At 64.7% G+C, this 55,881-nt stretch carries 54 protein-coding genes and 1 riboswitch (1 of these 55 running past the window's edge); of the genes, 24 read left to right on the top strand and 30 right to left on the bottom strand.

Translation table 11 applies throughout. From position 1 onward, the window contains the following. The 3 genes in view from ACIPV6_RS04715 to ACIPV6_RS04705 are tightly spaced (each overlapping or abutting the next) and all read right to left on the bottom strand, a layout consistent with a single transcriptional unit that may run on beyond the window. Positions 1-3,049, bottom strand: partial view of an ATP-dependent helicase gene (locus ACIPV6_RS04715; RefSeq protein WP_400269756.1) — the 5' portion only. 452 nt of this gene lie to the left of the window's left edge; the window shows 3,049 of its 3,501 coding nt (coding positions 1-3,049); its start codon is at positions 3,047-3,049; its stop codon lies off the left edge, out of view. After that, positions 3,046-6,408 (bottom strand): ATP-dependent helicase, encoded by a 3,363-nt coding sequence (locus ACIPV6_RS04710; protein ID WP_400269755.1) that lies wholly within the window; start codon positions 6,406-6,408, stop codon positions 3,046-3,048. The genes ACIPV6_RS04715 and ACIPV6_RS04710 overlap by 4 nt, the downstream gene beginning before the upstream one ends. Next, on the bottom strand, positions 6,405-6,821 hold the full coding sequence (locus ACIPV6_RS04705) for an MGMT family protein (RefSeq protein WP_400269754.1): 417 nt from the start codon (positions 6,819-6,821) through the stop codon (positions 6,405-6,407). The genes ACIPV6_RS04710 and ACIPV6_RS04705 overlap by 4 nt, the downstream gene beginning before the upstream one ends. 65 nt (positions 6,822-6,886) lie before the next feature. On the opposite strand from ACIPV6_RS04705, the gene ACIPV6_RS04700 reads away from it, so the two are divergent. From ACIPV6_RS04700 to ACIPV6_RS04685, 4 genes are all read left to right on the top strand, one after another. Further along, positions 6,887-7,597: a 3'-5' exonuclease gene (locus ACIPV6_RS04700; RefSeq protein WP_397322235.1), complete on the top strand. Its 711-nt coding sequence runs from the start codon at positions 6,887-6,889 to the stop codon at positions 7,595-7,597. 324 nt (positions 7,598-7,921) lie between these two features. Beyond that, the gene (locus ACIPV6_RS04695) at positions 7,922-8,872 is read left to right on the top strand and encodes an ABC transporter substrate-binding protein (RefSeq protein WP_400269860.1); all 951 of its coding nucleotides are present in this window, start codon (positions 7,922-7,924) and stop codon (positions 8,870-8,872) included. A 12-nt stretch (positions 8,873-8,884) separates the two neighbouring features. Then, a complete protein-coding gene (locus ACIPV6_RS04690) occupies positions 8,885-9,649 on the top strand; it encodes an amino acid ABC transporter permease (RefSeq protein ID WP_397322232.1) in 765 nt (254 codons plus the stop codon). Beyond that, complete coding sequence (locus ACIPV6_RS04685; protein ID WP_400269753.1) at positions 9,646-10,383, top strand: amino acid ABC transporter ATP-binding protein; 738 nt, start codon at positions 9,646-9,648, stop codon at positions 10,381-10,383. The genes ACIPV6_RS04690 and ACIPV6_RS04685 overlap by 4 nt, the downstream gene beginning before the upstream one ends. An 81-nt stretch (positions 10,384-10,464) precedes the next feature. Here the strand turns inward: ACIPV6_RS04685 and ACIPV6_RS04680 are convergent, their stop codons facing one another. From ACIPV6_RS04680 to hemE, 10 genes are all read right to left on the bottom strand, one after another. Beyond that, positions 10,465-11,745, bottom strand: a complete 1,281-nt coding sequence (locus ACIPV6_RS04680; protein WP_400269752.1) for a glycoside hydrolase family 3 N-terminal domain-containing protein — start codon at positions 11,743-11,745, stop codon at positions 10,465-10,467. A 113-nt stretch (positions 11,746-11,858) separates the two neighbouring features. Continuing rightward, entirely contained in the window at positions 11,859-13,178 is a 1,320-nt protein-coding gene (hemL, locus tag ACIPV6_RS04675) for a glutamate-1-semialdehyde 2,1-aminomutase (RefSeq protein WP_400269751.1), read from the bottom strand. 53 nt (positions 13,179-13,231) lie between these two features. Next, a complete protein-coding gene (locus ACIPV6_RS04670) occupies positions 13,232-14,323 on the bottom strand; it encodes an LLM class flavin-dependent oxidoreductase (protein ID WP_400269750.1) in 1,092 nt (363 codons plus the stop codon). After that, complete coding sequence (hemB, locus tag ACIPV6_RS04665) at positions 14,323-15,303, bottom strand: porphobilinogen synthase (protein WP_400269749.1); 981 nt, start codon at positions 15,301-15,303, stop codon at positions 14,323-14,325. The genes ACIPV6_RS04670 and hemB overlap by 1 nt, the downstream gene beginning before the upstream one ends. Further along, on the bottom strand, positions 15,300-16,178 hold the full coding sequence (locus ACIPV6_RS04660) for a uroporphyrinogen-III synthase (protein ID WP_400269748.1): 879 nt from the start codon (positions 16,176-16,178) through the stop codon (positions 15,300-15,302). Before ACIPV6_RS04660 ends, hemB begins: the two co-directional genes overlap by 4 nt. Continuing rightward, on the bottom strand, positions 16,165-17,163 hold the full coding sequence (gene hemC, locus ACIPV6_RS04655) for a hydroxymethylbilane synthase (protein ID WP_400269747.1): 999 nt from the start codon (positions 17,161-17,163) through the stop codon (positions 16,165-16,167). Before hemC ends, ACIPV6_RS04660 begins: the two co-directional genes overlap by 14 nt. After that, positions 17,160-18,383 (bottom strand): ferrochelatase, encoded by a 1,224-nt coding sequence (locus ACIPV6_RS04650; RefSeq protein ID WP_400269746.1) that lies wholly within the window; start codon positions 18,381-18,383, stop codon positions 17,160-17,162. The genes hemC and ACIPV6_RS04650 overlap by 4 nt, the downstream gene beginning before the upstream one ends. Continuing rightward, entirely contained in the window at positions 18,380-19,081 is a 702-nt protein-coding gene (gene hemQ / locus ACIPV6_RS04645) for a hydrogen peroxide-dependent heme synthase (RefSeq protein WP_400269745.1), read from the bottom strand. The genes ACIPV6_RS04650 and hemQ overlap by 4 nt, the downstream gene beginning before the upstream one ends. Positions 19,082-19,154: 73 nt before the next feature. Then, the gene (gene hemG / locus ACIPV6_RS04640; protein ID WP_400269744.1) at positions 19,155-20,609 is read right to left on the bottom strand and encodes a protoporphyrinogen oxidase; all 1,455 of its coding nucleotides are present in this window, start codon (positions 20,607-20,609) and stop codon (positions 19,155-19,157) included. Between the two features lie 5 nt (positions 20,610-20,614). Beyond that, the gene (gene hemE / locus ACIPV6_RS04635) at positions 20,615-21,730 is read right to left on the bottom strand and encodes a uroporphyrinogen decarboxylase (protein WP_400269743.1); all 1,116 of its coding nucleotides are present in this window, start codon (positions 21,728-21,730) and stop codon (positions 20,615-20,617) included. A 158-nt stretch (positions 21,731-21,888) separates the two neighbouring features. On the opposite strand from hemE, the gene ACIPV6_RS04630 reads away from it, so the two are divergent. Continuing rightward, the gene (locus tag ACIPV6_RS04630; RefSeq protein WP_400269742.1) at positions 21,889-23,211 is read left to right on the top strand and encodes a glutamyl-tRNA reductase; all 1,323 of its coding nucleotides are present in this window, start codon (positions 21,889-21,891) and stop codon (positions 23,209-23,211) included. 134 nt (positions 23,212-23,345) lie between these two features. On the opposite strand, the gene moeB is transcribed toward ACIPV6_RS04630, so the two are convergent. Next, entirely contained in the window at positions 23,346-24,545 is a 1,200-nt protein-coding gene (gene moeB, locus ACIPV6_RS04625) for a molybdopterin-synthase adenylyltransferase MoeB (RefSeq protein WP_400269741.1), read from the bottom strand. 84 nt (positions 24,546-24,629) lie between these two features. On the opposite strand from moeB, the gene ACIPV6_RS04620 reads away from it, so the two are divergent. Genes ACIPV6_RS04620 through ACIPV6_RS04610 form a run of 3 tightly spaced genes read left to right on the top strand, consistent with a single transcriptional unit; the run spans position 24,630 to position 25,899 of the window. Further along, positions 24,630-25,286 carry a TetR/AcrR family transcriptional regulator gene (locus ACIPV6_RS04620; RefSeq protein ID WP_400269740.1) on the top strand — a complete coding sequence of 219 codons (657 nt, stop codon included), beginning with the start codon at positions 24,630-24,632 and terminating at the stop codon, positions 25,284-25,286. Between the two features lie 50 nt (positions 25,287-25,336). Beyond that, complete coding sequence (locus ACIPV6_RS04615) at positions 25,337-25,561, top strand: DUF3107 domain-containing protein (RefSeq protein ID WP_400269739.1); 225 nt, start codon at positions 25,337-25,339, stop codon at positions 25,559-25,561. Between the two features lie 35 nt (positions 25,562-25,596). Next, complete coding sequence (locus ACIPV6_RS04610; protein WP_400269738.1) at positions 25,597-25,899, top strand: hypothetical protein; 303 nt, start codon at positions 25,597-25,599, stop codon at positions 25,897-25,899. Positions 25,900-25,977: 78 nt separating this feature from the next. Here ACIPV6_RS04610 and ACIPV6_RS04605 read toward each other — a convergent pair whose 3' ends face one another. From ACIPV6_RS04605 to thiO, 3 genes are all read right to left on the bottom strand, one after another. Next, positions 25,978-26,775, bottom strand: coding sequence for a thiazole synthase (locus tag ACIPV6_RS04605; RefSeq protein ID WP_400269737.1), 798 nt, complete (start codon positions 26,773-26,775; stop codon positions 25,978-25,980). A 3-nt stretch (positions 26,776-26,778) separates the two neighbouring features. Continuing rightward, positions 26,779-27,015, bottom strand: coding sequence for a sulfur carrier protein ThiS (thiS, locus tag ACIPV6_RS04600; RefSeq protein WP_400269736.1), 237 nt, complete (start codon positions 27,013-27,015; stop codon positions 26,779-26,781). Next, the gene (gene thiO / locus ACIPV6_RS04595) at positions 27,012-28,274 is read right to left on the bottom strand and encodes a glycine oxidase ThiO (protein WP_400269735.1); all 1,263 of its coding nucleotides are present in this window, start codon (positions 28,272-28,274) and stop codon (positions 27,012-27,014) included. The genes thiS and thiO overlap by 4 nt, the downstream gene beginning before the upstream one ends. Further along, positions 28,267-28,386: riboswitch (TPP riboswitch) on the bottom strand. It overlaps the preceding gene by 8 nt. 27 nt (positions 28,387-28,413) lie before the next feature. On the opposite strand from thiO, the gene thiE reads away from it, so the two are divergent. Beyond that, a complete protein-coding gene (gene thiE / locus ACIPV6_RS04590; RefSeq protein ID WP_400269734.1) occupies positions 28,414-29,079 on the top strand; it encodes a thiamine phosphate synthase in 666 nt (221 codons plus the stop codon). Here the strand turns inward: thiE and ACIPV6_RS04585 are convergent. Then, positions 29,076-29,744 carry a ferritin-like fold-containing protein gene (locus ACIPV6_RS04585; protein ID WP_400269733.1) on the bottom strand — a complete coding sequence of 223 codons (669 nt, stop codon included), beginning with the start codon at positions 29,742-29,744 and terminating at the stop codon, positions 29,076-29,078. The genes thiE and ACIPV6_RS04585 overlap by 4 nt on opposite strands. A gap of 41 nt (positions 29,745-29,785) precedes the next feature. On the opposite strand from ACIPV6_RS04585, the gene ACIPV6_RS04580 reads away from it, so the two are divergent. The 3 genes from ACIPV6_RS04580 to ACIPV6_RS04570 all read left to right on the top strand — a co-directional run bounded on the left by ACIPV6_RS04580 (position 29,786) and on the right by ACIPV6_RS04570 (position 34,165). Continuing rightward, positions 29,786-31,252: an RNB domain-containing ribonuclease gene (locus tag ACIPV6_RS04580; protein WP_400269732.1), complete on the top strand. Its 1,467-nt coding sequence runs from the start codon at positions 29,786-29,788 to the stop codon at positions 31,250-31,252. Positions 31,253-31,529: 277 nt separating this feature from the next. Then, positions 31,530-33,233, top strand: coding sequence for a DEAD/DEAH box helicase (locus tag ACIPV6_RS04575; protein ID WP_400269731.1), 1,704 nt, complete (start codon positions 31,530-31,532; stop codon positions 33,231-33,233). 8 nt (positions 33,234-33,241) lie between these two features. Further along, positions 33,242-34,165 carry a DNA-methyltransferase gene (locus ACIPV6_RS04570; RefSeq protein WP_400269730.1) on the top strand — a complete coding sequence of 308 codons (924 nt, stop codon included), beginning with the start codon at positions 33,242-33,244 and terminating at the stop codon, positions 34,163-34,165. Between the two features lie 56 nt (positions 34,166-34,221). Here ACIPV6_RS04570 and ACIPV6_RS04565 read toward each other — a convergent pair whose 3' ends face one another. Then, entirely contained in the window at positions 34,222-35,067 is an 846-nt protein-coding gene (locus ACIPV6_RS04565; protein WP_400269729.1) for a PHP domain-containing protein, read from the bottom strand. A gap of 80 nt (positions 35,068-35,147) precedes the next feature. Between ACIPV6_RS04565 and ACIPV6_RS04560 the strand changes: the two genes are divergently transcribed. Continuing rightward, a complete protein-coding gene (locus ACIPV6_RS04560) occupies positions 35,148-36,722 on the top strand; it encodes an aminopeptidase P family protein (protein ID WP_400269728.1) in 1,575 nt (524 codons plus the stop codon). Between the two features lie 63 nt (positions 36,723-36,785). On the opposite strand, the gene ACIPV6_RS04555 is transcribed toward ACIPV6_RS04560, so the two are convergent. Next, positions 36,786-37,577 carry a general stress protein gene (locus ACIPV6_RS04555; protein WP_400269727.1) on the bottom strand — a complete coding sequence of 264 codons (792 nt, stop codon included), beginning with the start codon at positions 37,575-37,577 and terminating at the stop codon, positions 36,786-36,788. Between the two features lie 76 nt (positions 37,578-37,653). Here ACIPV6_RS04555 and ACIPV6_RS04550 point away from each other — a divergent pair, with 76 nt between their 5' ends. From ACIPV6_RS04550 to ACIPV6_RS04540, 3 genes are read left to right on the top strand one after another with little or no spacing between them, the layout of a single operon-like run. Then, on the top strand, positions 37,654-38,937 hold the full coding sequence (locus tag ACIPV6_RS04550; protein ID WP_400269726.1) for a magnesium transporter MgtE N-terminal domain-containing protein: 1,284 nt from the start codon (positions 37,654-37,656) through the stop codon (positions 38,935-38,937). Further along, positions 38,918-39,646, top strand: a complete 729-nt coding sequence (locus ACIPV6_RS04545; protein ID WP_400269725.1) for a DUF1003 domain-containing protein — start codon at positions 38,918-38,920, stop codon at positions 39,644-39,646. Before ACIPV6_RS04550 ends, ACIPV6_RS04545 begins: the two co-directional genes overlap by 20 nt. A 4-nt stretch (positions 39,647-39,650) precedes the next feature. After that, a complete protein-coding gene (locus ACIPV6_RS04540; protein WP_400269724.1) occupies positions 39,651-40,778 on the top strand; it encodes an Mrp/NBP35 family ATP-binding protein in 1,128 nt (375 codons plus the stop codon). A 12-nt stretch (positions 40,779-40,790) separates the two neighbouring features. Here the strand turns inward: ACIPV6_RS04540 and ACIPV6_RS04535 are convergent, their stop codons facing one another. The 3 genes from ACIPV6_RS04535 to sigE all read right to left on the bottom strand — a co-directional run bounded on the left by ACIPV6_RS04535 (position 40,791) and on the right by sigE (position 42,757). After that, entirely contained in the window at positions 40,791-41,189 is a 399-nt protein-coding gene (locus ACIPV6_RS04535) for a Sec-independent protein translocase TatB (protein WP_400269723.1), read from the bottom strand. A 31-nt stretch (positions 41,190-41,220) separates the two neighbouring features. Next, positions 41,221-42,045 (bottom strand): hypothetical protein, encoded by an 825-nt coding sequence (locus tag ACIPV6_RS04530; protein WP_400269722.1) that lies wholly within the window; start codon positions 42,043-42,045, stop codon positions 41,221-41,223. Positions 42,046-42,133: 88 nt separating this feature from the next. Next, a complete protein-coding gene (sigE, locus tag ACIPV6_RS04525) occupies positions 42,134-42,757 on the bottom strand; it encodes an RNA polymerase sigma factor SigE (RefSeq protein ID WP_400269721.1) in 624 nt (207 codons plus the stop codon). A gap of 246 nt (positions 42,758-43,003) precedes the next feature. Here sigE and ACIPV6_RS04520 point away from each other — a divergent pair, with 246 nt between their 5' ends. After that, positions 43,004-43,636: an O-methyltransferase gene (locus ACIPV6_RS04520; RefSeq protein WP_400269720.1), complete on the top strand. Its 633-nt coding sequence runs from the start codon at positions 43,004-43,006 to the stop codon at positions 43,634-43,636. A gap of 100 nt (positions 43,637-43,736) precedes the next feature. On the opposite strand, the gene ACIPV6_RS04515 is transcribed toward ACIPV6_RS04520, so the two are convergent. The 4 genes from ACIPV6_RS04515 to ACIPV6_RS04500 all read right to left on the bottom strand — a co-directional run bounded on the left by ACIPV6_RS04515 (position 43,737) and on the right by ACIPV6_RS04500 (position 46,540). Next, the gene (locus ACIPV6_RS04515) at positions 43,737-43,904 is read right to left on the bottom strand and encodes a DUF3117 domain-containing protein (RefSeq protein ID WP_064721643.1); all 168 of its coding nucleotides are present in this window, start codon (positions 43,902-43,904) and stop codon (positions 43,737-43,739) included. A 183-nt stretch (positions 43,905-44,087) separates the two neighbouring features. Further along, positions 44,088-45,350 carry a hypothetical protein gene (locus ACIPV6_RS04510; RefSeq protein WP_400269719.1) on the bottom strand — a complete coding sequence of 421 codons (1,263 nt, stop codon included), beginning with the start codon at positions 45,348-45,350 and terminating at the stop codon, positions 44,088-44,090. Then, positions 45,347-45,688, bottom strand: coding sequence for a DivIVA domain-containing protein (locus ACIPV6_RS04505; RefSeq protein ID WP_400269718.1), 342 nt, complete (start codon positions 45,686-45,688; stop codon positions 45,347-45,349). The genes ACIPV6_RS04510 and ACIPV6_RS04505 overlap by 4 nt, the downstream gene beginning before the upstream one ends. An 18-nt stretch (positions 45,689-45,706) precedes the next feature. Next, on the bottom strand, positions 45,707-46,540 hold the full coding sequence (locus tag ACIPV6_RS04500) for a TIGR00730 family Rossman fold protein (protein WP_400269717.1): 834 nt from the start codon (positions 46,538-46,540) through the stop codon (positions 45,707-45,709). 163 nt (positions 46,541-46,703) lie between these two features. On the opposite strand from ACIPV6_RS04500, the gene ACIPV6_RS04495 reads away from it, so the two are divergent. The 4 genes from ACIPV6_RS04495 (at position 46,704) to ACIPV6_RS04480 (ending at position 50,070) form a co-directional block, all read left to right on the top strand. Then, a complete protein-coding gene (locus ACIPV6_RS04495; protein ID WP_400269716.1) occupies positions 46,704-47,459 on the top strand; it encodes an amino acid ABC transporter ATP-binding protein in 756 nt (251 codons plus the stop codon). Between the two features lie 75 nt (positions 47,460-47,534). After that, positions 47,535-48,413 carry a glutamate ABC transporter substrate-binding protein gene (locus ACIPV6_RS04490; RefSeq protein ID WP_400269715.1) on the top strand — a complete coding sequence of 293 codons (879 nt, stop codon included), beginning with the start codon at positions 47,535-47,537 and terminating at the stop codon, positions 48,411-48,413. A 95-nt stretch (positions 48,414-48,508) separates the two neighbouring features. Beyond that, positions 48,509-49,159 (top strand): amino acid ABC transporter permease, encoded by a 651-nt coding sequence (locus ACIPV6_RS04485; protein WP_400269714.1) that lies wholly within the window; start codon positions 48,509-48,511, stop codon positions 49,157-49,159. After that, positions 49,156-50,070 (top strand): amino acid ABC transporter permease, encoded by a 915-nt coding sequence (locus ACIPV6_RS04480; protein WP_400269713.1) that lies wholly within the window; start codon positions 49,156-49,158, stop codon positions 50,068-50,070. The genes ACIPV6_RS04485 and ACIPV6_RS04480 overlap by 4 nt, the downstream gene beginning before the upstream one ends. Positions 50,071-50,144: 74 nt before the next feature. Here the strand turns inward: ACIPV6_RS04480 and dapE are convergent, their stop codons facing one another. Continuing rightward, positions 50,145-51,269, bottom strand: coding sequence for a succinyl-diaminopimelate desuccinylase (gene dapE, locus ACIPV6_RS04475; protein ID WP_400269712.1), 1,125 nt, complete (start codon positions 51,267-51,269; stop codon positions 50,145-50,147). 107 nt (positions 51,270-51,376) lie between these two features. On the opposite strand from dapE, the gene dapD reads away from it, so the two are divergent. Together dapD and ACIPV6_RS04465 are read left to right on the top strand one after the other, a co-directional pair. After that, entirely contained in the window at positions 51,377-52,402 is a 1,026-nt protein-coding gene (gene dapD, locus ACIPV6_RS04470) for a 2,3,4,5-tetrahydropyridine-2,6-dicarboxylate N-succinyltransferase (protein ID WP_400269711.1), read from the top strand. 13 nt (positions 52,403-52,415) lie between these two features. Further along, complete coding sequence (locus tag ACIPV6_RS04465; protein WP_400269710.1) at positions 52,416-53,258, top strand: hypothetical protein; 843 nt, start codon at positions 52,416-52,418, stop codon at positions 53,256-53,258. Between the two features lie 7 nt (positions 53,259-53,265). Here the strand turns inward: ACIPV6_RS04465 and ACIPV6_RS04460 are convergent, their stop codons facing one another. After that, positions 53,266-53,877, bottom strand: a complete 612-nt coding sequence (locus ACIPV6_RS04460) for a hypothetical protein (protein WP_400269709.1) — start codon at positions 53,875-53,877, stop codon at positions 53,266-53,268. Positions 53,878-53,967: 90 nt separating this feature from the next. Next, entirely contained in the window at positions 53,968-54,594 is a 627-nt protein-coding gene (locus ACIPV6_RS04455) for a TetR/AcrR family transcriptional regulator (protein ID WP_400269708.1), read from the bottom strand. 80 nt (positions 54,595-54,674) lie between these two features. Between ACIPV6_RS04455 and galE the strand changes: the two genes are divergently transcribed. Continuing rightward, positions 54,675-55,691: a UDP-glucose 4-epimerase GalE gene (gene galE / locus ACIPV6_RS04450; protein ID WP_400269707.1), complete on the top strand. Its 1,017-nt coding sequence runs from the start codon at positions 54,675-54,677 to the stop codon at positions 55,689-55,691. The last annotated feature ends 190 nt before the right edge of the window (positions 55,692-55,881 follow it).

Here is a 55,881-nt window from a genome sequence, read left to right as displayed (position 1 = left end):
GCATGCCCGTGGTACCAAAATATTCCTCGACCCATGCATGGAAGGCAGTCCCCTTCCGAGCCGAGATGCCCGGTTCACGAGGCACCGGCCTGCGGAGCTGGGCGAGCACGGCGGCGGGGTCTGCCCCCAGATCGACAAAAAGCGAGGCTGAAATGTGGCTCGGCAAATGGACGTCGCTGTGGGCGTTGGATTGCCGTTGCCGGTCCAGCAGGAGCTGTGCTTCCTGGGCCCAGCGGCCAGCCCTGCTGCTGGGGTCTCCGCTGGCAGGCGCCGTTGCCGGCTCATCGAGGTGGGCGAGGACAGCCGAGGCAGCGAGGTCCATGCCGGCACGCCGGCCGGGAACCAACCGCAGCTTGTTGCCGGTGCGTGGATCCGACGGCCCCTCCAAGGGGTCGTAGGGATAGAGCGCCACCTCAACCGTTGCGGTCAGCGGACTCGAATCGGGCAGGGACTCCTCCGCAACGGACTCGGGGTGGATAGTGGCCGGGCCGTTGTCCTTGGCCAGCGGCCCCAGTTCAGACAGGAAGGCGGACATCTCCGCGATTCCTGCCCTTGAGCCGTTCCACGCCGCGCTTGAGACCCAGAGAACAAACTTTGCCCGGGTGTATGCCACATACGCCAGCCTGCGCTCCTCCCCCTCACCATGGTGTTGGACGTCCGATTTGAACACCTTTTCAGCGTCCAACCACCCCTTCTGGTCCGGCTGGTCCAGGTCCCACTGCGGAAGGTCGGCGTGATCGCCCCTGAGCGGCCAAGGCAACGCCGCCGCCCCGCTGCTCCACCGCGAGTCCCTGTTGCTGGGGAAAGCTCCTGCGTTGAGGCCTGGGACAAACACCACGTCCCATTCCAGCCCTTTGGAAGCGTGGACCGTCAGCAATTGGACAGCCTCCCGGTTGGCCTCGACGGGAGCTGCATCCAGGCCCCCCTCCTCCGAGGCAGCGGCCTCCAACCAGGACAGGAACGCCAGGAGGTCGATGCGTTGGGAGGTCTGCAGGAAGCCGGCGGCGGCATCCTGAAAGGCATCCAGGTTGCGGCGCGCCTGATGGACGCTGGTTCCCGGTTTGGCGGCGACCTCGATATCCAGGAGCATGGCACGTTCCACTTCGCCGATGAGCGTAGTGAGGTCGTCACCGATGTAGCTGCGCAACGAACGCAACTCCGCGGACAGTTTCTGCAAGCGGTGCAAGGCGACGTCCGTCAGCGAGCGGCCGTGGCCCGAGGTCCACCCTGGACGCGGCAGGAAGTCCAAGGCTTCCACCAAACTGGCTGCGTCGGTGATGTCACTCTCGACTACCACAGCATTCGGGTCTTCGTCCTCGTCGGGATAGGCGGTGTGGACATCCGGGCTGGAGCGCCTGCGGGCAAGGTACTTGGACCAATCCCCCAACGCCATGAGGTCAGCCGGGCCAATGCGCCAACGGGCGCCGGACAGCAAGCGCATCAAGGAGTCGGAGCGACCCGGATCCGCCAGGACCCTGAGTGTGGCCACCAGGTCCACGATTTCCGGGGTATCAAGGAGGCCGCCCAAGCCCACAATCTGGTAGTCAATCCCCTGGAGTTCGAACTCACGGCGAAGGGGTTCCATTTGGGCACGCCGCCGGCACAGCACTGCCATGGTGGGTTTAACCGGGGTGCCGTCCTTTTCCTCTTCGAACACTGTCCGCTGATAGCGCCGGATATCCTTCGCAATCACTGCGGCCTCGTCCTCGTCGGTGCCGAACCGGCCGATCACCACGCTGCCTCCGGCAGCAACAGGGCTGGGCACCAGCGAAGGAACCCGAACGACGGCGGACATCTTCCGATCGCCTGCCGGACCTCCCGTAACCGCAGCCTTGTTCAATGGCGCGGCGATGGTGTTGGCTGCCTCCAGGATGGTACGGCCATTGCGCCATGCCGTCGTCAGGAAGGAGGTGGGAGCGACGGTAAACGAAGCGGCACCGGACAGGGGATCCGTGGTGCGCACAGGGAACTCCTGAACGAAGTGGAACAACTGGCCGGCCGAGGCACCACGAAAGCCATAGATGGACTGGTTGGGGTCTCCCACCGCAGTCACTGCATGGCCATTTCCAAAGAGGCGGGAGAACAAGACAAGTTGTGCGTGCGAGGTGTCCTGGAACTCGTCCAGCAAGACAACCTTGTACCGGGCCCGCTCCGTCGAGGCCGCCTGTGGAATGTCACTGGCGATCCGCGCCGCCAGCGCAACGAGGTCGCCAAAGTCCAGGACGCCGCGTTGCCGTTTGGCCTGCTGGTAGCGGACCACCATGTCGGCCACGCTTGCGCGGGTACGGAGCATCGAAGAAAGGTCCTTGGCCGCCTGCGTTGGATTTTTTGCCGCGCCTGCAACATAAGGAAGCTGCTCAAAACCGGACACGCGGTCCAGAATCCATTCGCGGACCGCGGCAGGTTCCTGCAAGTGCTCGGCACATTCTCCGGCCAACTGGATAACGGCGTTGACAAGTGTGGACTTGGCGGCCGTAAAGTGCTCGAAGTCACCGTCGTAGGCTTCTACCACCTCGCTGGCCAACTGCCACGACTGCGCGCCGCCCAGGAGCACGACGTCGCGTTCGATCCCCAGTCGAAGGCCGTGATCGGCCACGATTCCGCTGGCGTAGGAGTGGTAGGTGGAGACCTTCGGCTCAAGATCATCGGCCTCGGCGAGGCCGGGGGGAAAGCCGATCCGGCCGTCGTCCGCCGCCGCGATGCGCTGGAGTGTGGCGAGCTTGGCACGGATCCGGCTGGCCAGCTCCCCGGCAGCTTTCCGGGTGAACGTGACGCCAAGAACTTCCTCCGGTCGAACCCAGCCGTTGGCTACGAGCCACACCACGCGGTCGGCCATGGTGGCGGTTTTGCCGGAGCCGGCACCGGCAATCACCAACCGGGGGGCCAGCGGGGACTCGATGATGCCTGCTTGCTCCGCCGTAGGCCGGTTCTTTTCACCGAGGATTCCGGCGAGCTCGTCCGGCGAAAAAAGAACCGGAAGCTGTTCCACGGGGTCATCGATGCCGCCGGCCCTGGAGAAACCTGCTCCGTCCAGGAGTTCGAGCGTCATTCCGTTACCTGCTTTCCTCGGGCGCACAGTGGGCACACATCGGGCAATCGGCAGCCGTGGCCGCCATGTCCACTCTTGCCGGGATCGTGTCTGGCCTCGAACGTGGCCCCTGCCATCAGGTGCGCTGCCCCGGTGACCATGGGCTCAGCCCAATTGTCCCCGCGGTCCAACGCCTCCTGTTGCTGGACCACCGGCGTCTTTGTCTTGGTGCCGAGTTGTGCGAGTACCGCTCCGCCGGGAACGGGCGACCCCTCAGCGGCCACTCCCCCTTGGTCTTGGAAGGCCCCCATCAGTACCGCAGCCTGATAGGCCCCGAGCTGCGGGTGCCGGGCTACCTCCGCCTTGCCCGGGTGACGTTTGCCGGTCTTCAAATCGACGATGACCAAGCGGCCCTCAGCGTCGATCTCCAAGCGGTCCACCTGCCCGCGCAGAACGGCGTGGCGAACAGTGGGCACCGCGGAATCCTCCTCCTCGACTGGGACGCTGAGGTCCGGAAGCCGCACTTCGAAGTCATGCTCGACGCCCGCCAAGGACCTGCCTTCGCTCCGCATGACCAGCACGTACTGCGCCAACTTCCTGACCATGAGTTCGGCTCGCTGGAAGTCGAGCTTGCCCTCCCAGTTGTCCTTCATGCCCAAGGTTGGCCACCGGCGGACAAGCTCAGCAACATATTCGGCACCCGATGCCTCCGGGAACTCCTGCGCGATGCCGTGGACCAGGGTTCCGAGGCTGCGGGCGAAATCGGTGGCAGCTTCCCCGCCGGCAGCCTGGACGAACCAGTCGAGGGGCGACTTGTGGACGGCTTCGACCTTTGACGGGGAGACACTGACGGTCCCACCGGCCGGAACGATCGCTTCCTCCGAACTCAGTGGGGCCAGTCCCCACCACGAATCCGGATGCGCCCCCGGAGCGGGCGGCTGGGCCGCCGCGAGTTGTGCCAGGACGCGCGCGGCGTCCTGTGCCAGGTGCGGTTCGCCCACCGCAGGTTCCGCGGCCTGGGCATGCTGCCGGAGTTCCGCCACGAGCGCCCGAAGCGTCATGGGCCGGTCCACGGGCGTGTACTCCCGCTGGAATTCCCCGGACGGCAGCGGCGCTGCGTAGTCCAGGAACGCTGAGGGCTGCTCGTCATCCGACGAGACAGCCGTGCAGATGAGGACTTCGCGGGCACGGGATACCGCCGTGGAAAAGGACCGGAGTTCGTCGTAACGGATATCGCGGAGCCTGCTCAAGGGCCCCCGTCCCAGGGCGTACTCCACGCCGTGCTCCACGGCATCCGCATAAAGTGTGCTGCCCAGCAACTCGCCGCGGAGGCGGGTGTTGGGCCAGACACCCTCCTGGAGCCCGGCGACGATGACCACGGGCCATTCGCGACCGGCAGCACTTGCCGGCGTCAACAACTCAACACATTCTTCAAGCTGGGCACGGGCGGCGAGCGTATCCATAGGCAGCTCCTGGTTCATCAAGTACTCCAGGAATTGTTCGGGACCGGACCCAGGCAACTGGTCAACGAACCGCTCCGCCGTATGGAAAAGGGCCATCATGGCGTCGAGGTCCCGGTCTGCCCGGGCTCCGGCATTGCCGCCCTCAAGCGCTGCTTCCGACCACCGCGAAGCGAGGCCTGTGGCGTGCCACAACGCCCACAGGACGGATTCAGCATTCGCTCCGGGTTCTTTGACGGCAGCAGTTCCCGCTGCCAGCATCCGGGCGAGGCGGCGGGCCGCGCTGGCCTCCATGCCCAACGTGCCCAGCGAGCCCGGTTGCAGCAGGGCTTCCACCAAAAGGGCATCGCTGGAACGGCCGCCGCCGCCCTGCAGCTCTTCGCGTCGCAGGGATTGGCGAAGCCGCCGCAACTCGATGGCGGAGGCACCGCCAAGACGGGAGGTCAGAAGAGAAACAGCCGCCTCGGGGGTGAGCGTAGCGGGATCGAGGGCCACTGCGAAGGCCTGCAGGAGTGGGCGTACGGCAACCTCGTCCCGCACGGCGGAGTCAGCCACCGGCACGCGCACGGGTATTCCTTGGCCGCTCAGATACCGCTGCAGTTGCGAAATCTGTCCGCCATTGCGCACGATCACCGCAATGTGGCTGAACTCCCTGCCGTCCCGCAAGTGGGCCTCCAGAATGCGCTGGGCGACATACCGGAGTTCGTGGACGGCCGACGGGAGAATGTGGCCTTCCACCGTGCCGGCTCCGGCGGTCGAGGGCTGGGCAGTGCTCGGCTGGGCTGTGGTCGGTTGGGCAGTGGTCGGTTGGGCAGTTGTCGGCTGGGCAGTGGCCGGCTGATCCAGGCGGCGCGCCAGCCTGCCCCCGGACCGCTGCGAAATCCGCGAAGCAACCCGGTTCCATGCCTCCGCTACACGAACGGCATGCCGATGGGTGATCCCGAGCGGGCGCACCAGGACATTTTCGAGGGGACCGCCCACGAGCGACGGAAGATCAGCCACCAGGTCCGGACGCGCCCCACGGAAACCCTGGACGACGGTATCCGGCGAGTACGTCACCACGATGTCCTTGTTTTCACCGATATCGGCGAGGAGTTCGAAAACCGCCGGGTTGGACTCCTGGGCGTCGTCCACCAGGATCAGGTGGAGCCGGTCACGCTCGGCGGCGAGGAAGGCCGGCGAATCCTGGAAAATCTGGCGCGCGGTGGTGATGATTCCCGCGGGGTCGAAGGCCTCGGGCATGCGCAAGTCCAGCACGTCCCTGTACTCGCGGTAGAGTTCCGCGGCGGCAATCCAGTCGGGCCGCCCGCAATCGTTGGCGAGTGCCGCCAGATCCTCGGCTGTTCGGCCGGATTCGATGATGCGGTCGAACAACTGCCGGATCTCGTGCCGGAAGCCCCTGGTTGGAAGAGCGGCGGACAAATCGTCCGGCCAGGGGAGCTCGAAGCCGGGCCGGAGGTGCCCTTCAAGCAACTCCTTGATAATGAGGTCCTGCTCCGGACCGGACAGCAGCTTTGGTTGCCGCGGCAGCGGCAGGATACCTTCCGCTTTGGCGCGCCGGATGACATCGAAGGCATACGACGCCCAGGTGCGCGCCGGCGTCGTACTTAAACTGCGGGCGAGCCGTCCCGTGAAAGTGTCCCGCAGCGCCGCGGCGGCATGCCTTCCGGGGGCGAGGATGAGGATGTTTTCCGGATCCAGGCCGTCCTGCAGGACCCGCCGGACTGCCGACTCGACGAGCACCGTGGACTTGCCCGTCCCGGGTCCTCCGGGCACCAGGACCGGGCCGCTCCCGCGGCCCAACGACACGACTGCCTGCTGGTCCGCGGACAATGACGGTGCCTCGAAGTGGACTTCGCGCGGTGGAAGCAGGCGCAGTGAGGTCGGGGTCCCCCGGTTCTTGGAAGCTGTTGCGGTCACACAGTCATTTCATCATCGGGCACCGACAAAATATGGAGCTGACGCTCCAACTGGTCCGAGATCACATCAAGGTTGTCGAAATCGGACTCCGTGGGCGACCACCTTGCAGAGGCGAGGTCTACCCGCCAGCGCCCCTCACCGGTCCGCAGGAATTCCGCATGCGCGCCGTGCAGCGGAGTGGACTCCTCGAGGTAGTGCCGCAACGCTTCCAACTCATGCCCGGGCGGAGCGTCGCCGCTGGCCCGCAGGACCCGCCACCAGCAAACGGAACTGCCATAGTGGCTCATTACGGCCCCGACCTGCCGTGGACCACCTGCTCCCAGGAGCTCTGCGATGTCGCCGTAGGAAACCGCGGCACCCGGCGGAATGAGGTCCACCACGGCGAGAACCGCCGTCACGTACTCCATCCGCATGTGATCAGCCTAGCTGCAGGAGTGTCGTACCCAATAGTGTCGGAGCCAGCCGGTAGCTTGAAACCATGAGTTCCTGGAATACCCTTCCCCGTGCAGCATTCGATCTTGAGACGACGGGTAAGAATTCCCGCTCCGCCCGCATTGTCACAGCATCCATCACTGTTGTTGACGAACATGGCGAGCTGATCAAGGAACACGAATGGTTGGCAGATCCTGGCGTGGAGATTCCGGTCGAGGCCAGTGAGGTGCACGGCATCACCACTGCCAAAGCGCGCGCGGAGGGGCGGCCCGCAGCAGACGTCACCCGGGAAGTCGCCACCGTCCTCCAGGAACTTTTCGACGCCGGCACCCCGGTTATCGCATTCAACGCCAGCTACGACTTCACTGTCCTCGCAGCGGAGTCGGCACGCCACGGCGTGCCCCAGTTGAGCCGCTTCCCGGTGCTGGATCCGTATGTCATGAACAAGCAGGTAGACCGCTTCAGGAAAGGCAAACGGACTCTGACCGCCCTGTGCGAGGAATATGGAGTGGACCTGGACAACGCCCACACGTCCGCCGCGGACGCATTGGCCACACTCAGGGTCCTGGATGCCATGGCCGGCAAATTCCCCAAGTTGCACATGCCTGCTTCCAAGCTGCACCATTTGCAAGTGGACTGGGCTGCCTCGCAGGCTGCGGACTTCCAGCAATACCTGCGGCGGAGCAAGCCCACGGCAGTCATCGAAGGCGAGTGGCCGGTCCTCCCGCCGGAGGACGCCAGCCGCGGCGGGTTCTAAACCGGAGCCCAGCGGGCAGGTTAAGACTTGCGACGCAAGTCACATGATTTTCGGGAACTCCGGAACACGCCAATATCCGGCGCCGATTTCCCAGACTGGGCCACAGTGTGAACACACAAGGGCCAACACAGCAATCATCGATGCTTATATTCGGCACAAGTGAATTCAAGCAATCACTTGTTCGATTCACGGCCTCCTGGCGGCGTGGTGACATAATTAAGTTCGGCGGGTTGAAGTCTGCTAAGGCAGCCAAGATCCAGGCGCTGCCACGTTCCCCGCCCACCGCGTAACGTCTCCGTGACCATCGATGAAAGTGATTTCTTCATGAAATTCAAAGCCCCCAAGTGGCTGGCCGCTGCCCCCGTTGCAGCAGCCCTGGTGATCTCCCTCGCAGCATGTGGCGGAGGTTCCGCCCAGCCCAGCAGCTCAGCTACGGACGCCCTCGCCGGCAGCGACCAGCAGACACTGGACAAGTACACCACCGCCGATGTCACGCCGATCGACAAGATCGACAAGTCCAAGCTTGGCCTCATCACCGACGGCACCCTCCGCGTTGGCACCCTCTCCGACGCTCCGCCGAACATCTTCATTGATCCGTCCGGCAAGTTCACGGGCTACGACAACGAGCTACTTCGCGCCATTGGCGACAAGCTGGGCCTCAAGGTCGAGTTCGCGTCCACCGACTTCTCGGCCCTGCTCTCGCAGGTGGCGAACAAGCAGTTCGACGTCGGATCCTCCTCGATCTCCACCACGGACGCGCGCCGCAAGACGGTCGCGTTCACCAACGGCTACGACTTCGGCTACATGGCCGTCGTTACGAAGAACGACGCCAAGGTCACCGGCTTCGCCGACCTCAAGGAAGGCCTCCGCATTGGCATCGTCCAGGGCACGGTCCAGGATGACTATGTCACCAACACGCTCGGCCTTGAGCCGGTCCGTTTCCCCGACTACAACACGGTTTACGGCAACGTGAAGAACGGCCAGATCGACGCTTGGGTTGCTCCTTCCCAGCAGGCTGAAGGCCAGGTCAAGGACGGCGACAACACCAAGATTGCCGAAAAGGTTGTCAACACCCAGAACTTCACCGCTTACGCCGTGAACAAGGACAACAAGGCCCTCATCGACGCCCTGAACTCCGGCCTGGACGCCGTTATCGCGGACGGCACCTGGACCAAGCTCACCTCTGAGTGGTACAAGGACCGTCAGACTGCCGCAGAGCAGACCCCTCAGGGTTGGAAGCCGGGCAGCAAGGCCGTCCAGCTCCCGGCCAAGTAAACCGGAGGTTCCGTGGATATCCTCAAGCAACTCTCCGACACCTTCCTTGACTGGGAGGCGATGGGCGAAGTCATCCCTAAGATGTTCGCCGTCGGCCTGCCGAACACCTTGGTTCTCGCAGTCATCTCAGGCATCATCGGGACACTGCTGGGCATGGCACTTGCCCTCATGGGGATTTCCCGGAACCCAGTGGCCCGGTGGATCGCCCGTGTCTACACGGACATCCTGCGTGGCCTGCCGCCGGTCCTGACCATCCTGGTGATTGGCTTCGGTTTCGGCCCCATCATCCGCGAACTGACAGGCTCCACGAGTCCCTATCCAATGGCCATCGCCGCGTTGTCGCTGATGTCCGGCGCCTACATCGGCGAGATCTTCCGCTCAGGTATCCAGAGCGTGGACAAAGGCCAGTTGGAAGCTTCGCGTGCCCTGGGGTTCGGCTACGGCGCATCCATGCGCCTGGTAGTGGTTCCCCAGGGCATCCGCCGGGTACTCCCGGCCTTGGTCAACCAGTTCATCGCGTTGATCAAGGAATCCTCCCTGGTATTCCTCCTGGGCCTGCTGGCCTCTGAACGCGAAATCTTCCAGATCGGCAAGGATGCGGCAGCCACCACCGGCAACCTCTCCCCCTACGTTGCTGCAGCTGTGTTCTACCTGGTGCTCACGATCCCGTTGACGCACTTCGTGAACTGGATTGACGCCCGCCTGCGTTCAGGCCGGCCGGAAAAGAAGGAACCGGACGATGCCGCGGCAGTCGTCGGGAAGGGAGCCCAGGCATGAGCGATTTCGCATCAGGATCACTGACGGCAAAGAACATCCACCTTTCGTTCGGCAGCAACCATGTCCTCCGTGGCATCGACCTGCACGTCGAAAAGGGCACCACTGCGTCCGTCATTGGTCCGTCAGGTTCCGGCAAGTCGACCTTGTTGCGTGTCATGAACCGGCTCATCGAGCCGGACCAGGGAGACATCCTGCTCGATGGAAAGTCCGTCCTGAAGGACAATCCGGATGAACTCCGGCGCCGCATCGGCATGGTGTTCCAGCAGTTCAACCTTTTTCCGCACAAGACAGTGGCCGAGAACATCACCCTGGCACTGCGCAAGCTCCGCGGCATGTCCAAGGACCAGGCCCGCGAAGAGGCGCTGAACCAACTGGACCTGGTGGGGTTGAAGCACAAGGCAGACACGCGTCCTGCCAACCTCTCCGGTGGACAGCAGCAGCGCGTTGCGATCGCACGCGCCTTGGCCATGAAGCCGGAAGTGATGTTCTTCGACGAGGCCACGTCGGCTTTGGACCCGGAGCTCGTCAAGGGCGTCCTGGCCCTCATGACGGACCTGGCCCAGGGCGGCATGACCATGGTGGTGGTGACCCACGAGATGGGGTTCTCCCGGAACGTCTCCGATGTGGTGACCTTCATGGATGCCGGCGTCGTCGTTGAGGCTGGTCCTCCGGAACAGCTCTTCACCGCTCCGCGGACGGAACGCCTGCAGGGCTTCCTCTCGGACGTGCTCTAAACGCAGCCGACGCACACACAGCGAAATCCCCGTCCTCCGCGGCGGTCCTCCACGGACCAGCGGAGGCCGGGGATTTGCCGTTTAAGGCTTGGCCGTGGCTTTGACCTGCAGCACAGCCAGGGCTGCGGCATCCACCTTGGCCCGGAACGCGGGATCCGTCTGTGCCTTCTGAACTACGGCCTGGTGCATTTCCGGGATCCGCGCAGGGTCCGCGCAAACCATCATGGTGCCACCGGCGCCAAAGAAGTTGGTGGCCCGCTCTGCACTGGTCCATGGTTCCAGCTGCGCGGCACTGCACATGTCATCGGAGAGGATGATTCCTTTGAACCCTGCGTCCGTCCGAAGCATCGATTCCATCACCACCGGGGAAAACGGCGCAATGTTGGCGGGGTCGATGCGGTCGTAGTAGGCGTTGGACAACATAACCCACTGGGCACCGCCACGGATGGCTGTGTTGAACGGCGCCAACGCGGGGTCCGTACGGGTGGTTTCTGTATCCCGCACGTCCTTGCTGACATCCGTGTTGGGAACCACCCGGCCCAGTCCGGGATAGTGCTTCACGACGGGCGCCACTCCGGCATCGGCCAAGCCTTGTGCAAAGGCGTTCCCGAGCACCGACACTTGCTCCGGTGTGTAGCCGTACTGGCGCTGGAAGCGTCCGATCGGACCGTTGGATGGAGCGAACTCCGCGCTCTTTACCGTGTCAAGGACAGGGGCCAGGTCCACGTTGACCCCGGCGCTTCGCAGTTCCCTCCCCCACAAGGCCGCGCTGGAACGCAGCTTGTCGGGCCCCAGTCCGGCCTGGGCCACTGCCGACGGTATGGCGGAGAACCCGGGCCCGGAGAGAACCTGCACGTTGCCGCCCTCCTGGTCCGTGGCTACGAACAAGGGAAGGTTTCCGGTGGTGGCTGGCGAGACCGTGGCTTTCAAGGAAGCCACCACGTCGGCCGTCGCGGCTGCCCCGGCTTTGCTGCGTCCGCTCAGGTAGACATTTCCCACGTGGTACTTGCCCAATGCCTCCATGGTCCCGGGGTCGGGGCCGGTTGCCTTGGCCGCGACCATGAACAGCTGCCCTGCCCGCTTCTCGAGGCTCAGGGTAGAGAGCTGCCGGGCAGCTGCATCCTCGGTTGCCGGGGGTGATACCCCCGTTGCGGAGGGGGTCGGCTGCGGGGACGGAGCCGCGTCCGACGGCGCGGCGGCGGCTGAACGACTGGGCAGAGCCGAAGACGTCGATGAGGGACCGGGTGATTCCGATGGGGCGGGATTGCCGCCGCTGACGGTGCATCCGGAGGCCATTACCGCGATGACTCCTGCCGCCGCAAGTGTAGTGCTGAGCGATGCAATGGTCTTGGTGGTACGCATGGCAAACCGTTGATTCGTTGGGGTTGGGTTTCCCCTACGAGCCTACCCCGCCTACGCAAACGGCGCCTTCGAAAGCTGCTGCCTGCAACTTTCGAAGGCGCCGAAGTCCTGGCCTAGGCTTGGGCGGAGGCAGCGGCCTTGGCTGCGGCCGGAAGCGCGTCAAAAATGCGGTTCATCGCGGCGTCATCGTGTGCCGCGGACAGGAACCAGGCCTCAAAGACGGACGGCGGCAGGTACACGCCGGAGTCCAGCATGGAGTGGAAGAAAGGCGCGTAGCGGAAGACTTCCTGGGCCTGCGCGTCTGCGTAATTGTGGACTCCGTTGGCGGAGGTGCCGAAGGAGACAGAGAACAGGTTCCCTGCCCGCTGGATGGAGTGGTCCACTCCGGCGGCGTCCAACGCAGACGAAAGGGCCGCGGAGAGTTCCAGGGAGCGCGCATCAACGTGGGCATAGACCTCGGGTGTTGCGTGGGTCAACGTGGCGACACCGGCCGCCATGGCAACGGGGTTCCCGGACAACGTTCCGGCCTGGTAAACGGGGCCCAACGGGGCCAGGTAGTCCATGACATCCGCGCGGCCGCCAAGGGCCGCCGTCGGCATGCCGCCACCAATCACCTTGCCAAAGGTGAGCAGGTCCGGTGCCCAACCCTCCTGGCGTCCGGTCAGGCCCCAGTAGCCGGCGTAGCCGGTGCGGAAGCCGGTCAGGACTTCGTCCAGGATCAGGAGGGCGCCGTGTTCTTTGGTAATCCGGGACAGTCCTGCGTTGAAGCCTTCGGCAGGAGTAACGACGCCCATGTTGGCCGGTGCTGCCTCGGTGATCACAGCGGCGATGTGGCTGCCGTGCGCTGCGAATGCTTCCTCAACGGCGGCGAGATCGTTGTAGGGCAGGACCAGGGTCTCCGCAGCGGCCGCGGCCGTGACGCCGGCAGAGCCGGGCAGGGCAAGTGTGGCCACCCCTGAGCCGGCGGACGCCAGGAGGCCGTCCAAGTGGCCGTGGTAGCAGCCGGCGAACTTGATGATGAGGTTGCGGCCGGTGAAACCGCGGGCCAGGCGGACGGCCGTCATGGTCGCCTCGGTACCGGTGGAAACCATGCGGAGGCGCTCGACGGCGGACACGCGTTCCTTGACAAGGGCGGCCAGGTTGGCCTCATCCGGAGTGGAAGCGCCGAAAGAGAGGCCACGGTCAACAGCCGCGTGCACAGCATCCAGCACTGCCGGGTGCGCATGGCCCAGGAGTGCCGGACCCCACGAGCAGACCAGGTCCACGTATTCCTGGCCATCGGCATCGGTGAGGTAGGCGCCCTTGGCCGAGACCATGAACTTCGGTGTTCCGCCCACGGAACCAAACGCACGGACCGGCGAGTTGACCCCGCCGGGCATCAGCGACTGGGCGCGGTCGAACAGCTGGTCGGACACAGGGGTGTTTGAAGTCATGGTTCCTATTCTTTCAGTGATGATGGAGCTGCCTGCTGGATCGGCGCCAGGCGTCAGCCCGCGTCTGCTTCCGCTTCGCCCAGGAGTTCGGCTACGCGGGGCGCAACTTCCGTCCCGTACAACTCGATGCAGCGCAGCATGGACTGGTGCGGCAGTGTTCCGTTGCTGTATTTGAGGTCGAACCGGTCCACGCCGAGGTTGCTCTTGAGCAGGGCGATCTTCCGGGCCACAGTTTCGGGGGAACCCACGTACAGCGCTCCTTCGGGGCCGCACATGGCGTCGAATTCGCCGCGGTTTCCCGGTCCCCAGCCTCGCTCGGCGCCGATCCGGTTGCGTTGTTCGAGCCAATGCGGGAACAACTCCTCGCGGGCGGCTTCATCGGTGTCGGCAATGAAACCTGGCGAATGCGTCGCGATTTGCCGCATGGGGTGGCCATACCTGGCCATGGCGTCCCGGTAGAGGTTCACCAGTGGCGCGAACCGCCGCGGCTCTCCGCCAATGATGGCAAAGATGATCGGGTAGCCGTATTCGGCGCAGCGCACTACGGACTCGGGCGTCCCGCCCACCCCGATCCAGGCCGGCAACAGGTGGTGCTGCAGGCGGGGATAGACCTGGAGTCCGTTGACGTTGGGGCGGGTGCGCCCTTCCCAGTGCACGGGCTTCTGCGCGCGGACTTTGTGGAAGAGGTCCAGCTTTTCCTCGAACAGGACCTCGTAATCGGCTACATCGAGCCCGAACAGGGGGAACGATTCGATGAACGATCCCCTGCCGAGCATCACTTCGGCGCGTCCGTTGGAAAGGGCATCAACCGTGGCAAAGCGCTGGAACACCCGGATGGGATCGTCCGAGCTCAGGACCGTCACGGCAGTTCCCAGACGGATCCTCGACGTGACTGCGGCGGCCGCCGCCAGGAAGACTTCAGGTGCTGACACCGCGAAATCACGGCGGTGGTGCTCCCCCACTCCAAACGCATGGATTCCTACGGCGTCCGCCAGCTTGGCTTCTTCCAGAAGCTCGCGCAGGACCTGGGCGTGTTCCTTGGGATTTCCCTCGGCATCAAGCCCGGCGTCACCAAAAGTATTCAGGCCCAGCAGGATGCGTCCAGCACCAACCGGCGCCGTGGGATCGGACGGTGCAAGGGTCATCAGGACTCCTTCAGCCAGCCTGCCAGTTCGGAGGCCCAGTAGGTCAGCACGGTATCGGCACCGGCCCGCTTGATGCCGAGCACGGATTCCGTGATGGCCCCACGCCGGTCGATCCAGCCGTTCGCGGCGGCCGCTTCGATCATGGCGTACTCACCGGAGATTTGGTAGGCCGAGACGGGCACCGGACTCATGGCTGCCACATCGGCAAGGATGTCGAGGTAGCTCATGGCGGGCTTCACCATGACCATGTCCGCTCCCTCTTCGAGGTCCAACTCCACTTCGAGAATCGCTTCGCGGCGGTTCGCAGCGTCCATCTGGTAGGTGCGGCGGTCGCCCTTGAGCTGGGAGTCGACAGCTTCCCGGAAAGGTCCGTAGAAGGCGGAAGCGTACTTGGCAGCGTAGGCCAGGATGGCAGTGTTCTTGTGGCCGGATTCCTCCAACGCCTGCCGGATCACGGCGATCTGGCCGTCCATCATTCCGGAGGGGCCCAGCACGTGCGCGCCGGCCTCAGCCTGCGCAACGGCCATCTGTCCGTAGATCTCCAACGTGGCATCGTTGTCCACGTAGCCGTTGGCATCCAGGACTCCGCAGTGTCCATGGTCCGTGAACTCATCGAGGCAGACATCGCCCATGATCACGAGGTCGTCGCCCACTTCGGCTTTGACATCCCGAATCGCCTTGTTCAAGACGCCGTCCGGGTCCAGGGACGCCGTACCGCGGGCATCGCGCACTGCAGGAACGCCGAACAGCATGATGCCGCCTACACCCAGTGCAACAGCCTCGGACGCCGCCCGCTTGAGGGTGTCGGTGGTGTGCTGGACGACTCCGGGCATCGAGGTGATGGGGCTGGGCTCGGTCAGGCCCTCCCGGATGAAGGCCGGCAGGATGAGGTCTGCAGGCGCCAGGCGGTTCTCGGCCGTGAGGCGTCGCATGGCGGGGGTGGTGCGCAAGCGGCGGGGACGGTGGTTCGGAAAACTCATTGGGGGTTCCCTTCGTTGGCAAAGATGGTTTCCAGGGCGGTTGCAATGCCCGCCGGTGTGGGTTCCTTGGCTGTTGCCGCCACGGGCAGGCCAATCCGGGCGGCCTCGGCGGCAGTGGGGCGGCCGATCGCAACCAGGCGGCAGGCCCCAAGCGGCAGCAGGGCTTGGGAGATCCGGCGCACCGCGCTCGGGGAGGCAGCGACGATCGCGTCCAGTGCCCCGGCGCCGAGCCGCGCCTTCACGGCTTCAGCCGTCAGTTGCGGCGGGAGCCCGTCATCGGAAAGTCCGACGGCGGCAGGCAGCTCCGCTGTCAGCCGCCGCGAATCATGGGCCGGGTACTCGACCGTGTGATAGGCAGTAACTGCGTCAACGGTGGCACCCTTGGCTGCCAGCCCCTCCCGCAGGTGCGGTGAGGCGATGTCCGCTTGGGGCAGGAAGATCCGTGCATTTGGCGCGTCCCACAGCTCGAGAAGGCCTTCGGCGGACTGCTCACCAGTGGGGCAAAGGTCAACGTGCAGCCCGGCGGCTTCGAGTGCCCGCTGTGACGACAAACCAACGGTGGCCACTTTCGTGCCGGCTGGCACCAGTTGTGAAGCGGTTGTGCCGCGTTCGGCTGCCTTCCCTATCAGGACACGCAGCGTGGTGGTACTGCTGACCACCAGCCACTCGTAGCCGCCGGCGGCGAGCGTGTCCAAGGCAGAATCCAAGGAGGCCTGGTCGGTGGCCTGCTCAAAGTCGATGAGGGGAAGGACCAACGGTATGGCCCCCTTGCTCCTCAGCAGGGCAGCAAGCGTGCGGGCGCGGTCGGCGCTCCTGGTGATCAGGACACGCCGACCCTGCAAGCCCGCAGCAGCCATGGGTTCAGGAGGCAGCAAGGTCCGCAATTTCAGCGGCACCGGCCGCGAGCAGCTGTTCGGCAACCTCGATGCCGAGCAGGGTGGCGCCTACCTCGGTCAGGCCGTCGGTGGCCTTCTTTTCGCGCACTGTACGGGTCCCGTCCACGGCACAGACCACGGCTTCCAGGTGCAACATGCTGCCCTTGCGGTACGCGTAGGCACCCACTGGGGCGGCGCATCCGGCCTCCAGCCTGGCCAGTACGGCACGTTCGGCCGTAACCGCAAGCCGGGTGTCGTCGTCGTTCAACGCCGCCAGGGCCTGGGCCAGCACCACGTTGCCACCGTCCGCGGAACCATCATGCTGTGGCGCGTCGGGCGTGCGGCACTCAATGGCAAGGGCACCTTGGCCCGGGGCGGGCAGCATCACGGAGGTATCGAAGAATTCGGAAACCGTATCCAGCCGCCCCATGCGTTCGAGTCCTGCGGCGGCGAGGACTACAGCGTCAAGGTCGTTCGATTTGCCCTCCACCACCTCGTCCACGGCGTTGCCAGGCAGCCCGGGTACCCGGTTGAGGCGGGTGTCCACGTTGCCGCGGATATCCAGCACCTCGATGTCCGGGCGGGCTGCACGAAGCTGCGCTGCACGCCGCGGCGATCCAGTGCCCACCTTGGCGCCGCCGGGGAGTTCCGCCAGCGTCAATCCGTCCCGTGCGCACAGGACGTCCCGCACATCCACGCGCGGCGGCGTAGCGGCGATGCTCAATCCAACGGCCGCCCCGGTGGGGAGGTCCTTGAGGGAGTGCACGGCTACGTCGCAACTCTCAATGAGCAAGGCGTCGCGCAGCGCGGCAACGAACACCCCGGTGCCACCCATCTGGGACAGCGATCCGGTCCTGACGTCGCCTTCTGTCCTGATGTGGACCAGTTCCACGGGGAAGCCCCCGACGGCGGCCAACTGGTCCGCCGTCTGCTGGGTCTGCGTCAGGGCCAGTTTGCTGGCCCTGGTGCCGATGCGAACTGTCACTTGCTGGCCTCCGGGGCGGGGTAGGCCTCATGTCCGATGCCAATGCTGGAGCCGACCTCGGCGATGACCGGCTTGGCCCCGCGGAAGTTTTCGCAGCAGTTGGGACGGCACACGTCGTACCAGGGTCCGAGATCCGTCACATGCGGACGGTCGGCGATGTTGTTTTCGAGGGTGCGTTCGCAGATCAAGTCCACCAGTCCGGACACAAAAGCGGCGTGCGTTCCCGGAGTGGGAACGCGGGTGGCTTCGATGCCCAGGTTCTTGCAGGTTTCCAAGGCTTCCGTGTCCAGGTCCCACGCAACTTCCATGTGGTCGCTGACAAAACCCAGGGGAACGATGACCACACCGCGGACACCCTCGGGAGCGATTTCCTCAAGGTGGTCATTGATGTCCGGTTCAAGCCAAGGAATGTGGGGCGCTCCGGAACGCGACTGGTAAACGAGGTCCCAAGCGACGTTCGGAGCCACGACGTCCATGATGGCCTTGGCGTTGGCAAGGTGCTGGGCGGCATAGGCGGAACCTTCCGCGAATTCGCGGGGCTCGTCCTCCGAGCGGCCTGCGGCCTCCGCGTCCCTGGTAGGGATGGAGTGCGTGGCGAACAGGACCCGGATGCCGGAGTCGGGATCGGCAACGCCTGCAGCGGAAAGCTTGGCACGGATTTCCTCGAGGCCGGCGGCCGTCCCCTCCAGGAAGGGCTGTACCACTCCGGGGTGGTCGAAGTACTGGCGGATCTTGTCCACTTCCAGTTTTCCGTCGAGGCCAGTTTCCGTCAGGGCGATGCCGATATCTTCGCGGTACTGGCGGCAGCTGGAGTAACAGGAGTAGATGCTGGTGGTGAGCATCAGGATCCGGCGGTGCCCGGCGTCGTAGGCGTCCTGCAAAACGGGGGCGATGTACGGGTCCCAGTTGCGGTTGCCCCACAACACCGGCAGTTCGATGCCGCGCTTGTCGAGTTCGGCTTCAATGGCTGCCTTCAACTCGCGGTTCTGCTGGTTGATGGGGCTGATGCCACCAAAAGCACGGTAGTGGTGCGAGACCTCCTCCAGTCGCTCGTCGGGGATGCCGCGACCACGGGTGACATTGCGCAGGAAGGGAATGACGTCTTCCTGGCCTTCGGGTCCACCGAAGGAGGCGAGCAGGACGGCGTCGTAGTGCTTCGCTTCCTGGCGGCCGCGTTCGGTGGCCTGGTTCAGTTCGGTGGAGACGGACAGCCCGCTCATGCAAGGACCTCGGCGATCTCGGCAGCCGTGACGCGGCGGCCGGTGTAGAAGGGAATCTCTTCGCGCACGTGGTTACGGGCGTCGGTGGCGCGCAGGTGGCGCATCAGGTCCACCAAGTCAACCAGTTCGGGCGCCTCCAGCCCGAGGATCCACTCCCAGTCCCCCAGCGCGAAAGAGGACACGGTGTTGGAAATGACCTGCGGGAATTCGCGGCCCAGGAGGCCGTGGTCGCGGAGCATCTTGCCCCGCTCTTCGGCGGGCAGGAGGTACCACTCGTAGGAGCGGACGAACGGGTAGACGCAGAGCCACGTGCTGGGCTCGACGCCACGGGCATAGGCAGGAACGTGGCTCTTGGCGAACTCGGCCTCGCGGTGCACGCCCATGGCCGACCAAACGATCTCCGTACCGGCGAACAGCTTGCTGCGGCGGATGGAGCGGACCGCAGCCTGGAGGTCTTCGGGCTTGGCACCGTGGAGCCACACCATGATGTCCGCATCCGAGCGCATGGCGGAAACGTCGTAGCTGCCCCGCAGGACCACGCCGTTCGCCGCGAGCTTTTCGACAAGTGTCTCGAATTCCTGCGCGGCATCGCCGCTGCGCAGGACGTCGGCTGAGCGCTTGAAGACGGTCCAGAGCGTAAAGAACTGTTCTTCGTTTTCAGAAGTTTTAGTGACAGATTCGGCAGAAGTGTGGCTCATGGTTTCAAGTTTGCCCCGCGCGGGCCGCTAAGTCGAAACGGATTTGTTCTACAAGGCGTAGAAGTGACATAAATCACGTAACAGTGGGATCCTCGGCCCGCAGGGGCGCCACCTGCGCGCGCGTGTCCGCGACCACCGCGGCGAGGCCGTTGCCGGCCAGCCAGCCGCCAACCACAGTCAATCCGTCGGCCGAGCCAACCACTTTGCGCACCTGCGTTACGCGCTGTTTATGACCGACGGCGGCAAACGGCAGGGCGCCCGCCCAGCGCACCACATCCCAATCGAGGATGTCCGTCCGGGACACCGGAACCGTAAGAAGCGCTGAGGCATCCTCCAGGGCTGCCGACAACAGGACATCGTCGTCGAGCGCAGAATCCGGCACCCCTGAATCCTCCAGCCGGCCGTAAGAGAGACGCACCACGTGCGTTCCAGGGCCGGCCTCCTCGGCCAGCCAGTCCCATTTCGCCGTGGCATGGGTGAGGGCTTTCGCGCGGATTCCCGCGGTCTGCGGTGCCACCAGGATACCCGTGCCCCTTGGCCGTCCGTCCAGTTCCGGAAGGTCCACCACGAGCGTCACCAGGCTGACCAGCGGACCGGGCCCAGGGCGCAGGTCAGCCAGGCCGGGCAATGAATCCTCCAGCAGCCCGACGGCGGCAGGGCCATCGAGCGCGACCACCAGCCGATCGGCGTCGTACGCCTCCCCACCCGCGGTGACCTGCCAGCCGTGGGACGTCTTCCGGGCGGAGTCCACACGCTTGTCGGTGAGCAAGTCCACGCCGCGTTCCCGGAGGTCCTTGACCAGTGCGCCCACCAACGTGTGCATCCCACCGGCCAGGCCTCCGACGGCGGAACCAGCCTTGGCGGGCACGGAGCCCGTCCCGCGGGCGGCTTGGCGCTGGCTGGCCACGGCGGCGGCCAACGAACCCTGCTTCCGGAGTCCGGCACGCAAGCCCGGGGCCACCATGTCCACGTCCAGCAGCGCGGGGTCTGCAGAATGTACGCCGCCCACCACCGGCGCGACCAGCCTTTCGAGGACGGTCTTGCCCATGCGGGCACGGACCAGCTCCGAAACGCTGGTGACATCGGAAGAAGTTCCAACTGAGGCGGGAATCCACCGGTCAAGGGAGGCACGGAGTGCCCCTGCAAAGCCCAGGGAACGCCTTACCTCGGGATCCCACGGATTCGCGGGAATTCCCAGAACACCGGTCTTGGGGAGTTCACGGGCGCCCTCGGGCAGTTGCACCCAGGCTCCCCCGGGATGCGGAGCGACTATCCGCGATTCCAGGCCAAGCTCCCGCGCAAGATCCGCCACGGCCGTGGAGCGCGTGGCGAAGGACTCGGCTCCACTGTCCAACGAAAGGCCAGCCACCGTGTGCCCACCAACGCAGCCACCCCACGACCCCGTAGCTTCAAGGACGGTGACTGCAATGCCCGCCATGGCAAGCTCCCTCGCGGCCACCAGCCCTGAGATTCCGCCGCCAACCACGACGGCGGACGGGCCCTGGGATTCGGTGTGTCCCCCGCGCACGGGCCCTACTTGGCAGGGATGGAGTGGATGAGTTCCACCACCCGGGTCAGAACGGTGGGGTCGGTTTCGGGCGGAACACCGTGGCCCAGGTTCAGCACGTGGCCGGGCGCGTGCGAACCCGCCTCGATGACCTCGCGGACGTGGGCTTCCAGGATCTCCCACGGCGCAGAGAGAAGGGCAGGATCAATGTTGCCCTGCAAAGGGACCGTGCCACCGAGGCGGCGGTTGGCCTCGTCAAGCGGCAGGCGGTAGTCCACGCCAACCACGTCCACGCCGACGTCCCGCATGGCCACCAGGAGTTCCGATGTTCCGGTACCGAAGTGCACCAGCGGCGCACCCAGTCCCCGGACGTGGTCCAGCGCCCGGGCCGATGCCGGAGCGACGAACTTGGAATAATCGGCCAAGCCCAAGGAGCCGGCCCAGGAATCGAACAACTGTCCAGCGGAAGCGCCGGCCTCGAGCTGCGCCTGGAGGAACAGGCCAGAGGCATCGGCGGCCCAGCTCGCCAGGGCCTGCCACGTCTCAGGATCCGCGTGCATCATGGTCCGCGGGCCGAGGTGGTCGCGGGACGGGCGGCCTTCAACCATGTAGGCGGCAAGGGTGAACGGTGCGCCGGCAAAACCGATCAACGGGGTCTTGCCCAGTTCGGCGACGGTCAGGCGGACGGCTTGGCGGATGGGCTCCAGGGCCTCCCAGGTCAGCTCCGGGAGGGCCGCAACATCCTCGGCGGTCCGGACCGGCTTGTCCAGCACCGGCCCCACGCCGGGGACAATGTCCACGCCCACGCCGGCGAGCTTGAGCGGAATCACGATGTCCGAGAAGAAGATGCCGGCGTCCACGTCGTGGCGGCGGACGGGCTGCAGTGTGATCTCGGCGGCAAGTTCCGGCCGCAGGCACGAGTCCAGCATGGCCACACCTTCGCGGACCTTCAGGTACTCGGGCAGCGATCGGCCGGCTTGGCGCATGAACCACACCGGCCTGCGGGACGGCGTACCGCCGCGGTAGGCGGTGATGAGCGGCGAGTCCGAGGTACGGCCGTCATTCAACGGGTGCCCGGGGCCGAGCTTGCCCGCAGGGGCGTTGAGGGCCGTATTGTTGGATGCTGCCGCGCTAGAAGTCATGCCTTCGATTGTGCCGAAAATCCGGGGCAAAAGATAACGACAGGCTGTCACGTTGCAAGCGATGCGCCCCACAGTGGCGGGAGTCACCTGCGATGGTGTGGATCGCCACGGCGGTACATTGTTCTACCGGGCTACGAAAAAGCTATGATTGGGTTGCTGTGGTTCTTTTCTCATTGGTGGCTACACACGCCGACATCGATCTTGAGACCGTCGCTCAGTTGAGCAACGGTTCATCCGGTCTTGCCTCCGCTGCGCTCACCGGATCCCCCGTCGTGTCCGGCGCCGTAGTCCTGGCTACCTGCAACCGCTACGAGATTTACGGCGAAACCAGCCATGGGGCTGACGTCGAAGCCGCACGCTCGGCCCTCGTTTCGCAGATCAGCGAACTCAGTGGGCTCAACGAACAACTCGTCTCCCGTTCCTTCAGCACCCATGCCGGCCCCGACGTCACGCGCCACCTTTTCGCTGTGAGTGCGGGCCTTGACTCTGCCGTGGTGGGCGAGCGCGAGATCGCCGGGCAGGTCCGCCGCGCCCTGATCACCGCCCAGCAGGAAGGCACCGCAAGCTCAGGCCTTGTCCGGCTGTTCCAGGCCGCCTCCAAGACCGCCAAGGACGTCGGAGCACAGACTGCCCTTGGTTCGCGTGGGCTCTCGATCGTCTCCGTGGCCCTCGATCTCGCAACGGATCTTTCCGATACCGACGACTGGACAGCCAAGAAGGTGGTGGTCTTCGGTACCGGAGCCTACGCCGGCGCCACCATGTCCCTGCTTCGCGAACGTGGTTGTACAGACGTTTCGGTCTACTCATCCTCCGGCCGCGCCGAGGGCTTCGTGGCCACCCGGGGTGGAACAGCGCTCGACGCCGACACCCTCCCCGCTGCTGTCGCGGCGGCGGACGTCATGATCGGCTGCAGCGGCTCGGACACCCGGGTGGAGGCCGCCGACCTCGCCAAGGTCCGCGCCACGTCCGGCAAGACGTTGATCGCCATCGACCTGGCCCTCACCCATGACTTTGATCCCGCGGTGGGTGAACTCGACGGCGTGGAACTCCTGACGCTTGAATCGGTCCGTCTCGCAGCACCCCAGGAACAGGCCGAATCCCTGTCCCAGGCAAGCGCGATTGTCAGCGGAGCAGCCCGGGCTTTCGAAGCCGAACGTGAATCGCGCTCCATCGATTCGGCCATTGTCGCCCTGCGCCGCCACACCATGAATGTGCTCGACTCCGAAATGGAGAAGGTCCGGGCCCGTCACGGTTGCACAGCCGCAGCCGAGGAAGTGGAGTTCGCCCTGCGCCGGATGGTCAAGCAACTCCTCCACGTTCCCACGGTCCGCGCCCGCGAATTGGCCGCCAACGGCCAGCAGGACGAGTACGTGGCCGCACTGGAAGCCCTGTACGGCATCCAGGTGGAGCAGCCGCAGGCCGCACCGGCCGCGGCCGAGTGTCCCGTGGATCACCAGCAGCTGCGCTCCGAAAGCGCCTGAACGTTCCGAAAGCGCCTTAACAGGGTCCCGCCGCGACCGGGATGTCCGGATCAGGCCACCAAGTCTTCCTTGGGCAAGTGGCGTTGGAGTCCTGTCATAATTCCGCCCGGATGCACGGCGAACGCCCGCACCCCTCAGTAAACAGGCTTCTCCGGTTCGACGTCCCGGACCCAGGCAAGGATGCCGCCGTCAAGATGGCTGACGCGGTCGTACCCGGCCTTGCGGGCAGCCTCCAGGACTGTAGCGGAGCGTGTTCCTGCCTTGCAGTGGAACACGATGTCCCGGTTCTGCGGCAGGTCCACCCAGGCTTCGCCCGAGAGGATGCGGCCCTGCGGGATCAGTACGGCGCCGTCGATGTTGACGATGCTGTATTCGCCGGACTCCCTGACATCCACCAGGTCGAAGTCCCGCTCCCCTGCCGCACGCTCGGCCAGCATCTGCGCCAATTCCGTGGCCGTCACCGTGTGCGCCTGGTCAGTGGGTGCCGGAGGGGTGACACCGCAGAAAGCCTCGTAGTCGGTCAGTTCGGTGATCGGCTCGGCTTCCGGGTCCTTGGACACCTTGATCTCGCGCCAGCTGCCGCCCAGGGCGTCGAAGAGCGCGACGCGCCCAAGAAGCGAACGCCCGACGCCGGTAATCAGCTTGACTGCCTCGGTGACCATGAGCGAGCCAACGGCTGCACAGAGCATGCCGAAGACGCCGCCCTCACCGCAGGACGGCACGGAGCCCGCTGGCGGCGCTTCAGGGTACAGGTCGCGGTAGGTGGGGCCGTGCTCGCCCCAAAAGACGCTTACCTGTCCGTCGAACCGGAAAATGGAACCCCACACGTAGGGCTTGCCCAAGATCGCGGCTGCGTCATTAACGAGGTACCTGGTTGCGAAATTGTCCGCGCCATCCAGAATGAGGTCGTATTGCGCAAAGAGGTCCAACGCATTCGAGGAATCAAGGCGGTCATTGTGCAGCACCACCTTAACCAGCGGATTGAGCTCGGCAATGGCGTTGCGTGCCGATTCGATTTTGGGGATTCCAACGTCCTTGACTCCGTGGATCACCTGGCGTTGCAAATTGCTGAGGTCCACCACGTCGTCGTCGATAATCCCCAACGTACCGACGCCTGCCGCGGCCAAGTACAGCAGCGCCGGCGAACCGAGCCCTCCGGCGCCTATGACAAGAACTTTCGCATTCTTAAGCCTGCGTTGGCCCACGGCTCCAATTTCCGGAATGATGAGATGCCGGGAGTACCGTTCCACCTCGGCCGGCGACAGTCCGGCGGCAGGTTCAACGAGGGGCGGCAGGACCGCGGGCGCAGGGTGGGCAGCAAGAATTGAGGCCATACCCCAATGTATGCCTGCCGATGCCGCCCGGTCATATTACCCACCGGTACAGTGGTCATAACTGCAAAGGAAAGGCGGCAGACTGTGGCTGACGGCGCACGGGCAAACGATGGGGCACCAGCAAAGCAGGAACGGATTGGTTCACCGCGCTCAGCAAGGTTGCCGCGGGACGAACGCCGTGCGCAATTGCTCAACGCTGCCTTGGAAGTCTTCGTGTCCAACGGCTTCCACGGAGCGGCCATGGATGAGATCGCCGAGACTGCCCATGTAAGCAAGCCGGTGCTGTACCAGCACTTCCCGTCCAAGCGGGAGCTCTACATGGCGTTGCTGGACAGCCACTTGGCCGCCCTGACGGAACTGATGCTCACCGCGCTGAATTCCACCACGGACAACAAAGAGCGCGTCAAGGCCGTTATGCGCGCCTACTACAAGTTCATTGCGGACGACGACCAAGCGCACCGGCTGGTCTTCGAGTCGGACCTGATCAACGATCCCGATGTCAGTTCCCGCCTGGAAACATTCAATAAGACTTTTGCGGATGCCGTGGCCCATGTCATTGCCGAAGACACCAAGCTCCCCCCTCTTGAAGCCCAACTGCTGGGCCGTGGCCTGGCCGGAATGGCGCAGGTCAGCGCACGGTACTGGCTCGAAACTGACGGAAACCTGGACCTCGATGTGGCCAGCGATCTGATCTATCGTTTAGCTTGGCGCGGAATCAGTCGATTCCCCAAAGAGTCCTAGGCTACAAATAAAGGACTGACCTAATTCTTGATTGGCTTGGAGGCCTTGCTGTGGAAGTAAAGATCGGCATTCAGAACGTCGGCCGTGAAATTGTGCTCGAATCCGCATTGGATGCTGACGCCGTAGCCAAGCTTGTTGCGGACGCCCTCTCCAAGGGTTCGGAGTTGCGGTTGACGGACGACAAGGGCCGCCAGGTGATCGTTCCCGGCAACGTCCTGGGCTACGTCGAAATCGGCGCCGAAGAAGTCCGGCGCGTGGGCTTCGGCGCACTCTGACATTTTGCCCTGACTACTGCCGCTAAGGAGTCCCCATGCTTTCACTCGTCGTTGTTGCGTTTGCGACTGTCGCCACCGGTTTCCTGGTGTGGGCAAATGACAAACGGCACGGCAAGTACGGCATTGCCCTGCCGGCCGGAGTGTCGTTGGGCATCGGCGCACTGGCCTGGGTGGCTTTCATCGCGGCCGGCCTGGGCTACCAGCCTGGGCTGACGTGGATTCCCTATGTGCTGCCCATCGTGCTGGGTACAGCTGCTGCGGCAGGCGCCGTGGTCTACCTGGGCCGTACGCGCACCTCGCGGGATACTACGGCCCTGACCAAGGCCCTGCGCCTCTAGGCAATTCCCGGACAAAACCGGGTGCTTAAACAGCTGTGGCCACCGCCCCAAAGGGTGGTGGCCACAGCTGTTTAAGTGTCAGAGGAACTCTGCGCGGCCCTCCATGGCCGATGACGCCAGGGCGTGCTCCCGGCGTGGAATCCGTCCGGCCTGACGGGCGAACCGGCCAGACAGCACGGCGTGTTTGAAAGCCTCGCCCATCAGGGCCGGGTTCTGGGCCCGGGTCACAGCGGTGGCCAGGAGGACAGCGTCACACCCCAGCTCCATGGCAAGCGCCGCGTCGGAGGCCGTGCCGATACCCGCGTCCAGGACCACCGGAACAGAAGCGCGGGAGACGATGACCTCGATATTGTGCGGATTGAGGATACCCAGGCCCGTTCCGATCGGCGCGCCGAGCGGCATGACGGCAGTGGCGCCAAGGTTCTCCAGGCGCAGGGCCAACACGGGATCGTCGTTGGTGTACGCGAACACCTTGAAGCCCCGGTTCACCAATTGTTCCGTGGCCTCCACGAGCTCCACCGCGTCAGGAAGAAGGGTGTGTTCGTCCGCGATGACCTCGAGCTTGACCCAGTCGGTCTCCAGCGCCTCTCGGGCCAGTTCAGCGGTCAGCACGGCGTCCTTGGCCGTGAAGCAGCCTGCGGTGTTGGGCAGCACGCGGATGCTGTTGTCCACCAGGAGTTGGAAGAGTGAACCGGCCTCTGCCGGAGAGTAGCGCCGCATGGCCACGGTGGTCAGTTCCGTCCCGGAGGCCAGGAGTGCGGCTCCGAGGCCTTCGAGGCTGGGGGCGCCTCCCGTTCCCATGATGAGGCGGGACGTCAGTTCAACACCGTCAATGACCAAGGGGTCAATCCGGGTTTCGATGCTTGTTGTGGTCATGGTTCAGCCTCCTTGGACTGCGGTAACGAGTTCCAGCTCATCGCCTTCGGCGAGGTCCGTTGCGGCCCACTGGCTGCGCGGCACTACTTCGGAGTTGCGTGCGACGGCGACACCCAGCTTGCCGCCGTCGGCCGCCTGTCCGCGGTGGTCCAGTGCGCGGCCGGTGACGGACGTGACAAGGGTGCTGACGGAGGCCCCGTCCACTACTGAGTGGTCTGCCCCGTTGAGTTTGATGTTCATGCTGATTCCTTGGTGAATGGTCCTGTGTGCGCGGAGGAGGTATTGATGGCGGGTGCACTTCCCGGCGGCCCAAAGCGGTCCGGCCTGAAGCGCACCCACCGGGGATCGGCGGAGCCCGTTATCAAGCCGCCCACGATGGCCGCGGCTGCGGGCGTCAGGAGAACTCCGTGCCGGAAGAAGCCCGTGGCGACAATGAGGCCCTGGACCTCTCCGCCGGTGCCGGCCACCCGTCCCAGCAACGGTGCATTGTCCGGAGTTCCCGGCCTGGCGCGGGCTGTCGCTTCGAGGAGTTCCAGTTCTGCGACGGCGGGCACCAGGACCTGGGCATCGCGCAGGAGTTGGTAGACGCCCCCGGCCGAGACGGCGTTGGAACTGGCAGACAATCCGTCTTCGCGTTGGGTGGCCCCGATTACCACGGTCCCGTCCTCCCTGGGAACGATGTAGACCGGCACACCCCGCACCATTCCGCGGATGGTGCAAGTGACAAGGGGCTGCAGGGACTCCGGGACGCGGAGCCTGAGGATGTCCCCGTAGACGGGCCTCAACGGGAGATGGAGTTGCTCCGGGAGGCTGTTGACGGTTGCAGCGTCCAGGCCATTGGCAAGGACTGTTTCCCTGGCCAGGACCCGCCCACCGCTGCTGGTTTCAACGCCGGCTACGCGTCCATCCTCCCAGAGCAGGCGGACGGCCGCTTCCCGAAGGTGGAAGCCATCGCCGGCCCCCTCGATCCAACTGGTATCGGTGGGACGGTGGGCAGCCAAACCTGCCAGGAGGCACGTTGCGAGCTTGCGGGGATCCACCTGGTGGTCGGCCGGAATGTGGAACGCGCAGGAAATTTGGGGACTCAACAATGGCTCGCGCGCACGGGCGTCCCGCAGCAGGAGTGGTTCCACCTGGAGGCCCTCGGCCACCTGGACAGCCCGGAGGTCCGCGAGCGCACGGCGGTCGGCGGCGTCGGCACCCACGGCGAGGGTCGCCGTCGTGCGGTATCCGGCGGCTTCCCTCGACCCGGCGAGGCCGTCCACGAAAGCAGGCCAGCGCCGCGACGATTCCAGCATGAGTTCCAGGAGGTCTTCCTCCTGGTAGTGGAGCTCGCTGACGGGCGCCAACATGCCGGCGGCGGCAAAGGTTGCTCCACTTGCCGGTGCCGGATCGATGAGGACCACTGAACGGCCCAGGCGTCGCGCCTCGTGCGCGATTCCGAGTCCAATGACGCCGCCCCCGATGACGGCGACATCTGCGTGAATGGCTTCTGCCATGGATTCCCTTCCCTACGCCGGTACTAGCCGGATCAGGTCAAGCGGTCGGCGCTGAAGCCCTCTCAGCCGGACGGTCATAAAGACGATCGTCGCGGCTCCCGCAGTACGTGCCCAGTTTAGAGGAACTACTCTGGTTTGCATGACCCAGCCTGATCTCCTTTCCCCTGCCCGCCTGTATTTGTGCACCGACGCCCGCCGGCGGCAGGACGATTTCGAAGACTTTGTGGACGCCGCGTTCGAGGGCGGAGTGGATATTATCCAGCTCCGCGACAAGACGCTCGAGGCTGCCGAAGAATTGGAACTGCTGGAGGTCCTGAACAAGGTTGCCAGCCGCCACGGACGCCTCTGGGCCGTCAACGACCGTGCCGATGTTGCCCGTATTTCCGGGGCTCCGGTGTTCCACATCGGCCAAAAGGACATCCCTTTAAGGGCGGCCCGTGAGCTGCTCCCGGAGGGGGAAACAATCGGCCTTTCCACCCACTCGCCTGGGCAGGTGGACGCGGCAGTGGCCGCTTCCCGGGGCACTGGTGGCCTGGACTACTTCTGCGTAGGCCCGCTCTGGGCGACGCCCACAAAACCGGGCCGCGCTGCTGTGGGGCTGGACTTGGTCACATATGCTGCGGAGGCCGTAAAGCAGGCCGGGGTGGACCTGCCCTGGTTCGCCATTGGTGGGGTGGACCTTGGAAACGTGGAACAAGTAGTTGCCGCCGGCGCCAGCCGCATCGTGGTGGTTCGCGCCATCACCGAGGCGGCGGACCCGACGGCGGCCGCGCGGGCACTGCTTGCGGCGCTCGACGCGGCCTAGGCCGTCAGCCCAAGCCCCGTCATGCGGCGCCGGTGCCGTTCGGCCAACTCGGCGGTGAGCTGATGGACTGCGGCCCGGGATCCGCGTCCATCGCGCAGCAGTGGTCCCAGATCCGGGTGTTCCAGGCCCACCCGCTGGGCCTGGGTGAGGGCCTCCCCCACAATCCTGCGGCCCCAGAGCGAAAGCCGCGAAGCCAGCCGGGGGTCATCCCGCAGTGCCCGGCGCAGCAGGATCCGCAGGGCCTCCGTAGCCTGGTCGGCCGAGCAGACCTGCTGGACGAAATGCTGGATCCCGGAATCGAGGAACCCGGCGACGGTTCGGTAAAAGTCGGCCGAGACGGTGTCTATGACATAAGCCTTCGTCACCGACTCGAACCAGTCTCCGGGTGGGGTCCGCTCGTGGAAGTGGTCGAAGGAACCCTGGAACGGAAGCATGGCGTCCTCTGGATCGTTCCCCATTTCGGTGAGCCGGCCACTGATCACGGCGTAGTTTCCGAAGGCGCCAACAGCGATCTTGGCCAGCATGGCCCGTTCGCGAAGCGTGGGTGCCATGCGGGAGTCGGAGGACAACCGGCCAAAGGCGGACAACTCCCCGTAGGCCATGGCACCCAGCAGCCCGGCGGCGAACTGTCCCGGGGAGTCGTTGCGGCCTGTGGAGGTGCCCATGTTCCAAGACTATCCGTCGAATTCGGGCTAGTCTGACTTTCGTGTCACATCATCGGATAGCGCCCAACGTCGACGATTCTTCCGACCAGCTCGCGGAGTCCTTGGCCGCGCTCAGGACCGAGCTGGAACTGCCCGCGGAGTACCCCGACGAAGCGCTGGCGGAGGCACGCGCGGCCGTTGAACACCATCAACTCCCCGCCCGGGACTTGCTCGACGTTCCCTTTGTCACCATTGATCCCGCCACCTCCACCGACTTGGACCAGGCCCTTTTCATCGACCGTGCAGGCGAGGGCTACAAAGTCCTTTACGCCATTGCGGATGTCCCCTCCTTTGTTGTTCCCGATGGAGCCTTGGACGCCGAAACCAGGCAGCGCGGCCAGACCTACTACGCTCCCGACGGCCGGATTCCCCTGCACCCGGAGGTGATCAGCGAGCATGCCGGCAGCCTGTTGGCAGGGCAGGATTGCGGGGCGTTCGTGTGGGACTTCGACCTCGATGCGAACGCGGACGTCGCATCCGTCTCCGTCGCGCGCGCCACGGTCCGGAGCCGCGCGAAACTGAGCTACAAGGGCGCCCAGGAGCAGATCGATTCCGGCTCGGCCCTTCCGGTGCTCCAACTGCTGAAGGAGGTCGGGCTGAAACGCGTGGAGCTGGAACGCAAGCGTGGTGGTGCCAGCCTCAACATGCCCGAGCAGGAGATCATCCAGGCAACAGGCGGCGGCGGGTACCGGATTGTGGCTGCCCCTTCGCTTCCCGTGGAGGATTGGAACGCCCAGATCTCCCTCATGACGGGCATGGCCGCGGCCCGCATGATGCTCGACGGCAAAGTGGGGATCCTGCGCACCATGCCCGCACCGGACGAGCGCTCCTTGCTGCATTTCAAGCGTCAAACGCAGGCCCTGGGCAAACCGTGGGACGGGGACATCACCTACGGGGAGTACCTGCGGACCCTCGATGCTTCCGATCCCAAGCAACTGGCCATCCTGCACTCGGCAGGCACGCTGTTCCGGGGCGCCGGGTACACACCTTTCGACGGCGAGGTCCCGGAGGACGTCATCCAATCGGCCATCGGGGCGCCGTATGCACACACCACCGCTCCGCTTCGCCGCCTGATCGACCGCTTTGTCCTGGTGATCTGCGAAGCGCTGAGCGGCGGGCACGCTATCCCGCAATGGGCCCGCGAAGCACTGCCGACGCTCCCGGAGATCATGGCGTCCTCGGACCAACTGGCCGGAAAACTGGAACGCCTGGCCCTGGACACGGTGGAGGCCGCCCTGGTGGCCAACCACATCGGCGAAGAATTCGGTGCCGTGGTGATCTCCGGGTCCAAACCATCCAACGGAAACGGCAACGGGAACGGCAACGGACCCTACGGCACCATCCAAATCCAGGAACCGGCCATCACGGCCCGCTGCGACGGTGAGCTTGAGTCCGGCACCCAGGTCCGGGTGAGGCTGGTGAAGGCCGATATTGCCACCAGGGAGATCCGTTTCGCCCTCGTCGAGTGACGCCGCCTCGGTGCCGATCCAGGGTTTGGGGCGGACAGAGGATAGACTTGGCATGTAGTAATGGATGCCCGGTCGTTGATTCAGTTAATTTTTGAACTCAACAAGCCCGCCCCTACGCGATCTTGAGATGTGCCCGCTGGTCACCAGTGCCAGTACTTAGATAGCCCGCGATCGGCTTCCACTGGAATTGCTTGCGCGCCCGTTCGTGCTCCGGTACGGCTTCGCCGCCGCCGTTGAGCATGCAGCGCCAATGCCCAAATGAATAAGGAAACTCCCTGTGAGTGAATTGCACACCCATGAAGTCCTGACGGACTCCACCGGAACCGAATCAATCGAACCCGAGGAAACGATCACCTCGGACGAGACGCCCCACGAGATCGAAGAAAAATCGTTCGCCGACTTCAATGTGCGCGCGGACATTGTGGAGTCCCTCGCCGACGCCGGGATTACCCACCCCTTCCCCATCCAGGCCATGACGCTCCCCGTGGCGCTGGGTGGCCACGACATCATCGGCCAGGCCAAGACCGGTACGGGCAAGACCCTCGGCTTCGGCATCCCGGTCCTGCAGCGGATCGAAGGCCAGGACGATCCCGGATACGCCAAGCTGGCAGTTCCGGGGGCACCCCAGGCCTTGGTGATCGTGCCGACGCGTGAACTCGCAGTCCAGGTGGCCAACGACCTCCAGACCGCTTCCCGGAAGCGCAACGCCCGGATCGCCACCATCTATGGCGGCCGTGCCTATGAGCCCCAGATCGAAGCCTTGCAGAAGGGCGTCGAGGTCATCGTTGGAACCCCCGGCCGCCTGATCGACCTCTACAAGCAGCGCCACCTCAGCCTGAAGAACGTCAAGATGGTGGTCCTGGACGAGGCCGACGAGATGCTGGACCTCGGCTTCCTGCCGGACGTTGAAACGCTCATTGCCGGCACTCCGGCCGTACGCCAGACCCTGCTGTTCTCCGCAACGATGCCTGGCCCCGTCATCGCCATGGCGCGCCGCTACATGACGCAGCCGACGCACATCCGGGCAGCGGACCCCAACGATGAGGGCCTGACCAAGCGGGACATCCGCCAACTCATCTACCGTGCGCACAGCATGGACAAGACCGAGGTGGTAGCCCGCATCCTCCAGGCCAAGGGACGCGGCCGCACGGTCATTTTCACCAAGACCAAGCGCACCGCCGCAAAGGTGGCCGAGGAACTCGTCGACCGCGGTTTCGCCGCCGCCGCCATCCACGGTGACCTCGGACAGGGTGCCCGCGAACAGGCACTGCGCGCCTTCCGCAACAACAAGGTGGACGTACTCGTGGCAACAGACGTTGCCGCCCGTGGCATTGACGTGGAAGACGTTACCCACGTGATCAACTACCAGTGCGTCGAAGACGAGAAGATCTACCTCCACCGCGTTGGCCGCACCGGCCGCGCAGGCAACAAGGGCACCGCCGTGACCTTCGTGGATTGGGATGACGTACCCCGCTGGGCACTGATCAACAAGGCGCTGGGACTCAATGTTCCCGAGCCGGTGGAAACCTACTCCTCCTCGCCTCACCTGTACACGGACCTGGACATTCCCGAGGGCACCAAGGGCCGTTTGCCCCGCGCCAAGCGGACGCTCGCCGGCGTCGACGCTGAAGTCCTTGAGGACCTCGGCGAAACCGGCAAGAAGAATTCCCGTTCCCGCGGCCAAGGCCGCGATGGTGGCCGGAACCGCAGCCGCTCAGGCAAGTCGGGCGAGGGCAAGTCCGGCGAAGGCAAGTCCGGCGATGCCGCGTCTGCCGAAACCAAGGGCGAGGGCGGACGCAACCGCACCCGCCGCCGTCGTACATCAAACGGCGAGGTGTCCACCAGCGCCCCGGCAGGCAACGAAACAGACGGCACCTCGGAGAAGCCCGCACGGACGCGCCGTCCACGCACGCGCCGCCGCAACGGCGAAGTGGTGTCCGGCGACGCGTCCGGCACCGCGCCGGCCAACGCCGAGGCCTGACACGGCAGATGGCTGGAACTGTTTGGGCGCCGGACGGCAGCAACCTGGTGGTGCACGCGGATAACGCGGACTTCCTCCCCACGCTGCCGGACGGCGCCTTCACGCTTATCTACGTGGACCCGCCGTTCAACACCGGAAGGGTGCAGCGCCGCCAGGAAACCCGCATGGTCCGCAACGCCGACGGCGACGGCGACCGGGTGGGCTTCAAAGGCCGCTCCTACGACACCATCAAGGGTGCCCTGCACAGCTACGACGACGCCTTCAGCGACTACTGGTCCTTCCTGGAACCCAAGCTCGTGGAGGCGTGGCGGCTCCTTGCCGATGACGGCACGCTGTACCTGCACCTGGACTACCGTGAGGTGCACTACGCCAAGGTGATGCTGGATGCGATCTTCGGCCGCGAATGCTTCCTGAACGAAATCATTTGGGCCTACGATTACGGCGCACGGGCCAAGAACCGCTGGCCAACCAAGCACGACAACATCCTGGTGTACGTCAAGAACCCAACGAGATACCACTTCGACAACGAAGAAGTGGACCGTGAGCCGTACATGGCTCCGGGGCTGGTCACCCCGGCAAAGCGCGAGCGCGGCAAGCTTCCCACCGACGTCTGGTGGCACACCATCGTGTCCCCCACCGGCCGCGAAAAGACCGGTTATCCCACCCAGAAGCCCGAGGGCCTGGTCCGCCGCGTGGTGGCCGCCTCCAGCCGCAAGGGTGACTGGTGCCTGGACTTTTTTGCCGGCTCCGGAACCCTTGGCGCCGTAGCTGCCAAGATGGGGCGCAAGTTTGTGTGCGTGGACCAGAACGAGCAGGCGATCGAGGTCATGCGCAAGCGCCTGGGCAGCAAGGCGCTGTTTCCTGAGGACTCAGGCGGTTCCCTCGACGAAGGCCTGCACAGCGTCGGCGATCATCTGCACGGCAATGGCTGACAACAGCGGACCGGCAATCCGCGTGACCACCACGGGCGCAGGCAACCAACGGTCCGTCAGCGGACCACCGCGCAGCCCGTGGCCAGCTCCTCGATCCGTGCCAGTACGCCCGGGTCCGTGACATTCTCGCCCAACAGGTTCGGTTTGCCCGTGCCGTGGTAGTCGGAGGAACCCGTAATGAGCAGGTCATGCCGTGCCGCCAGCCGGCGGAGGAAGGCCCGCCCCTCTTCCGGGTTGTCCCGGTGGTCGATCTCGAGGCCCAGCAGCCCGGCGTCGATCATTTCCCGGTATGTCTGTTCCCCTACGATGCGGCCGCGTGCCGCCGCTACGGGATGCGCAAAGACAGGAACGCCGCCTGCCGCCCTGACGAGTTCGACGGCGATGGCCGGGTCGGGTGCGTAGTGCTGGACGAAGTAGCGCGAGTGCGAGGTGAGGATGGAAGCGAAGGCTTCCGAGCGGTCTGCCACCACACCGGCGGCCACCAGGGCGTCGGCGATATGCGGACGGCCCACAGTGGCTCCCGGTGCCACGTGGTGGATCACGTCGTCCCACGTGAGCGGATAGTCCTCGGACAACAACGTCACCATGCGCTCGGCACGGGTGAGCCTCGCATCGCGGGACTTGTTGATCTCCTCCAGGAGACCGGGATGTACGGGATCGTGCAAGTAGCTCAGCAAGTGCACGCTGATGCCCAGTTCAGTCCGGCACGAGATCTCCATGCCGGGAACGAACGCCACACCCTTCGCCCGGGCCGCGGCCGCCGCCTGCGCCCAGCCGTCGGTGGAGTCGTGGTCCGTCAACGCCACCGCGTCGAGGCCCGCCTCCGCGGCCGATTCCATGACCCCGGCCGGAGTCTCTGTTCCGTCTGAAACATTCGAGTGTGCATGCAGGTCTATCCTCACTTTCCCAGCCTATGGGATGCGGGCTTGCTTGGCCGGTTGCGCCGTTGGCCTCCTCACGGAACTGGTGGGACGATGTAACGGTGAACGATGCCGAAAACACCCAGAACTCTGTGTCCCAGCCGTTGCAGGAGCGCGTCAACAACCGCTCCCAGCGGCCCACTTCCGATGCCTTCAAGGCGTTCATGGCCAGCAACTGGGCACCCGCCCCGCAGGTGACCCCTGCGCGCGACGCCGTTGCCGACCACGCCGCGCGCCGCCGTCGTGCCATTTCCGAACTGTTCAAGGGCGAACGGCTCGTAGTCCCGGCCGGACCATTGAAGGTCCGCTCCAACGACTGCGATTACCGCTTCCGCCCGCACTCCGGATTCGCGCACCTTACCGGCCTTGGCCTGGACCACGAGCCGGACGCCGTCCTGATCCTTGAGCCGGTGGCCGAGGGCAAGGGCGACGACGGCGGACACCACACTGCCACGCTCTACTTCCGTCCGCTCGCCGGCCGGGACACCGAACAGTTCTACGCCGACTCACGCGCGGGCGAGTTCTGGATTGGAGCCCGTCCCACCCTGGCCGAGTTCCAGGCACGTCTCGGCCTGCCCACGGCCCATATCTCCGAACTGGAAGTGGCCATCACCAAGAACGTCGGCGCACCCGAAATCGGCGGCATCTCCATCCGGCTGGTCCGCAAGGTGGATGAGAACATCGACGCCCTGGTGGACACCGCACGCTACAACACCGCCAAGGATCCGGAGAACCTGGACCTGGGCGAACTCGATGCCCTGGACGAGAAGCTCAGCGAAGCCCTCTCCGAACTCCGCTTGATCAAGGACGAGTGGGAGATCGGCCAGATGCGGATCGCTGTGGCCGCTACGGTTGAGGGCTTTACCGACGTCGTCCGGGCCCTCCCCCGCGCGTTGACCCACAAGCGCGGCGAACGCGTGGTGGAAGGCGCCTTTTTTGCCCGCGCCCGCGAAGAAGGCAACGAACTCGGCTACGACACCATCGCCGCGTCAGGCAACAACGCAACAGTCCTGCACTGGAACCGCAATACCGGAACGGTCGACGCCGGGGACCTCCTCCTGCTCGACGCCGGCGTGGAGGCCGATTCCCTCTACACCGCCGATGTCACGCGTACCTTGCCGGCCAACGGCACATTCTCCGACATCCAGCGCAAGGTCTATGAAGCCGTGCTCGACGCCGCCGATGCCGGCTTCGCGGCAGCCCGGCCGGGTGTGAAGTTCCGTGAGATCCACACGGCGGCCACCACGGTACTGGCCGAGCGGCTCGCTGAGTGGGGCCTGCTGCCCGTATCGGTCGAAGAGGCCATTAGCCCCGAGGGCCAGCAGCACCGACGGTGGATGCCGCACGGCACCAGCCACCACCTCGGCCTGGATGTCCACGACTGCGCCCAGGCCAAGCGAGAACTCTACCTGGACGGCGTGCTGGCCGAAGGCATGGTGTTCACCATTGAACCGGGCCTGTACTTCAAGGAAGAGGACCTGGCCATCCCTGCCGAATACCGCGGCATCGGCGTCCGGATCGAGGACGACATCCTCATGACTGCAGATGGTCCCGTGAACCTGAGCGCCGCGCTGCCCCGCAAGGCCGACGACGTCGAGTCCTGGATGGCCGGTATCTACCAGGAGACCGAAAGCTAGGAACACCACCACACACAAGGAAGGCCACCGGAAATCCGGTGGCCTTCCTTGTGTGCTTGGCTGCTACTGCTTGGCGGAATCGCCATTGCCGTTCTGTTGCCCGCCTTGTTCCGGCGCGTTCTGCCCCTCCGTGACACGGACGCCGTACTGCGGACGGCCGTCGGGAAGGTCCGGGTAGCGCATGGGTGAAGGCGCAGGGTTCTGCGCGGATTGGGCAGGGCGGGGTTCCGGTTCGCCTGGCTGCGGCGCACGCTGGCCATAGGGATCGTTCCAGGTGGACGGACGCTCGGGCTCCTGCCCGGGCTGCTGGAACGGAGTGTTCTGGGGGTTGTAGTTGCGGGCCTGCCCGGTGGCCGCCTGTGACGGGTTCATGGGCAGCTGTTGGAGGAGGCGCCGAGCCTCGTGGGCCGCTTCGAAGGCGACGATCACGTCATAGTTGGTGGCCACCACCTGGCTGGTTGAGGTGAAGTCGCGCTTTCCGCGTTGCGTGGCGTAGGTGACGATGCCGAACAACATGAAGAAAGCCGCACCCATCAGTACCGAGGTGATGATGGAGAACGGACCGCCCGCAGGCGTAAAGAAAGAGAGCATGACGCCAACGAACAAGCCAAACCACATGCCGCTCAAAGCACCCGAGAGCGCAACCCTGGGGTAGCTCAGGCGGCCGGTGACCCGCTCCACCATTTTGAGGTCGTTGCCAACAATGGACACCAGCTGCACAGGGAACTGCTGGTCGGCCAGATAGTCCACCGCCTTCTGGGCATCCAGGTAGGAGGTGTATGAGCCCACAGTGTCTCCTTGGGGGACGCTCCGGGATTCCTCAACGGCTTTTGGACCACCAAAAATGTTTGACATAGCCCCATTGTGTCGCATGGACATGTGTGGAGGCTGGAATTCAGCTAAAAGAGAGCAGACTCGGTAGCCTGTAAACATGAGCACACATCCCTCACGCGTCTTTGTCGCGCGCCTGCTCGGTTTGGACGTCTTCGACCCCTTGGGCGACCGTCTGGGCCGATTGCGTGATGTGGTCGTGCTCGCGAGGGGAACACGTGGAGCACCCCACGTGGTGGGCATCGTGGTTGAAGTTCCGGGCAAGAAGCGCGTTTTCGTGCCCATGACCCGCATTACCTCGATCGACCAGACCCAGATCATCTGCACGGGCCTGGTGAACCTTCGCCGGTTCGAGCAACGCGGCGCGGAGACCTTGGTGGTGGCGGAAATGTTCGACCGCCGCGTGACCTTGGCCGATGGCAGCGGCGACGCCACCATCGAGGACATCGCCATGGACCAGCACCGCTCCAAGGACTGGTTCGTGAGCAAGCTCTTCGTCCGCCGCGGGCACTCGCTGTCCCCGTTGAGCCGGTTGCGCCGCAATGAAACCCTCATCATCGACTGGGCCGACGCACAAACGGGCGCCCGCAACGAACCCCAGGCTGCAACCCAGTTCGTTGCCACGCACGAGGACCTCAAGCCGGCCGACTTCGCCGAAGCGCTGCAGGAAATGAGCGACAAGCGCCGCTTCGAGGTAGCCAGCGAACTGCAGGACGAACGCCTGGCAGACGTCCTCCAGGAACTCCCCGAAGACGACCAGGTGGAGATCCTTTCCGCCCTGGACGTTGAGCGTGCCGCCGACGTCCTGGAAGAAATGGACCCGGACGACGCCGCGGACCTCTTGGCCGAGCTTCCCTCAGCGCAGGCCGAGGAACTGCTTCAGCTCATGGAGCCCCAGGAAGCCGAGGACGTCCGCCGCCTCCTGGAATACGACGAGGACACCGCCGGTGGCCTGATGACGCCCGTTCCGGTGATCCTTCCACCTGAGGCAACGGTGGCTGAAGCCCTGGCGCACGTCCGCCGCGAGGAACTCTCACCCGCCCTGGCTTCCTCCATCTTCATTGCCCGTCCGCCGCTGGAGACGCCCACGGGCCGTTTCCTTGGCGTCGTGCACATCCAGCAACTCCTGCGATTCCCTCCCCCTGAGCCCCTGGGCAACCTGGTGGACAAGAACCTGGAACCGCTCTCGGACCAGGCCCACATCAGCGAAGTAGCCCGGACCCTGGCCACGTACAACCTCAACTCGCTTCCCGTCGTCGACGACGACGGCCGTCTTGTGGGGGCGGTGACTGTTGATGACGTGCTGGATCACCTGTTGCCGGATGACTGGCGCGCCCACGAGGACGACGCCCCTATAAGGAAACTTGGAGGCCGCATTGGCTGATAACAACGCCACCCGTTCAACCAAGTCTTCGGGACGTTCGGAAAGCAGCCTGGACACACCCCTGAGCGGCCGTCAGCGTATCCTGCCGAAGTTCTCACCCAACCCGGATGCGTTCGGCAACGCAACGGAGGGTTTCGCCCGTTTCATGGGAACGCCGCAGTTCCTGGTCTACATGACCATCTTCTGTGTGTTTTGGCTGGCCTGGAACACGTTCGCACCCACGGACTGGCAGTTCGACCGCATGGAGCTGGGCTTCACGCTGCTGACCTTGATGCTTTCCCTGCAGGCCTCATATGCAGCTCCCCTGTTGCTCCTCGCCCAGAACCGGCAGGATGACCGGGACCGCGTCTCGCTGCAGCAGGACCGCCAACGCGCAGAACGCAACCTCTCCGACACCGAGTACCTCACCCGCGAACTCGCTTCGTTGCGCATCGCGCTGCGCGAGGTAGCCACGCGTGACTACGTCCGCGCCGAGCTCCGCAGCCTCCTCGAGGACATCATCGACGCCCAGGAAGAGCTGCGGGAAGGCGAAGCGGTCGCGGAGGACGGCGAGTCGCCTCGCGAACGGGTCAAAGAGAAACTGAAGGAAAAGCGTGACAAGTCGCGCGGACCCAGGACCCAGCAAATCCCCAAGGTCCGCCCGCAACGGAGCGGCCCGCAGCACTCCAGCAGCAAGTCAGCACCTGAACACCCCGAAAGCCGAGCCTGACCCCATGAGTACCGCATCCACCGAGTCGCTTCATGCTGCCCTGGCGACCGTCATCGACCCGGAACTGCGGCGCCCCATCACCGAGTTGGGCATGGTCGAGGCCGTGTCTGCAGGCGACGACGGCGTGGTCCACGTGGTGGTCCTGCTGACGATCGCCGGTTGCCCGCTGCGCGAAACCATCACCGGCGATGCCACTGCGGCCCTCTCCAGCGTGGAGGGAGTCACCGGCGTCGAGGTGGAACTCAAGGTCATGACGCCGGAACAGCGGGACGCCCTCAAGGAACAGCTTCGCGGTCCCGGTGGGCAGCGCGGCATCCCTTTCACCAAGCCGGAGTCCCTCACCAAGGTCTACGCCGTAGCCAGCGGCAAGGGCGGCGTGGGCAAGTCCTCCGTCACGGTCAACCTGGCCAGCGCGTTGGCCGCACAGGGCCTCCGCGTGGGCATCGTGGACGCGGACGTCCATGGCTTCTCCGTGCCGGCCCTGATGGGCATTACCCAGAAGCCCACGCAGGTTGACGACATGATCCTTCCCCCGGTGGCCTTCGGCGTGAAGGTCATCTCGATCGGCATGTTTGTTGCGGGCAACCAGCCCATCGCCTGGCGGGGGCCGATGCTGCACCGCGCGCTGGAACAATTCCTCACGGATGTCTACTTTGGCGACCTCGACGCCTTGTTCCTGGATTTGCCTCCGGGCACCGGTGATATCGCGATCTCCGTGGCGCAGCTCCTGCCCAACGCGGAAATCCTCGTGGTCACCACACCGCAGGCAGCCGCGGCCGACGTCGCTGAACGGGCAGGTACCATCGCCACCCAAACGGGACAGAAGGTGGCCGGCGTCATCGAGAACATGTCCTTCCTGGAAATGCCCGACGGCGGCCGCATGGAACTGTTCGGAAGCGGCGGTGGCGCTGCACTCGCTGAGCGGCTGAGCTCTGCCGTCGGCGCCGACGTTCCCCTGCTTGGCCAGATTCCCTTGGACATCCGGCTGCGGGAAGGCGGCGACGAGGGCAAGCCGGTAGTCCTCACAGGAGGGCAGACCGCTGCTGCCAAAGCCTTGCAGGACATTGCCGGGAAGCTCGCAGCCCGTCCACGTGGACTCGCGGGGATGCCGCTGGGGATCCAGCCCCGCTGACGAATTGCTTTGTCAGGTGGCCTCGGTGTCGAACGGGGCGGCCTCGCCCTCGGCCAGGCGCTCAATGACGCGGGCTGGTGCTTGGGACTTCGTCTCAGCAGTCGCGGCCGCTACGGCGGCAGCTGCGGCGGGAGCACCTGCGCTCAAGGGCTTGGAATCCTCTTCGAAGAGCGCGTCCTTGATGATCCTGCGGGGATCATACTGGCGGGGGTCGTACTTCTTCCAGTCGACTTCATCGATGTCGATGCCGACTTCTTCCTTGATTTGCTCCCTGGCCCCGGAGGCCATCCGGCGTACTTCCTTGACCAGGTTGGCGAGCTTCTGAGTGTATTCGGGCAAACGGCTGGGACCGATGACGAGTACGCCGATAATGAGGAGGACTATGAACTCCGGGCCGTTGATTCCAAACACGCTACGAAGATTACCTTGTCTGTGAAGCCGCTCATAAACCGGCAGGGCGCAGCAAGGTCCTGAGGCCGCGCAGCAGCCTGTCGGACCACGTCTCCGCGGCTGGCACTTCCGGACTGGCCGCCATGGCATCGGCGGCACGGACCAATTCGGGGACGGCGTCATCCGCCTTCTCCGCCGGCAGGTCCGAGGAATAGCTGAGGATCCCCACGGGAGTCCGGTATACAGCACCCCAGGGACTTCCCTGGGTCAGGGTGAGCTGGGTAGTTGGTGGCTGGGATGCCGTAGGCAAGTGCTCTTCCAGAACGGTGGCATGATGTCCGTTGCTTTCCAGCTTGAGCTCCACCGCGGGGTGCCCGTTGTGGAGCGTCGCCTCCGCGGACGTCACCCGGAAACCCATCGCGGACAGCTCCGGGCAAGCCCAGCCTTGTTCGCGAAGCGAGGCGAGCTGGTCCGGCCCAAGGCTTACGGCCTGGGCCGTCTTGGCCCCTTGCTCCACCATGAGTTCCGCGGGACCACCCGTCACGGCCCCTGCTACCGAAGCGACGTTGCCGCCGGCCGCAGCGTGGGCGTCCGGCATGGGATCGCCGGCCACAGCGTAGGCGGACACTGCCAAAGCACCGGCGCTCACGGCCAGTGTGCCGGCCGCGACGCCGGCTATGCGCAGGCCCCTCCAGCCTTTTGAGGCCGGCCGTGGGTCATCGAAAGGTGAATCGGACCCTCCGGCCAAGTGCTGCGTCTGCTGCAGGAGCCGCTGCGTAAGGTCCTCGCTGGCCTGGGGCACAGCCGAGTCCCGCAGGCGCTCCAGGTATTGCTGCTCCCGCCTGAGGGCCAGGCGGCAATCCGTGCATTGGTCCAAGTGCCCGGGGTTCCGGGAATGGCGAAGGTCAGCGATTTTGCGCCGGGGCGGGGGCCCCGGTACCGAGTGGCGTTCCGGCATTGACTGCCTAGAGGATGCCGGCGATGCGGGGCATTTTCAAGCGTGGCTTGCGTGCCCCTGCCGACCTCGGGTCGCGGTGGGCGAGTTTCTCGCGAAGCATGGTACGGCCGCGGTGGATCCGGGACCTGACGGTTCCCAGCTTCACTCCCAGCGCTTCGGCCACCTCGTCATAGGACAGGCCCTCAAGATCGCACAGAACGACGGCGGCGCGGAAGTCCGGCGGCAATTCCTCCAAAGCGCGCTGGACATCAAGGTCCAGGTTGTTGTGCTCGAAGCTCTGTTCCGGTCCCGGCTCCCGACCGGGAAGCCGTGACTCAGCGTCTTCGGCAAGGGCATCGAAGCGGATGCGGCTCTTGCGGCGGGCCTGATCGAGGAACAGGTTGGTGGTAATGCGGTGCAGCCAACCGTCCAGGGTTCCGGGCTTGAAGTTCTCCAGCGAGCGGAAGACCCTGACGAAGACCTCCTGGGTGAGGTCTTCGGCGTCGAACTTGTTGCCGGTCAGGCGATAGGCAAGGCGGTACACCTTGGCGGAGTGGTTGGTGACCACTTCCTCCCAACTGGGCATGACCCATTCAGCAGCGGCCTCGTGGCTTTCCGATGTTTGGACTGGCGCAGCATGCGATGCCGGCATCGTCCACTCCCCTCAAACTGTGGTTCACCGGAGTCCGGTGCCGCCCAACGCGTGGGTGAACGGATATATATCATGTCAGGGTTGTCTGGGAATTTCCTGATCGGGCTTCACATTCCCCGCACGGCGCAATCCGGGTCCGGCCGCCTGCCCGGACACAGCCTCCGCCGGACCACGATCGCCGGGTTTGCAGGCCAAAACACAGTAGTCTGGTAGGGAAAACCCCTCCACGCGGAAAGCGGATCCTCCATGAGTGCCGACAAGTCAACCAGCTGGTCCTATGCAGAAAACCTGCCTGCAGAGGACGAGGTCTTGCTGCGTGCCCGCGAACGGTCCTTCGAACTGGGCGTCAGCCCCATCAGCCCGGGTGTCGGCGCGGTCCTGACTGTCCTGGCCGCGGCATCAAAAGCGCAGACAGTGGTGGAAGTTGGCTCGGGCGCCGGCGTTTCCGGCGTTTGCCTGCTGCGCGGGCTGGGGCCCCAAGCGGTACTGACCACCATCGACGTCGACGTGGAACATCTCAAGGCCGCCCGTGAGGCCTTCCTCGAGTCCGGATCCCCGGCGAACCGGATCCGCACCATCTCCGGCCGGGCCGCCGACGTCCTCCCCCGGCTGACCGACAACGCCTATGACCTGGTCTTCATCGATGCCGACAAACCGAATTTTCCGCGCTATGTGGACCAAGCCGTGCGGCTCCTCAAGTCACGGGGCACGCTGGTGATCAACGATGCTTTGGATAAGGACAGGGTCTCCAACCCCGCCGCCCGGGAGGCCACCACCGCAGTCCTGCGACAGGTTGGAAAGAGCATTCGGGATGACGACCGCCTGGTCTCGTCCATGCTTCCCACAGGCGACGGCCTCCTGGTAGCAGTCAAGAAATAGCAATTCGGCTTTTGGGGCGTTGATAACTGCCCGGCAAAACAAACTGACCATGCTTAAACAAAAACAAGGCCCGGCATGCGCCGGGCCTTGTTTGGTGCATCTATTCGGTAACGCCCACCAGGCATTCCTTGAGGTTCTCCGCTTCGGCGGCATTGAGCTCAACCACAAGCCGCCCACCGCCTTCGAGCGGCACACGCATAATAAGGCTGCGTCCCTCTTTGGTCACTTCCATAGGGCCGTCGCCAGTACGTGGTTTCATAGCCGCCATTAGGAAAATCCCCTCCATTTGTCCCAAGTCACGCCCAACCCGGCCGGGCTGGATCCGCGTCGCAATTGCAGCCGGCGGCAACGCTTGGGAGGCCGCCTTGGCCGGGCACTTTTCGGTGCTTTTGTCCTTGCTCGTATTCCATTATCCCGTACTTACCCGCCCGTAGCGAATCAATGGACTAATTCACGGCGGGTAGTCTCCGCCTCCGGGCAATTGTGCCCAGGCCCAAAGCCACACCACCCAGACGATCTGGAGGAGCAGGAACATGACCACCACGGTGCCGCGGTATGCCTTTGATTTCGAAAGCAGTGCGGCACCCAGGGCCAGCGGAAAAAGGGGCAGCAGCATCCGGAACGTACTGGTCTGCGGGTGCAGGAAGACCAACAGGTAGCCCATGTAGCACGCGCACCAAAGCCGCAGTTCCATTCCCAAGGCCCGGACCGGCTTCGACACCATGGCCAACACAAAGAGGCCAGCAAAGACGAACGGGGCGAGGACACCCAGAACAGGGCCGAAGAGCATGCGTCCGGTATCAAACCACGGTTTGAAGGGCACCAGTTCATCGCCCCGCCAAGCGGTCTCAGTACGGGTGTAGGCCGCGGGATCACCCGTCACCGCCCAGGCAATCACCGGCCAGGCCAGCGCGGCAGCGCCGGTGATGAACACCAGGACAGCCAGGGACCACAACGACCCTTTCGACGTGGCCGCATCGCTTTGCCGTGCTGGACCGAATCGCTGCCATAGCCGCCACACCAGGAGCAGCCCAAGCATCGCAGCAAAGGGAACACCCGTTGGCCGCGAGAAGCACATGAGGACCACCACGGGGATGGCCGCAACGTAGCGGCGCCGCACCACCAGCAAGAGCGAAGCGGCCAACAAGAGCAGGTTCAACGACTCCGCGTACGGGACCTGGAGGATCGGCGAGATGGGAAACGTGGAAACGAAGACCACTCCCCACATGGCGGCACGCCGGCCCGTCACTTCCCGGAACAGCCTGAAAATCACCAAGGCGGCGCACAACCCCGCGACCATGGCGATCGCGGTCAGGGACTGCAGCGTGCCCAGTCCGGTGATGGCGCCAAGGCCCCGCGCCAGGAAGGGGAACAGTGCGTAGAACGCCCAGGCGTTTTCCTTGACCACACCGTTCTGGTCAACAGGCAGCTCTGAGGGATAGCCGTTGTCGGCGGCCTGCTGGTACCACCGACCATCCCAAATGGTGATGAAATTCCAGTAGTCCGGTGCCGGCGGGAACCACGGGTTGGTCCCTTGATGGATGGCGGCGGCCGCAAAAATCGCTGCACTGACGAGCCTTGCGGCCACGTACACCAAGGCCACCTGGACCCACCACGGCCAGCCGGCAACCCGGTTGCCGGCCCGGGAAATGGCGTTGCCTAGACGGGCTGTGGCACCCTCTACAGCGGGCGCAGCCGGAAGGGGGCCACTCATTGTGCTGCCCGCACGGATCCATCGCCGTCCGGATCCGTCGGCAGCAGACCCTTGAGCCGCTCAATCTCACGGTCCTTGGCGAGCAGCTGGTCACGGAGTTCGTCGAGGACCTGATCCACTTGGTCCATGCGGTAGCCCCGCAGCCCCAAGGCAAATCGCAGATCGTCAACGTCGGCGGCGTCGACCTGGCCCGGAAGGAGGACCGGGGGCAGGTTGGGCGTGGGATCGTCGAGGCCGGCTCCCAAGGAACGGCCGCGGACAATCCCTGCGCCGAAGAACAGCGCCGCCCCGACGAGGACGATTGCGAGAAACACGAGGAAAAAGCTCACAGGGACCATCGTGCCAGAAAGGAATCCCTACTCCGGGCGTTGTTCCCCCGTGGGCGACGGCAAAGGCGTTCCGTGGAGCACCCTATGCACGGCGTCCGCAGGGTCGTCCACGAGCTGGATGAGATCCAGGTCCTTCTCAGACACCATGCCTTCGGCAACCAGCGTGTCCCGGATCCATTCGATCATCGGACCCCAGAAGCGCACCCCCAGGAGCACGATAGGGAACGACGTGACCTTCCGCGTCTGGACCAGGACCATGGCCTCGAAGAGCTCGTCGAGGGTGCCCAGTCCGCCGGGGAGGACCACGAAACCTTGCGCGTACTTCACGAACATCGTCTTCCGGGCGAAGAAGTAACGGAAGTTGATGCCCAGGTCCACCCATTGGTTGAGTCCCTGTTCGAAGGGCAGCTCAATGCCGAGGCCCACTGAGACGCCATTGCCTTCGACGGCGCCCTTGTTGGCCGCTTCCATGGAACCCGGTCCGCCACCGGTGATGACGGCCACCCCGGCTTCGGCCAATTTCCGGCCTACATCAACCGCCATCTCGTAGTACTCGGTGCCGGGGCGTGTCCGGGCAGAACCAAAAACGCTCACCGCAGGACCAATGTCCGCCAACGCTCCGAAGCCCTCGACGAATTCGCTTTGAATGCGCAACACGCGCCACGGGTCTGTATGAATGAATTGTCCCGCGCCGCTGGTGTCCAGCAGATGCTGGTCGGACATACCGGTGTCAGCCTGTTTACGACGCAGTTCCAGTGGGCCTTTGTGTTTAGCTGGCGCAACCTGTGATGGAAGTGGTGCGCTGCTCCCCACGCGACCATTCGCGTCGGGGCTGGGAACTGGGTGCTGGCTGATACTCATTGCCCAAGGCTAGCGCTATTGCAGGGGTGCACTGCCCGTTGACCGGTGTGTTTGCATTGCAGTCTGATATATCGCTGGAAGGCAGGTTTCTGTTCAGTCACGATCTCAAAGAACTTGCCGTGACCGTGGTCATATTTACTTACTTGTTCGCTAGATTCGAGCTATGACTACTCAAGTGTCCGGCGATGCGCTCGTCTCCCTGAACAGCGTCAACAAACACTACGGTCAATTGCACGTCCTTAAAGACATCAACCTTCAGGTCAAGAAGGGTGAGGTCGTAGTGGTCATCGGACCTTCCGGTTCCGGTAAGTCCACTTTGTGCCGTGCCATCAACCGTTTGGAAACGATCGACGACGGCGACATCTCGATCGACGGAAAGAAGCTTCCCGAAGAAGGCAAGGAACTCGCCCACCTGCGTGCCGACGTCGGAATGGTCTTTCAGTCCTTCAACCTGTTCGCCCACAAGACGATCCTGGAGAACGTCACCCTGGGCCCTATCAAGGTCAAGGGCGTAGCCAAAGGCACCGCAGAGCGGGAGGCCATGGCGCTCCTGGAGCGCGTGGGCGTTGGGCATCAGGCACCAAAGCTTCCCGCCCAACTCTCAGGCGGCCAGCAGCAACGTGTCGCAATCGCCCGCGCGCTGGCCATGAAGCCCAAGGTGATGCTTTTCGATGAACCCACCTCGGCTTTGGATCCCGAAATGATCAATGAGGTCCTGGACGTCATGATCCAGCTCGCCAAGGAAGGCATGACCATGATCGTGGTCACCCACGAGATGGGGTTTGCCCGGAAAGCGGCCGACCGCGTGGTGTTCATGGCCGACGGCCAGATCGTCGAAGATGCCACCCCTGAGGAATTCTTCACGAATCCGCAGAGCAGCCGTGCCAAGGACTTCCTGTCCAAGCTCCTGACCCACTAGCTCCGCGTCCGCCCGCACCCAGGCGGCGAGGAAACGCACCCGGCCGTATAGCGGCCTACCAATGAAAGGAACGTCATGAAGTCTCTGATCACCCGGAGGAAGTCCCTCCTGGTTGCTGCATCGGCTGCTCTCGCCATCTCGCTGAGCGCCTGCGGCGGTGGCGGCAGCTCCACCACTCCCCCGGTTGCCTCGGCGAGCTTTGAAGCCGGCACCACCATGGAGAAGCTCAACAAGGCCCAGAAGATCACCATCGGCACCAAGTTCGACCAGCCGCTCTTCGGCCAGAAGGGCCTGGACGGCAAGCCTGTTGGTTTCGACGTTGAAATCGGCAAGGCCATTGCTGCCAAGCTGGGCATCCCGGCGGACAAGATCGAATGGGTCGAGACCGTTTCGCAGAACCGCGAATCGTTCATCGAGCAGGGCCGCGTTGACCTCGTCATCGCTACGTACACCATCAACGACGCCCGTAAGGAAAAGGTCTCCTTCGCCGGCCCGTACTACGAGGCCGGCCAGGCGCTGCTGGTGAACAAGGACGACAACTCCATCACCAAGCCTGAGGATGTCAACGGCAAGAAGGTCTGCTCGGTCACGGGCTCCACCCCGGCAAAGACCATCGCCGAGAAGTACGGTGCTGAAGTTGTTCCGGCCGCTACCTACACCGCATGCCTGGAGCCGCTGCGCAACAAGCAGGTTGTTGCAGTGACCACGGACAACGTGATCCTGGCCGGCTACGTGGACAAGGAACCGGACGCCTTCAAGCTCGCTTCTGATGAGACCTTCACCAAGGAGCCCTATGGCATCGGCCTGAAGAAGGACGACACCACCTTCCGCAACTGGATCAACGACCAGCTGGAAGCCCTCCAGAAGGATGGCGACTACAAGAAGGCCTGGGAAGCAACGGCAGGCAAGGTCATCAAGACCACGCCTGAACTTCCTGCCATCAACCGCTACTAGTCGGTGTCCGGTAACTGCCGCCGCTCCTCACAGGGCGGCGGCAGTTATTGAAACCAAGGACCCTGTTCCGTGATTAGCTGCAGCCAAAGGAAGCCATGGACGCCGTCATAGCAAGCCTCCCCCAATACTGGGACGGATTTCTCCGCACCCTCTATCTCTCCGTCATTTCCGGAGTCATCGCCCTCGTCGTTGGCACCGTCCTCGCCGCCATGAGGGTTTCGCCTGTTGCCGCATTGCGCGGCTTCAGCATGTTCTACGTGGAAGTCGCCCGAAATACTCCACTGACGATCATCTTCTTCTTCTCCGCCATTGTCCTTCCCCGGCTTGGCATCAAGTTCGACCAGTTCGAGGTCGCGGCCATCATTGCCCTGAGCTCGTACACCGCAGCGTTCGTCGCCGAAGCCGTCCGCTCCGGTGTGAACAGCGTTCCCGTGGGCCAGGCTGAAGCAGCCCGAAGCATCGGAATGACCTTCGCCCAGGTCCTGGGGTTCATCGTCCTCCCGCAGGCCCTCAGGACGGTGGTACCTCCGTTGATCAACATTGTGATCGCCCTGGTGAAGAACTCCTCGGTAGCCGGCGCCTTCTTTGTCCTTGAACTCTTCGGCTACGGCCGCAAGCTCTCCAACGACTACGGCGACCAGGTCCTGTGGATCCTGCTCGGCGTGGCGTTCTTCTACCTGCTGATCACCGTGCCACTTGGTCTCCTTGCGCACTTCGTCGAACGAAAGGTGGCGATTGCCCGATGACATCGGTCCTGTACGACGTCCCCGGCCCCAAGGCCCGCCTCTATTCGCTGCTCGGATCAGCTGCCGGCATCCTGATCATCCTGGGCGTCCTTGCCCTGGCGGTCACGACTCTTGCGCAGCAGGGAATTTTCGACGCCGACCGTTGGGAAATCTTCTACGGCCCCATGGCTCCGGACGTCTGGAACCTGATCGGCCAAGGCATCGTTTCCACGCTGGTGGCAGCCGCAGTGGCCGCCGTCATCGCGTTCCCCCTGGGGATTGCCCTCTGCCTGCTCCGGATTTCGCTCATCTCCTGGATCCGGGTTCCAACGCAGGTTGTCCTGGAGTTCCTCCGCGGCATGCCCGTGGTCCTCATGATGTTGTTCGTGCTGCTGGTTTTCGCTACTGGCCAGTTTGTCGCAGTCGTCGCGGGCCTGGTCCTTTACAACGCAGCCATCTTCGCAGAGATCCTCCGGGCCGGTATCCAATCCCTTCCCAAGGGACAACGTGAGGCCGGTTTGGCGATCGGCCTGCGGAGCTTCCAGTCTCGGATGATCATCGAGTTCCCGCAGGCTACCAGGCGAATGCTTCCGTCCCTGGTGGCCCAGCTCGTGGTCCTCCTCAAGGACACCTCGCTCGGCTACATCGTCGGCTACGAGGAACTGCTCCGCAAGATCCAGATCATGGCCGACTTCCTCGGCCCGGACTTCCTGTTCCCGGCGTTCTTCGTGGGTGCCGCCATCTACATCCTGATCAACCTCACGGTGTCCCGGATTGCCATCTGGATTGAACGCCGCGGGTCCAAGAAGGCGGCGGGTGGGGTGGCCCCCGCAACGATCCGCACAGGCCTTGAAGGCACCGGCAACGATCCCGTTGCCCAGAATGTTGTTCCGGCGCCGGAGCACAAAGATACTTCGGGCCCAAACAAGTAGCAGCCACTCGGGCAACCAGGAGGGGTCCCCAGCCATGGCTGGGGACCCCTCCTCGTCTTTCAGCCGTTCGGTGTCTATTGCCCCAGCCACGTCCGCAGTGCACGCAGGCACTCACGGATGGCGCCGGCGTCGACGTGTTCGTTGTCTTTGTGCGCCAGCAGCGGATCTCCCGGCCCGAAGTTCACCGCCGGGATGCCCAGCTCGCTGAAACGCGCGACGTCGGTCCAGCCGTATTTGGGCTTGGGCTCGGCTCCCACTGCCGCAACGAAGGACGCTGCGGCAGGGTGGTTCAGTCCCGGGCGCGCTCCGGCTGCGGCGTCGGTGCGGACGACGTCGAAGCCCTCAAGGAGTTCGCGCACGTGCGCCTCGGCCTGGTCGGGTGTCTTGTCCGGCGCAAAGCGGTAGTTGATCTCCACCACGCAGCGGTCAGGGATAACGTTGCCCGCGGTACCGCCGTTGATTTTCACGGCGTTGAGGCTTTCCCGATAGTCCAGGCCGTCAACGTTGATGGTCCGTGGCTCATAGGCGGCCAGCCGGGCGAGGATGGGCGCTGCGGCGTGAATGGCGTTGCTGCCCATCCAGGCACGCGCGGAGTGGGCGGTCTCCCCCAGAGTAGTGGCCTCGAAACGGCTGGTTCCGTTGCAGCCACCCTCCACGGTTCCGTGCGTCGGTTCCAAGAGGATTGCGAAATCGCCGTCCAGCAGGTCCCCATGGTTGCGGACCAAGCGGCCCAGGCCGCTCTTTACGGCTTCCACTTCCTCGTGGTCGTAAAAGACAAAGGTGACGTCCTTGTCCGGCTGCCGACCGCCGTCGAACAGTGTCGCCGCCAGGGCGAGCTGGACCGCCACGCCGCCCTTCATGTCCGTGGTCCCGCGGCCGTAGAGCACACCTTCGCCCGGGACGCCTGACTCCCAGGTCGCAGGAACGGTCCCCAACGAGCCCGGCACGGTGGGCAGCGGAACCGTGTCCAGGTGGCCAGCCAGGATGACCCGCTCGGAGCGGCCCAGTTCAGTGCGGGCAATGATGGCGTCACCATCGCGCACCACCGTGAACTGCGGGATCGCACGCAGGGCGGATTCCACGGCGTCGGCGAGTTCGGTTTCGTTCCCGGAGACGCTGTTCACGTCGATGAGCGCGGCCGTCAGCAAAGCGACGTCCTGGCGCAGGTCAAGGAGGGCAGGTGCAGGGTTCAGGGTCACCCTTCCACCTTAACGCCATGGCGTTCACCCCTTCGACGGGAAATGCGACCTCCCAGTCCGTGGAACGGGTTTCAGCAGCGCTGCACGTGATCGATACACTTGGCCCCATGACTGAAACTGCTTCCTCTGCTGTGCCCACAAACGCGCCCGTTAACGACCGATCGGCCTACGGATTCGGCCTCGCCACGATCGCTACCTCGGCCTCCGGGGAAGCAACCGTGCTGGACGTCTGGTACCCCGCTCCCTCGCTCGGCGTTGCCGCCGACACCCTCCGCGACGTTGAAAATGCCGACCCCGCCCTCGCCGCCCTTGCCGAAGAAGGCAAGGATGCCGACCGCGGTACCGAGCAGAAGGTTGTCTTCGCACAGATCGACCTCGACGCCGCCCCGGCGGACACCGCCGACGCCTACCTCCGCCTGCACCTGCTCTCGCACCGCTTGGTCAAGCCGAACAGCATCAACCTGGACGGCGTCTTCGGAAAGCTCCCCAACGTCGTGTGGACCAACTTCGGCCCGGCAGCCGTGGAAGGCTTCGAACTGACCCGCGCCCGCCTGCGCAAGCGCGGAAACGTAGTTGTCTATGGCGTGGACAAGTTCCCCCGCATGGTGGACTACGTGGTTCCCACCGGCGTACGCATCGCCGACGCAGACCGCGTCCGCTTGGGTGCGCACCTCGCCGAGGGCACCACCGTCATGCACGAGGGCTTCGTGAACTTCAACGCCGGAACCCTGGGCACGTCCATGGTTGAAGGCCGCATCTCCGCAGGTGTTGTGGCCGGCGACGGTACGGACGTCGGCGGTGGCGCGTCCATCATGGGCACCCTCTCCGGTGGCGGCAAGGAAAAGATTGCTTTGGGCGAGCGGGTGCTGCTCGGCGCCAACTCGGGCGTCGGCATCAGCATCGGCGACGACTCCGTGGTGGAAGCCGGCCTGTATGTCACGGCAGGCACCCGTGTCCGCGTTCCGGGCCCGAAGGACGAGAACGGCGAGGACACCAGCAAGATCATCAAGGCCGTGGAACTCTCCGGTGTTCCGAACCTCCTCTTCCGCCGTAACTCCACCACTGGTGGAGTGGAGGTCCTGCCGCGGGCAGGCCAGACCGTGGAACTGAACGAGGCACTGCACGCCAACTAGCGGGAGAGAGACCATGCGCCGCTTGCGCCGCGCCACTGTGGCGGTGTTGGCCTTGGCCCTCGTGGCAGGCGCCATCTACGCAATAGTTGCAGTGCTGCAGCGCTCCGAGACCCTCGTCTCGGAGCGCTGCGTTGCTGTGGTGGGAGCCGAAAGCTACGAACTCGCCACCGACCAAACTGCCAATGCTTCGCTCATCACGGCCATCTCCGTCCGCCGCGGCTTGCCTCCCCGCGCTGCAAGCATCGCCCTTGCCACGGCCATGCAGGAGTCCCGGTTGCGGAATATCAACTACGGTGACGAAGCGGGGCCCGATTCCCGTGGCCTCTTCCAACAGCGGCCATCGCAGGGCTGGGGCACCGAGGCCCAAGTCATGGACCCGGTCTACGCGTCCAATGCCTTCTACGACGGGCTGGTCAAGATCCCGGGCTACGAAGGCATGGAGGTCACCCAAGCTGCCCAGGCCGTCCAACGTTCCGCCTTCCCCCGCGCCTACGCGCAGCATGAGTCCATGGGCCGCGCCTTTGCGTCTGCACTGACGGGCCATTCCGAGTCCGCTTTGAGTTGCGAACTCCGGATGCCGGACGCGGCAGGTGACCCTGCCGCCGTCGTCAATGAACTCACGACGGCGTTCGGCACCCAGGCGAGCAGCGTCGAGGGACGCTCGGTGCGCCTGGACATCACGGGAACGCAAGCCTGGGCCATCGGGCATTGGGCGGTGGCGAATGCCAAGGAGCTGTCCATCACGCAAGTGGACGTGGCAGGCCATACCTGGAACCGGGAGAAGCGCAACGGCTGGACAGAAGCGGCGGCGCCTTCGGATACCGTGACCATCACGGTTTCGGCCCCCACGACATAACGCCTGATCAGGCGAGCAGCTCAACCACCGGTTGAACGTAGCTGCGGAATACATCCGGCTGGGACAGCAGCCGGTGGCTCATGATCATGGTGCTGGGTTCCAGGTACCAGGCGCGCGGCTCGTTGAGCGGCAGCTCGATGATGGTGAGATCGAAGTCGCGCGAGCTCCGGCCAACTTCCAGCAACCGGTCCTCCACCATCTCGTTGAGGACGCTGGTGATCCCGTTCGCTTCGCGGGCAGCCTCCATGTCTGCGTATTCGTCGATCCTGTCGGTGGCCCAGCCCAGCGCCGAACCGAAATGGGCTTGCAGGACGCGCTGGAGGGCAGGCGAATTTCCGAAGGCCTTGAAGCTCGGGGGCGCCAGCTCCAGGGCAGGTTCGGGATAGGACTTCACGAGCTTCTCCCACCAGGCTTCCCACTCCGTCTTCAGCGCACTGATGCCGCCAACGTCCGAGGTGAGGTGGCGGTGGTCGGCGTGGCGGACCTTGGGAGAAGCATGCGAGAGCATCGGTTTCCCGGCGCCGTCGAGTCCGGCTACATCACGCAAATACAACGCGATGAGCATCGGCCCGGACGTGTCCATGGTGATGCGCCATCCCGGGCCGCCTGACTCATGCATCCGAATTCCTCCCTTGGGCAGGTTCCCGACATGTCCCAGTCTATTCCCGAAGCGCCGCCACGTTAACGGCGGAGGCGCAACCGCTTTGGCCTAGCCGGCCGCAGGAACAGCGTCAAAGACTGCCAGGTGGGCCGTCAACACGTCACTGCACATTTCCGCCGTCATCCATTCCGGCTGCAGCAGCGCGTGCATGCACAGTCCGTCCAGGGTGGCGAGCAGCCGTTCGGCCTCGGTCACCAGGTTTTGCGGCGCTCCAGCCTCCCCAGGGCTCAGGAGGACGATGAGCTGGCCCACGACGGCGGCGACGGACCGGTGGCTGCGTTCTGCTTCGGCGGCAAACACGGGGTTGATGCGGGCAGCGTGCCGGAACGCCATCCACACACAGGCGTCGACGGCCGATTCCTCGTCAAGGGGAAGGAACTGGCCCAGGAGATTGAGTACCGAGGCATGGCGTTCCGGGCTGCCTGCGGCGTGATCCCGGACAGTATCCAGGGCCGCCCCCAGACGGGCCGTGATGCGGTCGATGACGGTTCCAAAAGAGAACACCAGGAGTTCGTCGCTGCTGGAAAAGTAGTGCCGTACGGAGCCCACGGCCAGCCCTGCCTCGTCGGCCACTTCCCGGAGGGATGCCCTTTCCAAGCCGTCGCTGGCTATGATGCGGAATACTGCTTGGACGACTTCCTGGCGCCGGGCTTCGGCATCAACAATTTTGGGCACCAGTATTTTCTAGCACGAACGTGCTTCAACACCGCTCAACACTGAGCGGCGTGCCTCTACTTTCGGATAGCGTAGACACCATGAAAATTCTTGTCACGGGTGGCACCGGCTACATCGGTTCGCACACCGTTTTGTCCCTCCAGGAAGCCGGCCACGACGTCGTCGTCCTCGACAACCTCGTGAACTCCAGCGAAGAGTCGCTGCGCCGGGTCACTGAGTTGACCGGCAAGACCGCCGCCTTCCACGAGGTGGACTTGGTGGACGAACCCGCCGTCGAGGCCGTGTTCGACCAGCACAGCATCGACGCAGTGATCCACTTCGCCGGCCTCAAGGCCGTCGGTGAGTCCGTCCAGGAACCGCTCGCCTACTACTACAACAACATTGTAGGCACCCTGAACCTGCTCCGCGCCATGGACAAGCACAACGTCCGTTCCATCGTCTTCAGCTCCTCGGCCACCGTCTACGGCGAGCACAACCCGATCCCCTACATCGAAAAAATGGAGATCGGCGCCAACAACCCCTACGGCCGCACCAAGGAACAAATCGAGGACATCCTCTCCGACCTTGGCAACGCGGACGACCGCTGGCATATAGCACTGCTGCGCTACTTCAACCCGGTTGGGGCTCACCCCTCAGGCCGGATCGGCGAAGACCCCCAGGGCATCCCGAACAACCTCGTGCCGTTCATCGCCCAGGTAGCCGTGGGCCGCCGCGAGAAACTCATGGTTTTTGGTGGCGACTACGACACCCCGGACGGCACCGCCCAGCGCGACTACATCCACGTGGTGGACCTCGCAGATGGACACGTCGCCGCGCTGAACCACATCGCCACCCGCGCCGGTGTGCGCCGCTGGAACCTCGGTTCCGGCAAGGGTTCCTCCGTACTGGAAGTCCTTCGCTCCTTCGAAAAGGCCGTTGGGCAGCCGATCCCCTACGAGATCACCGGGCGGCGCGCAGGCGACCTCCCTGCCTTCTGGGCAGACGCCTCGTCGGCGCTGGCCGACCTCGGCTGGTCCACCACCAAGACCGTGGACCAGATGTGCGAGGACCACTGGCGTTGGCAGAAGAACAACCCCTACGGGTACAACGCGTCCTAAAACCAACGCGGGGTCACTTAGAGCCCAATTCGGGCCGCCTGATGGGCCGTAAGTGACCCCGCGATGCTTGTCCTGCGCCTTTTGCCCCGCGGCGATTAACGACGTCGGGGGGCCCCCCCCCCCGGGGGGGGGGGGGCCCCCCCGGTATTTGGGGGTTTTTTTGGGGGGGTATGAGGGGCCCCCCCCCCCC

Source organism: Paenarthrobacter sp. NPDC089988 (assembly GCF_044748465.1).
GTDB lineage: Bacteria > Actinomycetota > Actinomycetes > Actinomycetales > Micrococcaceae > Arthrobacter.
Note: the sequence above shows the minus strand (reverse complement) of the source record. Positions and strands in the feature narration are given on the sequence as shown.

What these genes read in the sequence shown, in the direction of transcription:
- ACIPV6_RS04705 (WP_400269754.1), bottom strand. Translation starts at nt 6,821, where the DNA reads ATGCGGATGGAGTACGTGACGGCGGTTCTCGCCGTGGTGGACCTCATT.
- ACIPV6_RS04700 (WP_397322235.1), top strand. Translation starts at nt 6,887, where the DNA reads ATGAGTTCCTGGAATACCCTTCCCCGTGCAGCATTCGATCTTGAGACG.
- ACIPV6_RS04695 (WP_400269860.1), top strand. Translation starts at nt 7,922, where the DNA reads ATGAAATTCAAAGCCCCCAAGTGGCTGGCCGCTGCCCCCGTTGCAGCA.
- ACIPV6_RS04685 (WP_400269753.1), top strand. Translation starts at nt 9,646, where the DNA reads ATGAGCGATTTCGCATCAGGATCACTGACGGCAAAGAACATCCACCTT.
- ACIPV6_RS04680 (WP_400269752.1), bottom strand. Translation starts at nt 11,745, where the DNA reads ATGCGTACCACCAAGACCATTGCATCGCTCAGCACTACACTTGCGGCG.
- hemL (WP_400269751.1), bottom strand. Translation starts at nt 13,178, where the DNA reads ATGACTTCAAACACCCCTGTGTCCGACCAGCTGTTCGACCGCGCCCAG.
- ACIPV6_RS04670 (WP_400269750.1), bottom strand. Translation starts at nt 14,323, where the DNA reads ATGACCCTTGCACCGTCCGATCCCACGGCGCCGGTTGGTGCTGGACGC.
- hemB (WP_400269749.1), bottom strand. Translation starts at nt 15,303, where the DNA reads ATGAGTTTTCCGAACCACCGTCCCCGCCGCTTGCGCACCACCCCCGCC.
- ACIPV6_RS04650 (WP_400269746.1), bottom strand. Translation starts at nt 18,383, where the DNA reads ATGAGCGGGCTGTCCGTCTCCACCGAACTGAACCAGGCCACCGAACGC.
- hemQ (WP_400269745.1), bottom strand. Translation starts at nt 19,081, where the DNA reads ATGAGCCACACTTCTGCCGAATCTGTCACTAAAACTTCTGAAAACGAA.
- hemE (WP_400269743.1), bottom strand. Translation starts at nt 21,730, where the DNA reads ATGACTTCTAGCGCGGCAGCATCCAACAATACGGCCCTCAACGCCCCT.
- moeB (WP_400269741.1), bottom strand. Translation starts at nt 24,545, where the DNA reads ATGGCCTCAATTCTTGCTGCCCACCCTGCGCCCGCGGTCCTGCCGCCC.
- ACIPV6_RS04610 (WP_400269738.1), top strand. Translation starts at nt 25,597, where the DNA reads ATGCTTTCACTCGTCGTTGTTGCGTTTGCGACTGTCGCCACCGGTTTC.
- ACIPV6_RS04605 (WP_400269737.1), bottom strand. Translation starts at nt 26,775, where the DNA reads ATGACCACAACAAGCATCGAAACCCGGATTGACCCCTTGGTCATTGAC.
- thiS (WP_400269736.1), bottom strand. Translation starts at nt 27,015, where the DNA reads ATGAACATCAAACTCAACGGGGCAGACCACTCAGTAGTGGACGGGGCC.
- thiO (WP_400269735.1), bottom strand. Translation starts at nt 28,274, where the DNA reads ATGGCAGAAGCCATTCACGCAGATGTCGCCGTCATCGGGGGCGGCGTC.
- thiE (WP_400269734.1), top strand. Translation starts at nt 28,414, where the DNA reads ATGACCCAGCCTGATCTCCTTTCCCCTGCCCGCCTGTATTTGTGCACC.
- ACIPV6_RS04585 (WP_400269733.1), bottom strand. Translation starts at nt 29,744, where the DNA reads ATGGGCACCTCCACAGGCCGCAACGACTCCCCGGGACAGTTCGCCGCC.
- ACIPV6_RS04570 (WP_400269730.1), top strand. Translation starts at nt 33,242, where the DNA reads ATGGCTGGAACTGTTTGGGCGCCGGACGGCAGCAACCTGGTGGTGCAC.
- ACIPV6_RS04555 (WP_400269727.1), bottom strand. Translation starts at nt 37,577, where the DNA reads ATGTCAAACATTTTTGGTGGTCCAAAAGCCGTTGAGGAATCCCGGAGC.
- ACIPV6_RS04550 (WP_400269726.1), top strand. Translation starts at nt 37,654, where the DNA reads ATGAGCACACATCCCTCACGCGTCTTTGTCGCGCGCCTGCTCGGTTTG.
- ACIPV6_RS04540 (WP_400269724.1), top strand. Translation starts at nt 39,651, where the DNA reads ATGAGTACCGCATCCACCGAGTCGCTTCATGCTGCCCTGGCGACCGTC.
- sigE (WP_400269721.1), bottom strand. Translation starts at nt 42,757, where the DNA reads ATGCCGGCATCGCATGCTGCGCCAGTCCAAACATCGGAAAGCCACGAG.
- ACIPV6_RS04520 (WP_400269720.1), top strand. Translation starts at nt 43,004, where the DNA reads ATGAGTGCCGACAAGTCAACCAGCTGGTCCTATGCAGAAAACCTGCCT.
- ACIPV6_RS04515 (WP_064721643.1), bottom strand. Translation starts at nt 43,904, where the DNA reads ATGGCGGCTATGAAACCACGTACTGGCGACGGCCCTATGGAAGTGACC.
- ACIPV6_RS04510 (WP_400269719.1), bottom strand. Translation starts at nt 45,350, where the DNA reads ATGAGTGGCCCCCTTCCGGCTGCGCCCGCTGTAGAGGGTGCCACAGCC.
- ACIPV6_RS04505 (WP_400269718.1), bottom strand. Translation starts at nt 45,688, where the DNA reads ATGGTCCCTGTGAGCTTTTTCCTCGTGTTTCTCGCAATCGTCCTCGTC.
- ACIPV6_RS04500 (WP_400269717.1), bottom strand. Translation starts at nt 46,540, where the DNA reads ATGAGTATCAGCCAGCACCCAGTTCCCAGCCCCGACGCGAATGGTCGC.
- ACIPV6_RS04495 (WP_400269716.1), top strand. Translation starts at nt 46,704, where the DNA reads ATGACTACTCAAGTGTCCGGCGATGCGCTCGTCTCCCTGAACAGCGTC.
- ACIPV6_RS04490 (WP_400269715.1), top strand. Translation starts at nt 47,535, where the DNA reads ATGAAGTCTCTGATCACCCGGAGGAAGTCCCTCCTGGTTGCTGCATCG.
- ACIPV6_RS04485 (WP_400269714.1), top strand. Translation starts at nt 48,509, where the DNA reads ATGGACGCCGTCATAGCAAGCCTCCCCCAATACTGGGACGGATTTCTC.
- ACIPV6_RS04480 (WP_400269713.1), top strand. Translation starts at nt 49,156, where the DNA reads ATGACATCGGTCCTGTACGACGTCCCCGGCCCCAAGGCCCGCCTCTAT.
- dapD (WP_400269711.1), top strand. Translation starts at nt 51,377, where the DNA reads ATGACTGAAACTGCTTCCTCTGCTGTGCCCACAAACGCGCCCGTTAAC.
- ACIPV6_RS04465 (WP_400269710.1), top strand. Translation starts at nt 52,416, where the DNA reads ATGCGCCGCTTGCGCCGCGCCACTGTGGCGGTGTTGGCCTTGGCCCTC.
- ACIPV6_RS04460 (WP_400269709.1), bottom strand. Translation starts at nt 53,877, where the DNA reads ATGCATGAGTCAGGCGGCCCGGGATGGCGCATCACCATGGACACGTCC.
- galE (WP_400269707.1), top strand. Translation starts at nt 54,675, where the DNA reads ATGAAAATTCTTGTCACGGGTGGCACCGGCTACATCGGTTCGCACACC.